The organism is Chitinophaga cymbidii (assembly GCF_007992715.1).
Taxonomy (GTDB): Bacteria; Bacteroidota; Bacteroidia; order Chitinophagales; family Chitinophagaceae; genus Chitinophaga; species Chitinophaga cymbidii.
Genome location: NZ_BKAU01000005.1, coordinates 1 through 57671 on the forward strand (window position 1 = coordinate 1; position 57671 = coordinate 57671).

The 57671-nt window shown below is 54.0% G+C and carries 40 protein-coding genes (1 of these 40 running past the window's edge); 28 read left to right on the forward strand and 12 right to left on the reverse strand.

Annotated features, from left to right (window positions below; translation table 11 throughout):
• Positions 1-2033, forward strand: a 2033-nt coding sequence (locus CCY01nite_RS18935) for an RHS repeat-associated core domain-containing protein (protein ID WP_146865113.1), incomplete at its 5' end; no start/stop codon positions are given.
• On the forward strand, positions 2026-2457 hold the full coding sequence (locus CCY01nite_RS18940) for an energy transducer TonB (protein WP_146865116.1): 432 nt from the start codon (positions 2026-2028) through the stop codon (positions 2455-2457). The genes CCY01nite_RS18935 and CCY01nite_RS18940, both read left to right, overlap by 8 nt.
• 48 nt (positions 2458-2505) lie before the next feature.
• Here the strand turns inward: CCY01nite_RS18940 and CCY01nite_RS18945 are convergent, their stop codons facing one another.
• Together CCY01nite_RS18945 and CCY01nite_RS18950 are read right to left on the reverse strand one after the other, a co-directional pair.
• Positions 2506-2841, reverse strand: a complete 336-nt coding sequence (locus tag CCY01nite_RS18945; protein WP_146865118.1) for a helix-turn-helix domain-containing protein — start codon at positions 2839-2841, stop codon at positions 2506-2508.
• A 174-nt stretch (positions 2842-3015) separates the two neighbouring features.
• Positions 3016-4143, reverse strand: coding sequence for an ATP-binding protein (locus tag CCY01nite_RS18950; protein WP_146865120.1), 1128 nt, complete (start codon positions 4141-4143; stop codon positions 3016-3018).
• A 220-nt stretch (positions 4144-4363) separates the two neighbouring features.
• Between CCY01nite_RS18950 and CCY01nite_RS18955 the strand changes: the two genes are divergently transcribed.
• The 11 genes from CCY01nite_RS18955 to CCY01nite_RS19005 all read left to right on the forward strand — a co-directional run bounded on the left by CCY01nite_RS18955 (position 4364) and on the right by CCY01nite_RS19005 (position 23815).
• The gene (locus CCY01nite_RS18955) at positions 4364-4723 is read left to right on the forward strand and encodes an iron chaperone (protein ID WP_146865122.1); all 360 of its coding nucleotides are present in this window, start codon (positions 4364-4366) and stop codon (positions 4721-4723) included.
• Between the two features lie 34 nt (positions 4724-4757).
• The gene (locus tag CCY01nite_RS18960; protein ID WP_146865124.1) at positions 4758-8771 is read left to right on the forward strand and encodes a hybrid sensor histidine kinase/response regulator transcription factor; all 4014 of its coding nucleotides are present in this window, start codon (positions 4758-4760) and stop codon (positions 8769-8771) included.
• A gap of 148 nt (positions 8772-8919) precedes the next feature.
• Positions 8920-12039: a SusC/RagA family TonB-linked outer membrane protein gene (locus CCY01nite_RS18965; RefSeq protein WP_146865126.1), complete on the forward strand. Its 3120-nt coding sequence runs from the start codon at positions 8920-8922 to the stop codon at positions 12037-12039.
• Between the two features lie 10 nt (positions 12040-12049).
• Positions 12050-13777 (forward strand): RagB/SusD family nutrient uptake outer membrane protein, encoded by a 1728-nt coding sequence (locus CCY01nite_RS18970; RefSeq protein WP_146865128.1) that lies wholly within the window; start codon positions 12050-12052, stop codon positions 13775-13777.
• 18 nt (positions 13778-13795) lie between these two features.
• A complete protein-coding gene (locus tag CCY01nite_RS18975) occupies positions 13796-16576 on the forward strand; it encodes a SusC/RagA family TonB-linked outer membrane protein (RefSeq protein WP_146865130.1) in 2781 nt (926 codons plus the stop codon).
• 102 nt (positions 16577-16678) lie between these two features.
• Positions 16679-18349: a RagB/SusD family nutrient uptake outer membrane protein gene (locus CCY01nite_RS18980; RefSeq protein WP_146865132.1), complete on the forward strand. Its 1671-nt coding sequence runs from the start codon at positions 16679-16681 to the stop codon at positions 18347-18349.
• Positions 18350-18421: 72 nt separating this feature from the next.
• Positions 18422-20893 carry a family 43 glycosylhydrolase gene (locus CCY01nite_RS18985; RefSeq protein WP_146865134.1) on the forward strand — a complete coding sequence of 824 codons (2472 nt, stop codon included), beginning with the start codon at positions 18422-18424 and terminating at the stop codon, positions 20891-20893.
• A 41-nt stretch (positions 20894-20934) separates the two neighbouring features.
• On the forward strand, positions 20935-21774 hold the full coding sequence (locus tag CCY01nite_RS18990; RefSeq protein WP_146865136.1) for a LamG domain-containing protein: 840 nt from the start codon (positions 20935-20937) through the stop codon (positions 21772-21774).
• Positions 21775-21892: 118 nt separating this feature from the next.
• Positions 21893-22831: a nucleoside hydrolase gene (locus CCY01nite_RS18995; protein WP_186831144.1), complete on the forward strand. Its 939-nt coding sequence runs from the start codon at positions 21893-21895 to the stop codon at positions 22829-22831.
• 3 nt (positions 22832-22834) lie between these two features.
• Positions 22835-23221, forward strand: a complete 387-nt coding sequence (locus CCY01nite_RS19000) for a YidH family protein (RefSeq protein WP_146865140.1) — start codon at positions 22835-22837, stop codon at positions 23219-23221.
• Positions 23222-23326: 105 nt separating this feature from the next.
• On the forward strand, positions 23327-23815 hold the full coding sequence (locus tag CCY01nite_RS19005) for a DinB family protein (protein ID WP_146865142.1): 489 nt from the start codon (positions 23327-23329) through the stop codon (positions 23813-23815).
• A gap of 24 nt (positions 23816-23839) precedes the next feature.
• On the opposite strand, the gene CCY01nite_RS19010 is transcribed toward CCY01nite_RS19005, so the two are convergent.
• On the reverse strand, positions 23840-24733 hold the full coding sequence (locus tag CCY01nite_RS19010) for a helix-turn-helix transcriptional regulator (RefSeq protein ID WP_246129981.1): 894 nt from the start codon (positions 24731-24733) through the stop codon (positions 23840-23842).
• Positions 24734-24848: 115 nt separating this feature from the next.
• Here CCY01nite_RS19010 and CCY01nite_RS19015 point away from each other — a divergent pair, with 115 nt between their 5' ends.
• Positions 24849-25658 (forward strand): phytanoyl-CoA dioxygenase family protein, encoded by an 810-nt coding sequence (locus tag CCY01nite_RS19015; RefSeq protein WP_146865144.1) that lies wholly within the window; start codon positions 24849-24851, stop codon positions 25656-25658.
• Positions 25659-25778: 120 nt separating this feature from the next.
• Here the strand turns inward: CCY01nite_RS19015 and CCY01nite_RS19020 are convergent, their stop codons facing one another.
• Positions 25779-27317, reverse strand: coding sequence for an acyl-CoA carboxylase subunit beta (locus tag CCY01nite_RS19020; RefSeq protein ID WP_146865146.1), 1539 nt, complete (start codon positions 27315-27317; stop codon positions 25779-25781).
• A gap of 47 nt (positions 27318-27364) precedes the next feature.
• On the reverse strand, positions 27365-27823 hold the full coding sequence (locus tag CCY01nite_RS19025; RefSeq protein ID WP_146865148.1) for a hypothetical protein: 459 nt from the start codon (positions 27821-27823) through the stop codon (positions 27365-27367).
• 98 nt (positions 27824-27921) lie between these two features.
• On the opposite strand from CCY01nite_RS19025, the gene CCY01nite_RS19030 reads away from it, so the two are divergent.
• The 10 genes from CCY01nite_RS19030 (at position 27922) to CCY01nite_RS19075 (ending at position 41303) form a co-directional block, all read left to right on the forward strand.
• On the forward strand, positions 27922-28905 hold the full coding sequence (locus CCY01nite_RS19030; protein WP_146865151.1) for an acyl transferase: 984 nt from the start codon (positions 27922-27924) through the stop codon (positions 28903-28905).
• 56 nt (positions 28906-28961) lie between these two features.
• Entirely contained in the window at positions 28962-29804 is an 843-nt protein-coding gene (locus CCY01nite_RS19035) for a hypothetical protein (protein ID WP_146865153.1), read from the forward strand.
• Positions 29805-30054: 250 nt separating this feature from the next.
• A complete protein-coding gene (locus CCY01nite_RS19040) occupies positions 30055-31308 on the forward strand; it encodes a phage tail-like protein (RefSeq protein WP_146865155.1) in 1254 nt (417 codons plus the stop codon).
• A 2-nt stretch (positions 31309-31310) separates the two neighbouring features.
• Complete coding sequence (locus CCY01nite_RS19045; RefSeq protein ID WP_146865156.1) at positions 31311-32243, forward strand: phage tail-like protein; 933 nt, start codon at positions 31311-31313, stop codon at positions 32241-32243.
• Positions 32244-32245: 2 nt separating this feature from the next.
• The gene (locus CCY01nite_RS19050; RefSeq protein WP_146865158.1) at positions 32246-33838 is read left to right on the forward strand and encodes a T9SS type A sorting domain-containing protein; all 1593 of its coding nucleotides are present in this window, start codon (positions 32246-32248) and stop codon (positions 33836-33838) included.
• Positions 33839-33888: 50 nt separating this feature from the next.
• On the forward strand, positions 33889-34485 hold the full coding sequence (locus CCY01nite_RS19055; protein ID WP_146865160.1) for a YceI family protein: 597 nt from the start codon (positions 33889-33891) through the stop codon (positions 34483-34485).
• On the forward strand, positions 34475-37366 hold the full coding sequence (locus CCY01nite_RS19060) for a glycosyl hydrolase 115 family protein (RefSeq protein ID WP_146865162.1): 2892 nt from the start codon (positions 34475-34477) through the stop codon (positions 37364-37366). The genes CCY01nite_RS19055 and CCY01nite_RS19060 overlap by 11 nt, the downstream gene beginning before the upstream one ends.
• Before the next feature lie 79 nt (positions 37367-37445).
• Entirely contained in the window at positions 37446-39599 is a 2154-nt protein-coding gene (locus CCY01nite_RS19065) for an ATP-binding response regulator (RefSeq protein WP_186831145.1), read from the forward strand.
• 90 nt (positions 39600-39689) lie between these two features.
• The gene (locus CCY01nite_RS19070) at positions 39690-40436 is read left to right on the forward strand and encodes a sensor histidine kinase (protein WP_146865166.1); all 747 of its coding nucleotides are present in this window, start codon (positions 39690-39692) and stop codon (positions 40434-40436) included.
• 138 nt (positions 40437-40574) lie between these two features.
• Positions 40575-41303, forward strand: coding sequence for a YoaK family protein (locus CCY01nite_RS19075; protein ID WP_146865168.1), 729 nt, complete (start codon positions 40575-40577; stop codon positions 41301-41303).
• Here CCY01nite_RS19075 and CCY01nite_RS19080 read toward each other — a convergent pair.
• Entirely contained in the window at positions 41300-43192 is a 1893-nt protein-coding gene (locus CCY01nite_RS19080) for an AAA domain-containing protein (protein ID WP_146865170.1), read from the reverse strand. The genes CCY01nite_RS19075 and CCY01nite_RS19080 overlap by 4 nt on opposite strands.
• 18 nt (positions 43193-43210) lie before the next feature.
• The gene (locus CCY01nite_RS19085; RefSeq protein ID WP_146865172.1) at positions 43211-43600 is read right to left on the reverse strand and encodes a VOC family protein; all 390 of its coding nucleotides are present in this window, start codon (positions 43598-43600) and stop codon (positions 43211-43213) included.
• A 163-nt stretch (positions 43601-43763) separates the two neighbouring features.
• Here CCY01nite_RS19085 and CCY01nite_RS19090 point away from each other — a divergent pair, with 163 nt between their 5' ends.
• Complete coding sequence (locus CCY01nite_RS19090; protein WP_146865174.1) at positions 43764-44360, forward strand: RNA polymerase sigma factor; 597 nt, start codon at positions 43764-43766, stop codon at positions 44358-44360.
• A 3-nt stretch (positions 44361-44363) separates the two neighbouring features.
• On the opposite strand, the gene CCY01nite_RS19095 is transcribed toward CCY01nite_RS19090, so the two are convergent.
• The 5 genes from CCY01nite_RS19095 to CCY01nite_RS19115 all read right to left on the reverse strand — a co-directional run bounded on the left by CCY01nite_RS19095 (position 44364) and on the right by CCY01nite_RS19115 (position 52718).
• Complete coding sequence (locus tag CCY01nite_RS19095) at positions 44364-45776, reverse strand: arylsulfatase (protein WP_146865176.1); 1413 nt, start codon at positions 45774-45776, stop codon at positions 44364-44366.
• A 70-nt stretch (positions 45777-45846) separates the two neighbouring features.
• Positions 45847-47457, reverse strand: a complete 1611-nt coding sequence (locus CCY01nite_RS19100) for a RagB/SusD family nutrient uptake outer membrane protein (RefSeq protein ID WP_146865178.1) — start codon at positions 47455-47457, stop codon at positions 45847-45849.
• Between the two features lie 12 nt (positions 47458-47469).
• A complete protein-coding gene (locus tag CCY01nite_RS19105; protein WP_146865180.1) occupies positions 47470-50802 on the reverse strand; it encodes a TonB-dependent receptor in 3333 nt (1110 codons plus the stop codon).
• Between the two features lie 174 nt (positions 50803-50976).
• Complete coding sequence (locus tag CCY01nite_RS19110) at positions 50977-52068, reverse strand: FecR family protein (RefSeq protein ID WP_146865182.1); 1092 nt, start codon at positions 52066-52068, stop codon at positions 50977-50979.
• 65 nt (positions 52069-52133) lie between these two features.
• Entirely contained in the window at positions 52134-52718 is a 585-nt protein-coding gene (locus CCY01nite_RS19115) for an RNA polymerase sigma factor (RefSeq protein ID WP_146865184.1), read from the reverse strand.
• 144 nt (positions 52719-52862) lie between these two features.
• Between CCY01nite_RS19115 and CCY01nite_RS19120 the strand changes: the two genes are divergently transcribed.
• The 3 genes from CCY01nite_RS19120 to CCY01nite_RS19130 form a co-directional block, all read left to right on the forward strand.
• Positions 52863-54029 (forward strand): FecR family protein, encoded by a 1167-nt coding sequence (locus CCY01nite_RS19120; RefSeq protein ID WP_186831146.1) that lies wholly within the window; start codon positions 52863-52865, stop codon positions 54027-54029.
• 323 nt (positions 54030-54352) lie between these two features.
• Positions 54353-57616 (forward strand): TonB-dependent receptor, encoded by a 3264-nt coding sequence (locus CCY01nite_RS19125; RefSeq protein WP_146865188.1) that lies wholly within the window; start codon positions 54353-54355, stop codon positions 57614-57616.
• 29 nt (positions 57617-57645) lie between these two features.
• On the forward strand, positions 57646-57671 hold the beginning of the coding sequence (locus CCY01nite_RS19130) for a RagB/SusD family nutrient uptake outer membrane protein (RefSeq protein ID WP_146865190.1). Its footprint extends 1423 nt past the window's final position; only the first 26 of its 1449 coding nucleotides appear in the window; it begins with the start codon at positions 57646-57648; the stop codon falls past the right edge of the window.

Here is a 57671-nt window from a genome sequence, read left to right on the forward strand (position 1 = left end):
CCGATTATGCCTACGATGGCAACGGCAACCTGAAGCTGGATAACAACAAGGAGATCACCTCCATCACCTATAACCACCTGAACCTGCCCCAGCGCATCCTGCTCAAGGGCAAAGGGATCATCGATTACACCTATGATGCCGCAGGCATCAAGCTTCGCAAGCGGGTAACAGACAGCACGGCCAACCCGGTCAAAATAACGACAACGGACTACATGGGAGGATTGGTGTACGAGCAGGACACCCTGCAGTTTGCCAGCCACGAGGAGGGCCGTATCCGGACGGTGTTCAAGACCGGCCAGCCGATCCAGTACTTTTACGATTACTTTGAAAAGGACCACCTGGGCAACATCCGGCTGGTGTTGACCGAGCAGCCGGACTCCTCCTTCTACCTGGCGAGCATGGAAACGGAGAGCGCCGCCAAAGAGAATGCGCTGTTCAGCAACATTGAAGGCAGCCGCAGCGCCCGGCCTACAGGTTACCCCGAGCAGGAGAAGACCACGGCACAGAACGAGTTCGTAGCCAAACTCAATGGCAATGACCCGGACCGGAAGATCGGCCCTTCGATCGTGCTGCGGGTAATGGCCGGCGATACCATCGCTATCGGAGCAAAGGCTTTCTACAAGTCCACAGCCCCGGTACAAAAGAAACAAAAGCTGGCGCCGGTGGGTGACATGGCGGCGGCACTGGTGAAGGCCTTCGGTCCCGGTGGCATGGCCGCAGACAAGACCACGGCGCTGGACAACAACACGACACCATTCAATGAAGGCTTCCTTGCTAATGACTACCAGCGCTTGAAGGAAAAAGACCCCGGTAAGGACCCTGCTTCGGACCGTCCGAGAGCTTACCTGAATTTCATGTTATTCGATGACCAGTTCAAAATGGTGGAGGATAACAGCGGTGTAAGGCAGGTACAGGCGCAACCGGATGAAGTACAGGTGCTGGGCCAGGACAAGATGGTGATGCAGAAGAGCGGATTTTTGTATGTTTACACCAGCAACGAGACGCCACAGGATGTTTATTTTGATGAAGTGATGGTGGTGGGATTGCCGGGGCCTGTGTTGGAGGAAACGCATTATTATCCTTTCGGGTTGACGATGCAGGGGATCAGTAGTAAAGCTCCGGGGAAGCTGGAGAATAAGTATAAATTCACTGGCCAGCTACTAGACGATGATCTAGGGTGGAATACTTACCAGATGAAATGGCGTACAATGGATCCGCAGATAGGGCGCTTTTTGCAAGTCGATCCTTTGGCAAGCAGCTATGTTCATAATAGTACTTATGCTTATGCTGAGAATAAAGTAACTACAGGGATTGATTTGGAGGGGCTGGAATGGGTTTCCAAGATAGACGGTTCCGGGGCGACTAATGTAAGCGTTAATGTAAATTTTAGCGTTGATAAGAACCTGAAACTTTCGCCGGAGCAAATAGCCGCGTATCAATCTGCTATTAGTAGCCAGTTAAACAGCACAATGCAATTGTCTTCAGATGGGACGATGTCAGGCAGTGTAACATATAATGGTGGTGATTCAAAAGCGTTAGGGGTGGTTGTTCCGAGTTTGAGCCTTTATGGTGATGCAAGTATAGTGGGAGGGCAAACTACATTTTCTGCTTCAAGTGTAAATATTTTTGACAAGAAAGGCAATTTACGTTCTCCTGAAATGGTGGCTAATGATGCAGTTCATGAGCTTTTACACACAGTAAGGTTCGAGCATCCCTTTGAAAAGACACAAGGTGCAGATACGAAACTTGTTAGTGAGGGTGGGAATAATTATTCAACTACACCTGCCACAGATTCTAAAATTCCATTCAATATAATGAATTACCCCATGATTAATATAGATGGGAAGAAGTCTGGCGATTTATGGAAAAGCACGGGCCAGTCTCCTTCTTATTTGACTAAAGACCAAATTAAAATGTTGCTAAACGAAATTAAATTACAGAATAATGGTGCTGGTGTGCCGGGGAGTTCGGGTTATTTGAATTATTGGATCAATACACCAGGAGAAGAAGTTAAAAAGAAGCAGAATGAATAAGGTTATATTAATATCGTTGTTGCAGCTTTGTATGTTATGGAGTTGTGATGCGCAGCATAGGGTTAATAGTACTGCACAAGATTGTAGTCAGGAATATGATTCCATTTTGCAGCGCCGGGTATACACTAACGTGGATAAGATGCCTGAATTTGAGAAGGGAGAGGTTAGCCTTTTGGAATTTTTCAGGAATAATTTTCGATATCCAGAGAATCAGGATCATTTTCAAGGTTCGATCAACTTAGTGTTTATTATTGATGCTACTGGCCGGGTAATAGATGGTCATATTTATAAGAAATCAGAGACGGAGTTAACATTAGTAGACAAAGAAGCGTTACGAGTATTATCTATTATGCCCAAGTGGAAAGCAGGGCGTTGTGCAGGGCGAAAAGTTCCAGTAAGGATGTTTTGGCCTGTTAAATTTTAATACATTATTAAAACACACAGCCCGCGCGATCCGCGCGGGCTGTGTGTTTTAAGCGTATGCCTTGCGTGCTTTATAATCACGGAGATAAGTATCAATAACATTAAAGAGAGTTGCCCTGGTGTTGGCATCGAGCGCCTGAATATCCTCAATTCTTTTAACGACTTCTTTATCATAGGCGGCATGTTTGCCCTTGCCGATCAGGTAATCCAGTGTTACATCAAATGTGTCAGCAATTTTAACGGCCATCTCGATAGAGGGGCTGTTTTCGTTGCGTTCGTATTTACCAATGATATCGCGCGAGGCATCCACGGCCTTTGCGAGGTCTGCCTGTGACCAGTTTTTGCGTTTGCGCAGTTCTGCAATTTTGTCTCCTATGTTGAGCATATTACACTAAAGATTAAGGTTAACGGCCTTATTGGGCAAATTTAGTTAAATGGGTTACACAAAAAAAGAACATATTACTTGTTCAAATGAGAAACAAGTTCTACATTTGTGCCAGATGTTACACAGTTAAAATATTTTTCCTAATTTTAAGGCCCCGGAGTGATAGGTGAGCGCCTATAAATTTACAAACCCCATATAATTACTTCTATTTACAATCCCGTCAATACTACCGGGATAGGCTTCCATAAATGCTGCAGGAATCCGGGCCTTGCTTTTTTCATTCCATTTGAATTCCCAGGCATATAGCTTTCCACCCGTTTCTTCGATCAGGTCTATTTCCTGTTGCTGGTGGGTCCGCCAGAAGTAAGTGTTTACATGGTGGCCTGTATAGTGATTAGCTTTTTTCCTTTCGCTGACCAGGAAATTTTCCCACAAGGCGCCGACATCCTGTCGCAATTCAAGCGGAGAGAAGTTCTTGATCAGCGCATTTCTGATGCCGTTATCATAGAAATAGATCTTTTTACCTTTTTTGATTTCATTACGCAGATTACGGCTGAATCCTCCTACCTGGAATACCACAAAACATTTTTCAAGTAGTTCTACATACCGGTCTACTGTTTTATTGTCTGTTCCGATGGTCTGCGCGATTTCGTTGTAAGAAATTTCACTGCCAACCTGTAGTGCCAGTGCAACTAATAATCTTTCCAGTAAGGCGGGCTTGCGGATATCCTGCAGGGAAAGTACATCTTTAAAAAGGTAGTTGTTGGCAAGTTCCAGCAGGTTGGCTTGTGCGTCCGCCGGTGAATTTACGATATCGGGATAAAAACCATAAATCATTCGCTGTTCAAGCATCCGGCCTTCAGATAAAACAGATGTTTCCGCTACCAGTTCTGAAGTAGAGAAAGGGTATAAATGATACTCCCTTTTCCGGCCTGTCAGAGGTTCATTGATTTCATTGGCTAGTTCCAGCGCGGAAGACCCGGTTGCAATAACCTGTATTTTTTTGAGATTATCCACAAGCAGCTTCAGGGTAAGACCGATGTTTTTCACGCGCTGTGCCTCGTCAATTAATACCAGTGTATTATTTCCTACTAGTGCCTTCAAAGAGGTTGAACTTGCATTTGTAAGCATGGGCCGGATATCCGGTTCGTCGCAGTTTAAGTAAAGCGCCTTGCCTTCAGCCTGTTCCATGATCGTACGAAGCAAGGTTGTCTTACCTACCTGCCTCGGGCCAGTAATAATAATCGCTTTTCTATTGAATAACTGACCGATAATTTGATCGTATATAGCTCGCTTGATCATTGTAGCCTTCTTGTTATAAACCTAAAATTAGCATAAATTTAGGGATTATAAACCTTAAACTTATATAAATCCTAGGTTTATAAACCTAAAATTAATATAAATTCTAGGTTTATCATGCAGTGAGGGACTTGGATATGTCCCTTTTTACCCCAAAAATGTCCCTTTCACCCACCTCTGTCCCCCCTTAACCCCCTTAGCTTTACATTCAAACTCAAAAATCATGAAAAGCACCATCGCCGCCAACATCGACGAATACATCGCCGCCTTCCCACAAGCAACGCAAGCCATCCTTCAGCAAATCCGCGCCACCATTCAAAAAGCCGCACCAGCCGCCACGGAAGCCATCAGCTACGCCATCCCCACGTTCAAACTGAACGGCAACCTTGTGCACTTCGCCGCCTTCAAAAACCACATCGGCTTCTACCCGGCGCCCACCGGCGGCGAGGCATTCAAAAAAGATCTCTCCGCCTACAAAACCGGCAAAGGCTCCGTGCAATTCCCCATCGACCAACCAATGCCGCTCGGCCTCATCACCCGCATCGTGAAATTCAGGGTCAAAGAAATGGCGAAAAAGAAATGACATTTTAGCTTATATTGGCTGTTCAATTCCACACATGCGAACAGTGATCATGATATTCCTGCTATGTTGCTGCGGCCAGGCGATGGCCCAGCACAAGACCACGGGATATCTCGGCATTGAACAGGGATTGTCCAACAACTCCGTCACCTGCATCCATCACGACCGCAACGGCTTCATGTGGTTCGGCACCTACGACGGGCTGAACCGTTTCGATGGATACGCTTTTCACACTTTCCGCAACCGCCTGCACGACAGCACTTCACTGGTTTACAACCGCATCTCCGTTGTGGAGGAAGATTCCCTCGGCAACATGTGGATCGGCACCAAGCGGGGCATCAGCCGGTATAGCGACCACTCCGGAACGTTTTCCCCCGGTTACTTTCAGCCTTATGCAACACGGGAACGCCGGCAGGTGCTGTCGGACGTGTATTGCATCGGCACAGACCGCAACGGGAATGTATTTGCGGGAACGGCCGGGCAGGGATTGCTGATCAGCGCGCCAGGCGCAAAGCTGATGCGGCAGGTGTGTTTTCAGTCGGGAAAACAATTCACGCCTTATGCGGTAGCCGCCCTGGCATTCGACAAGAGCGCGCATTGCTGGTTGTTTGTAATGGGAACCGGCTTGTGCCGCTACGATGAGCAGCAGCAGCGCGTGATCCTCGTAAACGGTGAGCTGCGCTCCGCCAACTGTCTTGCTATGGACGGGGATGATAACATCTGGGCCGGAACGGACGAAGGGGTGTACCGCTACGAAAGGGCTACCGGCACCTGGAAGTCCTTTAACGACATCGCCGGCTGCCACGGCAGCAAAGTGATCGATCTTACGCTGGACCATGATGAACAATTATGGATCTCCACGGACGGCGACGGGATCTTTGTGCTGCCGGTGAAGGGAGGGCGGCCTTCCCGGATGAAAGCGGGAACGGACAAGCACGCGCTGACCAGCAATGCCGTGTATGCAGTGTATGAAGATAAGGAGCAGCGCAAATGGATCGGCACGCTGCGCGGAGGCATCAACATCATCGATAAGCAAAAGACCCGCTTCAGGACCGTCAACCAGGACCCGAACACGCCCAACAGCCTCGTCCATAATTTCACTTTTTCTTTTTGTGAGGATAATGATCATATCTGGATCGGCACGGACGGCGGTGGCATTTCGCTTTGGAACAGAAGCCGGAATAACTGGCGGCAATTCGTACACCAGCCGTCGCAGCCCGGCTCGCTGAGCAATAATAACGTGACCAGCATTGTGCGGGACGGGAAGGATGATATCTGGATCGCCACATTCGGCGGCGGGATCAACCGCTTCGACCGGCGTACGCAATCGTTTATCCGTTACCGGTGCTTCAACTGGCGGGAAGACCGCTTTATCTGGAAGCTGTATATCGATACCGAAGGAACGCTCTGGGCGGGCGGCTGCATGGACGGCACCCTGTATAGATACAACCCGGCGGCCGACAAATTTGAAGTATTCGACCCCTCACTGCGCGACGTACTGACCATCTCCGAAGACCGCAGCGGGCAGCTCTGGGCCGGCACCTACCAGAAACTCATCAAACTGAACAAAAAAGGGACCGGCCACCAGTTCTACGATATCAATTTCAGCGTGCGCGCCATTTATGAAGATGTATCCCGGCAGTTCTGGGTGGGCACGGAAGGCGGCGGATTGCTGAAGTTTGACAGGAAAACGGGAACATTCGCGCAGATCACGGAGAAAGACGGCCTGCCGAATAATTCCGTGCTGAATATTGAGGAGGATAAAAAAGGCAATCTCTGGATGAGCACCTATAACGGCATTGTGCGGTACAGTACGGCGGATGGCCGTAACAAGAACTTTTATGAGTCGGACGGCCTGCAAAGCAACCAGTTTTATTATAATGCCGCGCTGCGGCTGGCTTCGGGGGAGATGATGTTTGGCGGCATCAAGGGCTTTAATATCTTTCACCCGGACAGCATCGCGGAATACACGGCGTTCCCCGCCCTGCGGGTAACCGGCCTCCGGGTATCGAACGAGGCCGCGCAGCCAGCGGAAAAACTGGTGCTGCCGTACGACAAAGCGGTGTTCTCCCTGGACTACGTAGCGCTGGAATATTCCGCGCCGGACAAGATCTCTTATGCTTATTATTTAGAAGGATGGGATAACGACTGGAACTACGTGCGCCACCTGCGCACGGCCAACTACTCCCGCCTGAAAGAAGGCAGCTACGTGCTGCACATCAAAAGCACGAATGCGGACGGCATCTGGAACCCGCAGGAGCGCGTGGTCCACATCACCGTACTGCCTCCCTGGTACCGCACCTGGTGGGCTTATGGCATTTACCTAGCGCTCGCCGCGGGGATGCTTTACTGCTACCGCTTCTATCAGCGCCGGCAGGCGCGCCTGCAATATGAAGTGGAGCTGTCGCATTTACGGGTAGAGAAAGAAAAAGAGCTGAACGAAAAGAAGCTCACCTTCTTCACGAATATCTCCCATGAATTCCGCACCCCGCTCACGCTGATCATCAACCCCGTCAAAGAATTACTTTATAGCGACGGCAAAAATATCGAAAGCAAAGACCTGACGATCGTCTACCGCAACGCCCGCCGTCTGCTGAGCCTGGTAGACCAGCTGCTGCTTTTCCGCAAGGCGGACCGCGAGGAAGATGCCATGAAGATCGTGCAGCTGAACATCACCGACCTTTGCCGCGAAGTGTTCCTTTGTTTCTCCCACCAGGCGGAGCTGAAGAAAATACATTTCAGCTTCCACGCCGCCGAAGGGTTGCCGGATGTTTATGGTGACCGGGAAAAGATCGAAGTGGCGCTTTTCAACCTGCTGTCTAACGCTTTCAAATACACGCCGGATAACGGCATGGTGTCCGTTTCCCTGGAAGCGGCGGAAGGGGCGGTGGTCATCCGGGTGGAAGATAGCGGCTGCGGCATTTCCGGTGAGATAGGGGACAAGCTGTTCGAGTGCTTCTACCAGGTGCGCGGGCGGGAAACCCTGCGCAACGGGTTCGGCATCGGCCTGTACCTCGTGAAAAAATTCGTGACCATGCTCGGCGGTACCGTCACCTACCGGAGCGAACCGGGCAAAGGAACGGAATTTACGGTTACCCTGCTGACGGGCGCCGCCCACCTGGAACAATATCCCATCTTCCACGAAACCCCGGCGGACAACACCCTGCTGGAAGAGCTGGCGGAAGACGAAGAGCTGGAACAGGCCACCCTCGAAGCGGAGGAATCCGCCGCGGAAGATACGCTGGAAGTGCTGCTCTCCGCGCAACCTTCCATGCTGATCGTGGATGATAATGAACAGATGCGCCATTATATAAGGAATATCTTCCGCCCCACCTTTACCATTTATGAAGCAAAGGACGGGAACGAAGGATTGGCGCTGGCGGCCCGGCACCTGCCGGATATTATCGTCAGCGACGTATTGATGGACGGCCTCAGCGGCATTGAGCTTTGCCAGAAAATAAAACAAGACCCCGCCCTGGGCCACATCCCCGTGGTGCTCCTCACCGCCAGCTCTTCCTCGGAAGTGAAGCTGAAGGGCATCGAAGGCGGGGCGGACGATTATATGAGCAAGCCGTTCGACAAGGAGCTGTTCGTGGCGCGGATCGACAACATCATCCGGAGCCGGAACATCCTCCAGCGGTATTTCTACAGCGAGATCACCGGCAACACCGGCAACCAGAAAATATCCGCCGAGTACAAGGACTTCCTCAACCGCTGCATTGCCATCACCGAAAAACACCTCGAAAACCCCGATTTCAACATCCGCCTCTTTGCCCAGGAGATCGGCATCAGCCACTCCTCTTTATATAAGAAGGTAAAATCCATCTCCGGACGCTCCGTCAGCGAGTTCATCCGCTTCATCCGGTTGCGCAAGGCGGCGGAGCTGCTCATCAATACCGGCTGCAATGTAAACGAAGCCGCTTTCAGGGTTGGCTTCAACGACGTGAAATATTTCCGGGAGCAGTTCACCAAGCTCTTCGAAATGACGCCCTCCAAATATATCCTGAAGTACCGCCGGAAATTCGACAAAGCGCCACAGAATCAGTCCTGATTTCCCGATTTACCCCCTAAATATCAGAATCTCTCCCCCCTCATTTAACCGTATTCATACGAATTTTACCCCTGTTCAACCAAAACGTCCGGCCGGACAGTTCCACCCGGCGGCATCAAACTTTTATCATTGAAACTTAAACAACGTTATGAAGAAATGCTACTATGCCCGTTCCTTTTTAAGGGTCAGCCTTGCAGCGATTTTATCCCTCTTTGCATTTTTTCCGGTGCTTGCGGCAGCCATTCCGCCGGCCGGCATCATCACCGGTAAAGTGACCGACGAAACCGGCGGCCCCCTCATCGGCACCACCGTAGTTGTGGAAGGCACCATGCGTTCCACCTCGGCGGACGAGAACGGCAACTACCGCATAGACGTTCCCGAAAGCGGCCGCGTGCTCGTATTCTCCTGCATCGGCTACCAGACCCGCAAAATCCCCATCGACGGGAAAACAGTGATCAACGTGCAGCTGCAGCCCGACCAGAAAAGTCTGGGTGAAGTGCTGGTAGTAGGCTACGGCGTACAAAAGAAAATGACCGTCACCGGCGCCGTATCCTCCATCGGCACCAAGGAACTGCTCCAGTCACCCGCCGCCAACATCAGCAACATGCTGGTAGGCCGCCTGCCGGGACTGGTAGCCGTACAGCGCAGCGGTGAACCGGGGCAGGACGGCTCCTCCCTGAAAATACGCGGCATCGGCACCCTGGACGCCGGTAAAGGATCTGATCCCCTCATCATGGTAGACGGCGTGGAACGCTCCAACATCAACCAGATCGATCCCAACGAAATAGAAACCATCAACATCCTCAAAGACGCATCCTCCACCGCCGTCTTCGGCGTGCGCGGCGCAAACGGCGTGATCCTCATCACCACCCGCAGAGGCAAGATCGGCAAACCGCAGCTCAGCTTCACTTCCAGCATCGCGGCGCAAAAACCTACGCAACTGCCGGAAATGCTGAACAGCTACGAATACGCCACCCTCAAGAACGAAGCGCTGGTGAATGCCGGGCAGCAGCCTTACTTCACGCAGGATGATCTTGATAAATTCCAGTCCGGCGAAGATCCCGTCTTCCACCCGAGCATCGACTGGTTCGATATGATGCTGCGGCCTTATTCCACGCAGTCGCAGCACAACCTGAACATCAGCGGCGGCACGGAACTCGCGCGGTACTTCATCTCCGGCGGTTACTTCGATCAGAACGGCGCCTACCGCTATGCGGATTACAATCCCGAGTTCAGCGCCAATCCCAAATACAAACGTTATAATTTCCGCTCCAACTTTGATTTTGACGTGACGAAGATGTTCACCGTGAAGGTGAACCTGGCGGGACAGGTGGAAGATCAGAACTATCCCGCCCGCTCCGCCGCGGACATCTTCTTCGACGTGCTGAAAGCCAATCCCTTCAGTAGCCCCGGTATCGTAGACGGCAAAATGGTGACGCTGGACAAGGCCGTGAACGGCACCAACCCGCTGATGACGATGCTGAACGCGGGATTCCAGCAGATATTCAAAAGCAATGTGAATGCCTCCGTGATCCTCGGCCACAAACTGGACTTCATCACGCCGGGCCTCTCCGCCCGCGGCACCGTTGCATACGACAGCTGGTACCAGCATTCCGTATCCCGCTCCAAGAACAACGTCACCTGGCTGGCGGTGAAAGATCCCGCGAATGCGGATAACGTTCTCTACGTTCCCCAGGGCGAGGAAACCACGCTCGGCTTCAGCGAATCCTACGGCAAGAACAGGAAAATATACACCGAACTGGCGCTCGATTATACCCGCGCTTTCGGTCCCCATAACGTCGGCGGCCTGCTCCTGTACAACCAGAGCAAAGCCTATGCGCCCGGCCTCACGTACAAAGTGCCGAACGCCTACCAGGGCCTCGTTGGCCGCGTGACCTACAATTACAAAAGCCGCTACCTGCTCGAATTCAACATGGGCTACAACGGATCGGAGAACTTCCCCGAAGGCAAACGCTTCGGCTGGTTCCCGGCATATTCCGCGGGATGGGTGGCGTCTGAAGAAGCCTTCTTTCCGAAGAACGACTGGGTGACTTTCCTGAAGATCAGGGGCTCTTACGGCGAAGTGGGCAACGATAAAATATCCGACATCTTCAACGGCGGCGCCCGTTTCCTGTACCTGCCCTCCACTTATGGCTACAGCGGCGGGTATAACTTCGGTGAAGTGGGCTCGTCTTACCAGTGGTACGGCGGTTCTTACGAAGGCCAGCTCGGTAATCCCGATGTTACCTGGGAACGTGCCGTGAAGATGAACGCCGGCCTTGAACTGAAACTGTTTAACGACCGCTTTTCTTTCACGGGCGATTATTTCGAGGAGAAAAGAAATAACATCCTCGCGCAGCGCGGCGCCGTGCCGGGCATCGTGGGCGTAAGCAGCCTGCCCGCTTACAACCTCGGCCGCGTCAGCAATAAAGGATTTGAAATTGAAGCAGGATATAATGACAATGTAGGTAAGCTGAACTATTGGGTGAAAGCGAACTATTCGCTCGCGCGCAACAAGGTGCTGTTCAAGGACGAAGCGCCGAAGACCTACGCTTACCAGAATGAAACCGGCAACCCCGTTGGCCAGTACATCGGCCTGATCGCGGAAGGGCTGTACAATACATGGGACGAGATCAACGATCCGAAACGCCCGCAATCCTCCTACGCAGCCGGCACCGGCGGCCGCGACGGCCTGCAGCCCGGCGATGTCCGCTACCGCGATGTGAACGGGGACGGCATCATCAACGATGACGACCGTATGCCGATGGGCTATTCACAATTCCCGCAGGTCATCTACGGCTTCTCCTTCGGCGGCAACTACGGCGGATTCGATTTCTCCGTGTTGTTCCAGGGCGCGGACAAAGCATCCGTATACCTCAGCGAAATGGCCGCCTGGCCTTTTGATACCGACTGGCGCAACGCCATGAAGATCCATCTCGAAAGATGGAATGAAGAACGGTACGCCGCAGGAGAGGAGATCAGCTTCCCCCGCCTTTCGCCCAGTCCCGCGGGACATAACTACCAGTATTCCAGCTACTGGCTGAAAGACGCGAGCTACCTGCGTTTGAAGAACGCCGAGATCGGCTACACCTTCCGCAAAGGCTTCCTGGACAGGATCAAGGTCAGCAGCCTCCGGCTATATGCCAACGGTATGAACCTGCTCACCTGGTCATCCCTGAAAACCTACGACCCGGAAGCTCCGGCGGGGCGCGGACAATTCTATCCGCAGCAGAAAGTATTTAACGCGGGGCTGAACCTGCAATTCTAAAAAACTGGTTATGCGAAAGATCACATACTGTATCATATCCGGCGCACTGTATCTCACTACGTTTTCCTGCAAAAAGGATTTCCTGGAGAAACCGCCGTCAGTGGACATTACGGAAGACACGGTGTTTTCCCGCATCCGTAATGCCGAAACTTTTTTGTGGAGCACCTACGCCGCCTGCATCCCGTCAGGCTTCCCGACAGGATGGAGCGCAAACAGCAGCGGCGGCATTGTAGCCGGCATGCTCGCAGCGGCCTCGGATGAAGGCGACATTGCAGACAGCTGGCCCGGCGCCAACCGCTTCAATGAAGGGCAATGGAATGCGAACGATAACCCGGAAGACGATTTCAACGCGCATTACGTAGCCATCCGCCGCACGAATATTTTCATGGAACGTATCGATGACGTGCCCGATGCGGAAGATGCTTACAAATCACAGCTGAAGGCCGAAGCGCAGTTCCTGCGCGCGTTGCAGTACTTCGAGCTGGTGAAGCGCTACGGCGGTGTTCCCATCATAGACAGGAGAATGCTGAACAGCGACGAGCTGAAAGTGCCGAGGAACGCGCTGGAAGATTGCATCAATTTTATAGTGAGCGATTGCGACGCCGCATTGCCGGCGCTCGCGCCGAACCAGACGGGATTCCTGCGCGGCCGCATCCACAAAGGCGCGGCGCTGGCCCTGAAATCGAGAGTGCTGTTGTACGCCGCCAGCCCCTTGTTCAATACCGGCCAGCCATATAAGGAAGCCAGCGGCGACCTGGTGCAGATGCTCTGCATGGGCGAAGTGGATGATACGCGCTGGCAGAAAGCGGCGGATGCCGCGAAGGCAGTGCTGGACTGGGCCGAAGCAGGCAACAGCCGGCTGATTACAGACCAGGGCGTGGAGAATAATTATGAATATGCCTGGTCGGAGCCTGACAATGCGGAGATCATCCTGGCGAACAAATCGAACGGATGGTGGGGCATCTACAGCGACTACTTCAACTTCACCATGCCGCCCGGTGTTTACGGCGGATGGTACGGTATTTCCGTGCCGCTGAATTTTGTCAAACTATATGAAAAACGCACAGGTGGCCCGCAAACCTGGCCGGCATCCGGCGATAACATCAACCAGTTGTATGCGGAGCTGGACCCACGTTTTAAACAATCCATCGGCTATAACGGCGCGAAATGGAACAACGAGACCGGCAACCTGCAAATATTTATCAAGCCGGACGGTAAGCCCGCACCGCATGGCGGCGACCGTGGCGGCGGACAATGGATGCGCAAGTTCCTCCCGCAGGCCGTGAACTGGTCGTCTTACGGCACCACGCTCAACTGGCCCGTATTCCGGCTGGCGGAGTTTTACCTGAACTATGCCGAAGCCCTGAATGAAGCCAAAGGCCCTGTGCAGGAAGTTTACGACGCCATCAACGAAATACGCGGACGTTCCGGTATGCCCATCTTGTCCGGCCTGGACCAGGATGCCCTGCGCACCGCCATCCGCAATGAACGCGCCGTGGAGCTGGCGTTTGAAGAACACCGCTTCTGGGATGTACGCCGCTGGAAAACCGCCGGCGACGAAGGCGTGATGAAAGGTGATATGTACGGCCTCCGGCTGAAGCCCATCGACGGCAGCACCGATTTTCATTTCGATCAGGTGGTATTCGAAAGCCGGGTGTGGGACGACAAGATGTACCTCTATCCATTCCCCAACAACGAAGTATACAAGCAATATCTCGTACAGAACCCGGGATGGTAACTCTCAAAACAGATCAATATGAACACCAGATATATATCCATTTACATACTAACGGCCATGAGCACACTTTTTTCAGTGGCCGCCCACGCACAGGCCCGGCGCGACTCACTGCCCGATTCCGTGAGGATGGTGCCGGTGGCTTACGGCATGCAGCCCGCGTGGAAAGTGACCGGCGCGCAGGCCCACGTCAGCGGAGAAGAGCTGCGCAAATCTTCCGCGCCTACGCTCAGCAACGCATTGTACGGCCGCCTGCCGGGACTGACAGTCATGCAGGGAAACGGTGAACCGGGATATGATGCGCCGGGTCTCGCCATTCGCGGCGCAGGCTCTTATCAGAATGCCGGTATACTGACTTTTGTGGACGGATTTGAAAGTCCGTTTGACCAGCTGACGGCAGACGAAATAGAAACGATCACGGTGCTGAAAGATGCCGCCGCCACCGCCTTGTACGGCATCCGCGGGGCGAACGGCGTACTGCTCATCACCACCAAACGCGGTACTACCGGTAAACCGAGAATATCCTTCAGTGCACAGACGGGCTGGCAAAGCCCCACGAAGCTGCCGGAATTTTTATCTTCTTATGATTACGCAAGTCTGTATAACGAAGCCCGGCTGAACGACGGGCAGCCGGCCCGTTTCACACAAGCCGACCTGGACGCCTACCGCAGCGGCAATGATCCGTATTTTCACCCGGACGTGAACTGGTACGATGAAGTGCTGCGCAAATCAGCGCCGTTATCGAATTACAATCTCAACATCAGCGGCGGCAACAACAACGCGCGCTTCTTTGTGCTGCTGAACGTATTGCAGAACACCGGCCTCTATAAAAATACGGACCGCAAGAAAGAAGACAACTCCAACGCAAACTTCCTGCGGTATAATTTCCGTTCCAATGTAGACATCAATGTTACGCGCCGTTTGAGTGCTTCGCTCGATCTGGCGGGAAGGGTGGAAGACCGCTCTTATCCCGGCGCCAGTGCGGGCGACATCTGGGGCAATATGATGCTGATACCGCCGAATGCTTTTCCTGTTCATAACCCGGACGGAAGCTACGGCGGCACGTCCATCTACCGCAACAACCCCGTAGGGCTGGTGCTGGGCAAAGGTGTGGCCACAACGCACGACCGTAACCTGCAAGCCACCATGCGCCTGCATTACTCGCTGGACCAGGTGACCGAAGGGCTTGCTATCTCCGGCGCTGTTTCCTTCAACAACTGGTTCCGCGGTAACGACGATAAAACGAAGGACTTCGCTGTATTCCAGCTGCTGCGCGGCACGGGTGGAGATACGATCTACAACAAATTCGGTGAGAACACCACCGCCACCGTAAACGACGGGCAAAACAGCCAGTGGCGCCGCACCAATGCGTTGTTCCATGTTACCTACGACCGTTCTTTCGGTCTGCATGCGGTGAATGCCCTGCTGCAATACCAGCAGGACGTGTACACCATTTCCGGCAATAACGTGCCCTATGCGCACCAGGGCATTGGCGGCCGCTTTTCCTACAGCTACGATCAAAAGTATCTCGCCGAACTGACCTTCGGATACAACGGCTCCGAGAACTTCCCGAAAGGCAAGCGCTTCGGTTTCTTTCCGGCCATATCCGCCGGCTGGATACTGTCCCGCGAGGAATTTTTGCAGTCCGCCGGCTGGATCAGCTTCCTGAAGCTGCGTGCATCTTACGGCCTCACCGGCAACGACCAGGTGGGCGGCAGAAGGTTCCCGTACCAGCAATACTACAGCGGCGGCAATGGCTATTATTTTGGAACGGACAACCACTATTCCGGCGGCATGGACGAAGGCAGCCTTGGCAATCCCGGCATCACCTGGGAAAAAGCGAGGAAAGTCAATGCAGGCATAGACGCATCGTTGTGGAAAGACCGCGTGAGCTTTATGCTGGACGTATTCAGCGAAAAGAGAACGGACATCCTGGCCGAACGCACATCATCCATTCCGGGATATCTCGGGGTGGGGCTGCCCGCGGAGAACGTAGGCAGCGTGAACAACCGCGGCTTTGAAGTACAGGCGGGCTACCGCAAGGAAGCTGTTTCTTCCCTGGGATTTTTTGTCAACGCCTCCGCGGCATACGCCCGCAACCGCATCCTGTACATGGCGGAAGCGAAGCAACCTTATGATTACCTCAACAGAACAGGCCAGCGCATCAACCAGCCTTTTGGTTTGCAGGCCATCGGATTTTTCAAAGATGAAGCGGAAATAGCCGCCAGCCCCCGGCAGACCTTCGCGCCGGTGAAGCCGGGAGATATCCGGTACAAGGATCAGAACGGCGACAACATCATCGATATCTATGATGAAGTGCCGATCGGGAAGCCCGCACTGCCGGAATGGACTTTCGGCCTGCATGCGGGCGTGCAGTTCAGGGGATTTGACCTCGAAGCATTCTTCCAGGGCGTGACCAACCGCAGCGTGATGCTGCAGGGGCCGCTGGTGTGGGCTTTTGTGAACGATGCGAAAGCCGCGCCGATCGCACTTGGCCGCTGGACGCCGGAAACCGCCGCTACTGCTACCTATCCGCGTTTGACCAGCACGGCGAATGACAACAACTACCGGGCTTCCGATTTCTGGCAACGCAACGGCAGCTTCATCCGCCTGCGCAATGTGGAGCTTGGATATACCATTCCCGCTTCCCTTACACGCCGCGCTGGATTGCAGCAGACACGTTTTTATGTGAACGCTGTCAACCTCTTTACGATCGACGAAGTGAAGCTGGCCGATCCTGAAGTGCTGGTAGGTTATCCGGTGATGAAATCCGTGAACATCGGTTTGAAGCTGCAACTGTAACATCCAAAAAAAATGATCATGAAACCGAGCATAATACATCATAGCAACCAGGGGGTTGAACAGCGAGGTTACATCTGGCAATTAAAAAAACATTTAGTACAGATGAACTATATCAAAATATTTCTTTTAACCAGCCTAGTGGCGGGCCTGTTCACATCCTGCAGGAAGGATTTCCTGGACCGGCAGATCAGCACGGAACTGACGGAAGATGAGGTGTTCTCGTCCTACGCCAGAACACGTGACTACCTGATCGGCACCTACGCTTACCTGCCGGATGGTTTTGGCCGGTTTAACGGCGCCATGCTGGACGCCGCAACGGATGATGCGGAGTTTACCACGGAAGGCAACGACATTCAGCGCTACAATACCGGCAGCTGGAGCCCTTACGCCAACCCGGACGATAACTGGAACCGCGCTTACACCGCCATTCGCAGGACCAACAAGTTCCTGGAACAATCCGGGAACGTGAACCTGGACAATTACAAGCTCAACCCGGATGCCACGGCGCAGCAGACCTATGCCAACATGCTGGCTGATCTTGAACGCTGGCGCTATGAAGCCCGCTTTCTCCGGGCATATTTTTATTTCGAGCTGGTGAAAAGATACGGCGGCGTACCCCTCATCACCAGAACCCTCAGCATCAACGAAGACCTGGACATGGCCAGAACGGAATTTGACGCCTGCATCCAGTTCATTTCTGATGAATGCGATTCTGCCGCGCTGCACCTGCCGCCCAACGCTCCCACGGCTGACCTTGGCCGTGCTACGAAAGGCGCCGCGCTGGCATTGAAAAGCCGCGCTCTGCTGTACTGGGCCAGCCCGCTGAACAACCCCGGCCAGCTGGCCGAACGCTGGGAGAAAGCCGCTTCCGCCGCGCATGATGTGCTGGCCTTGCAGAACTATCAGCTGGAAGGCGACTACCGCAACCTGTTCCGCTCCTTCACCAGCAAGGAGATCATCTTCGCGCACCGTTACGCCGCTACCAACGATTTCGAGCGCGCCAACTACCCGATCGGGTACGACGGCGGGCAAAGCGGTACCACGCCCACGCAGGACCTCGTAGACGCCTACGAAATGCTGGATGGCAGCGCCTTTTCCTGGAACAATACCGCCCACGCCGCCGCGCCGTACGATAACCGCGATCCTCGTTTGGGCATGACCGTTATACTGAACAACACCAGCTGGAAAGGCCGCCCCGTGGAAGCATGGACCGGCGGAAGGGACGGCAGGGGAGTGGACCGCGCCACCAGGACGGGCTATTACCTGAAAAAATATGTGGACGAAAACCTCGACCTCCTGCAAAACCGTACCAGCGTGCATACATTCATTCTCTTCCGTCTTGCTGAAATATACCTCAACTACGCGGAAGCCATGAATGAAGCCTACGGCCCGGACCAGGACCCCGAAGGCTACGGCCTCACCGCCACCGGCGCTATCAACGAAGTGCGGAAAAGAGCTTCCGTGAACATGCCCCAGCTGGTGCCCGGCGATTGGCAGCAGGACGCCTTCAGAACGAAACTGCGCAATGAAAGAAGGGTGGAGCTGGCTTTTGAAGAGCACCGCTTCTGGGACGTACGCCGCTGGGAGCTGGGAACGCAGCTGTTCAATGCGCCTGTTCGCGGGGTAGACATCACGCGGCAGCAGGATGGCACCTTCACCTACGCGCCATTCGTGCTGGAATCGAGGGTATTCCTGCCGCACATGCACCGGTACCCCATCCCGCAGGCGGAGAAAATAAAATCACCAGGCCTTGAGCAAACGACCGGATGGTAATTATTCAATCGCAATACATGATCTTATGAAACCGCGAGGTTCCATCTGACCATAAAAGATAAACATTAACAGATGAAACGACTTTTTGTGTTGGGCTGTTTACTGGTTTGCGCTATCGGTGCTGTTGCCAACGGCATTTATTATATCGATGCGATCAACGGAAAGGACAGCAACAGCGGCTTATCGCCGGAGCAGGCATGGCAAAGCCTGGACAGGGTGAACCGCCATGTTTTTCAGCCGGGAGACAGGATACGCTTCCGCGCGGGCAGGATATTCGAAGGACAGCTGAAGCCGCAGGGCAATGGCAGCAGCACGCAGCTGATCACGATAGACAGCTATGGCGAAGGTCCCAAGCCCCGCTTGCAGGGGAATGGCTTAACAACCGCCACGCTTCACCTGCATAATGTTTCTTACTGGCTGGTGAGGGACCTGGATATTTCCAATTACGGAGCCGAACGAAAGCCCGGCCGCACCGGCGTGCTGGTGGAATCCAAAGACCACGGCACCGTATATTCCATCACCCTGCGCGCGCTGGACATTCATGATGTGAACGGCAGTCTCGTGAAAAAAGAAGGCGGCGGCGCGGGCATTATTTGCAGTAACGGCGGCAACAAAGTGCTGTCGAATTTCGACGGTTTGCAGATCGATAGCTGCACGGTACGCAGAACAGCACGCAACGGCATTCTCCTCAACGGCAACTGGTCAAGGCAGCGCTGGTTTCCCAGCAAACGTGTAGTGATCCGCGCCAACCTGATCGAAGGCGTGCCCGGAGACGGCATCGTGCCCATCGGCTGCGACAGCGCGCTCATTGAATACAACGTTATGCGCGATTGCCCCCGCCTGCTGCCAGACGGCGAATCCGCCGCGGGCATATGGCCATGGAGCTGCGACAATACCCTCATTCAGTACAATGAAGTGAGCGACCACAAGGCGCCCTGGGACGGGCAGGGATTCGATTCCGACTGGAACTGCAACAACACCATCATTCAATACAACTACAGTCATGATAACGAAGGCGGCTTCCTGCTGGTATGTGACGACGGCAGCGCCGGCAGGCAATACAGCGTAGGCAACCGCGGCACGATCATCCGTTATAATGTAAGCATCAACGATGGCTTCCGCACTACCGGGAAACATGCCGGCTTCTCGCCCGTGATCCATGTGACCGGTCCCGTTGTGAACACACAGATCTACAACAACGTGATCGTAGTGCCAGACAGGAAAGGGATGGACAGCACCATTATTGAAATGGGCACCTGGCATGGGTATTCGGACAGCACCTTTTTTGCGAACAATATCTTTTATGCCGCCGCTGATGTGGACTATGTGATGGCAAAAAGCAAGCGGAATTTTTACAACGGTAACCTGTATGCCGGCCGGCATCTTCACCGCCCGGAAGACAGGAACGGCGTGTATGCTGATCCGTTATTCAGGAAAACACCGGCCTCCGGGCAGCACGGTTTCTCCGCACTGGATGCGCTGCGCCTGCGCCCCGGCTCGCCTGCCATCGGTAAAGGCGTACCGGTGAACATGCCGGAGAAGGACATTTTCGGTCAGCCGCTGGTGGCGGATGAGATAAATATTGGGGTAGACGGCATCTCCGCCGCTCATTTTTCCACCGGCGCGGTCTGGTATGACAATGCCGGCGATACGATCAACGCGCACGGCGGGAATTTGATATATGCGGAAGGCAGGTACTACTGGTTCGGGGAATACCGCGGCAGAAGGGCATCGCAGGGCGTATCGGTGTATTCATCGCCGGACCTCCGTAACTGGACCGCCGAAGGTATCGCACTCGCCCCTTCCGAAGATCCGGACAGTGACATCACAAGAGGATGCCTGATGGAGCGCCCCAAGGTCATCTACAACAAGAAAACGAAAAAGTATGTGATGTGGTTCCATCTGGAACTGAAGGGCAAAGGGTACAGCGCCGCACGTGCGGGCGTAGCCGTTAGCGACCGCATCACCGGCCCATACCGCTATACCGGCAGCTTCCGGCCGAACGGGCATATGTCGAGAGACATGACCCTGTTCGTGGATGACGACGGTAAAGCCTATCATATGTACGCGGCAAATGAAAACTACGACCTGCGCATCGCAAGGCTGACAGACGACTACCTGCGCCCCACAACGGCGGACAGCCTGCTGTTTGCGAACCATCGCGAAGCACCGGCGATCTTCCGGCGGAAGAACACGTATTACCTGATCACAAGCGGCTGCACCGGATGGGCGCCCAACAAGGCGATGCTGCACACGGCCAGTTCTCCCTACGGCCCCTGGAAGCCCGCCGGCAACCCGATGGAAGGAACAAATGCCGATCTCACCTTCGGCGGTCAGTCTACTTACGTATTTCCGGTACCGGGAAAGAAAGACGCATTTATTTACATGGGCGACCAGTGGAACCCCGCGAACCTGAAAGACAGCCGCTATCACTGGCTGCCGGTGCAATGGCGCGGCGATTTGCCGTTTATCGCGTGGATGGACTACTGGAAGCTCGCCTGGTTTGATGAAGGAAGGAATGCAACCCTGGCTACAGATTTCTGATCATATCATGTTTGTACCATTTGTTTACCTAAATCCACATTATGAAATCCATCAACAGAACCCTGCTGGCCATCGCCAGCCTGGCAATGCTATCCTGCCAGAAGAACAAGACAGAGAACAGTGAAGACCTCGTAAAGCTGTCCCGCGAAAAAGCGCTCGCCGCCTCTACCTGGGAAACGGTGCTGGACCAGTCCACTTTCGCGAGCTACACCGCGTTTGAAGCAGCATGGAACTACCTGTACCCCTGGGGCTCCGATCATAACGGCTCCGCCCGCATGTACGGCAGCAGCACCGATCACAATCACATCTATCTCAACAGCAATGTGCTCACCATCAAGGCCACGCGCATCAGCTGGGACGAAGGCAGCAGTCCGCACGACCCCTGGCTGCCGATCCGCTATCATTCCGGCGCGATACACGCAAAGGAACATGTGCTGATCAACGATCAGTTCCCGAACTGGGAACTGAAATGCGACTTCCAGGTGCCGACGGTAACCGGCTCCTGGCCCGCGTTCTGGCTCACCGGTGTGAACAGCTGGCCGCCGGAAAGCGACATCATGGAGTTCAAGGGAAGCAATGTCAACTGGCAGAATACTTTCCGCACCTCCTCCGACGTGTCCAGCACGCTGACAACCGTTTCCAACGCCGGCAGCTGGCATACCTACCGCGTATGGATCACGAAGGTCAGCGCAACGAACGTAGATATTCATTATTATATCGATGGTCAATGGAAAGGCGTGCATACCGGCAACTTCGTCGGCAAGCCGATGTACGTGATCATCAATATGCAGATGGAAGGCTCCAGCGGCAGCCCCGGCCCGACCGCTGACACTTACCTGAATGCCCGCAACATTTACATCGGGCGCACCCGCGAATACTGATCGGACAGATCTGTAGCAACACTTTAAAGGACCGGCTGTGAGGGCCGGTCCTTTGTTTTCTGGCCGATCTTGCCTAAATTCAGGAATGATGGCATTTCAATTGTTATTCCTACTGTTGATGCATGCACAACAAAAGCCCGTTCCCGTGATCCTGGACACGGACATCGCCGGAGATTACGACGACGTGGGCGCGATGGCGATGCTCCACGCTTTTGCGGACAGGGGAGAAGCGAACATCCTCGCCGTGATGTCCTGCAACGCATTTGAAAGCACCGTGCCCTCCATCAGCGTGCTCAATACTTATTTCGGCCGGCCGGACATTCCGGTGGGCGTTACCCGCAAAGCCGCGCCGAACAAGAATTGCCCGCAGCAATGGGCCGAAGCGATCATCGCCAGGTATCCCCATCGGTTAAAATCCAATGCTGAAGCCGAAGAAGCCGTGTCACTGTACCGCCGCATCCTGTCGCAACAACCCGATCATTCCGTAACGATCATTTCCATCGGCTTTTTCACAAACCTCGCAGACCTGCTGGCCTCGCCGCCGGACCGGCACAGCACGTTGAACGGGAAAGACCTGGTGCGGAAGAAAGTGAAGCAGCTGGTATCCATGGCCGCCAGCCTGCCCGATGGCAAAACCACCGGCCGTGAGTACAATGTGTACGTAGACGCGCCATCCGCACAGCAGGTCTTCGCGGAATGGGATACGCCCTTCCTGCTGAACCCCTTCGAGGTCGGCGAAAAGATCCATACCGGCATCCCCCTTATTCATAAAACATCCATCCGCAACAGTCCCGTGAAAGATGCCTATGCGGTCGCGCTGGCGAAAGATAAAAATACCACCGGCCGCATGAGCTGGGACCAGACCGCGGTACTGGCCGCCATCAAAGGGCTGCAACCCTGGTTCACTTCCCGGAAGCTGAACATGCGGATAGAAGCGGACGGCAGCAATACCCTCATCCCCGGAGAAAAATTTGTTTACATGGAACTGCAACAGCCGGAAACGCTGCGGCAGGAAATAGAAACGCTGATGCATCATCAGCCGAAGCCCAAAAATTAAATCATGGACACCAATAAAACATCAGGCGGAAAGGCCACCGACCACCTCGCGAATGAACGGACGTTCCTGGCATGGATCAGAACGGCCATCGCCATCATGGCGTTCGGATTTGTAGTGGTGAAATTCTCTTTGTTCATCCGGCAGCTGACGTATGCGTTCACGGACAAGGTGATTGCCTTGCCGAATCACGGGTATTCCGGGATCATCGGCGTATTCCTGGTATCGCTGGGCGGCGTGATATCGCTGCTTTCGTTTATCCGGTACAAGAAGATCGAGCGGGATTTGAATGATGATGTGTTCTATCCGTCTTCCCGGCTGATCATTCTGTTGACGTTGTTTATATTGATAGGGGCGGTGGTGATGGTGTTGTATTTGTTGCCGAATATATAGTGTTCACGATTCATGATTCATGATTCATGAATCATGAATCGTGAATTGGTAGCAGGATCATCAGCATGTTGAAACAAAGCTTTTTATCAGATTAAATCAAAATAAATGGAACCAGCAGAAATATTCGTACAAGCCGCCCTGAAGTCCTGGAACATCCAGCTTAAAAGAGCGGATGCCTTTTTTGACACGATCAGCGATGAAGGCTTGCAGCAGGAAATTGCGCCGGGAAAGAACCGCCTTATTTATTTAATGGGCCACCTGATCGCGGTGAATGACAGCATGACATCGTTGTTTGGCCAGGGAGAACGTTCATTTGAACATCTTGATGATGCTTTTGTGAAGAACCCCGACAGGTCCGGCCTCCCCATGCCCGATGCAGCCTCCCTGCGGGAAGACTGGCGGAAAGCCAAAAGCATATTGACGGCGAACTTTGCCGCCCTCTCGCCAGCCGACTGGATGAGCCGGCATACGGCGATGACGGATGAGGACTTTGCGAAAGAGCCCTCCCGCAACAAGCTCAGCGTGCTGCTGAACAGAACGAATCACATGGCGTACCACATCGGGCAGATGGTGCTGGTAAAAGGCAAAAGCTAGTATCAAAAAATACAATCGAAGCGCTTACCCTTTTCCCGTTCTGAAGGAGGATGGCGTTACGCCGTTCTTCTTCTTGAACAGCTTGGAGAAATAGAACAGGTCGTCAAACCCCGTTTGCTGCGCCACCTGGTCGATATTCAAAGTAGTGGAGCTTAACAGCTCCTTTGCTTTTTTCAGGCGGATGTGCAGGTAATATTGTGTGGGGGACATGCCTGTGATGCTTTTGAAGGCTTTCCTGAATTTTGAATAACCCATCGGCAGCTCCTTTGCCACATCGGTCATTTTTCTGGGTTGCTCGATCGATTCGCGCATGAGGAAGCGGGCTTTGTTGATGAGCAGGGACGTATCGTCCTGCCCGAAATCTTCCAGTGTGGAAATGGCGTTCACGAGCCCGAGTATCTGCATGGTGATGCCGGCCACGATCTGGTGGTATCCTGTGCCGGCGGCTTTTACTGTGCTGAGCAGCAGGTGGAACAGCTGCTGCAGCTCTTCGTTGTGCCCGGCATTGACGAAGGGCTTTTCCGGCGTGAAAAAATGCCCGCTCATCAGCTCGTCCGGGTAACTCCCTTTAAATCCTACCCAGTATTCTTCCCACCCCGATTTCGGATCGGGCTTGTACCGGTGCCATACGCCGGGGAAAAGGAAAAAGCAGGTGCCTTCCCGTACCGTGGCCGGTTGTGTGCGCGACGATTCGAACACGCCTTCTCCCTTACTGATGAATACGAGATAATAACCGTCCAGGATGCGGCCTTTGTTCCAGGTGAAGTAATGGCTTTCCGGATGAACGGACGTATCGGGATAGCTCGTTCTGGGCGCGATCTTCGAATAGCCGGTAGTAGTGAGATAAAAACCCCACTTCATTTCCGTCGGCGTGATGGGCAGATATTTATTGAAATTGATCATGACGTGGTCGTTCAAATGTAGCTTTTTTTTGCCGGACGATTTATCAAAAAGTACAAATCAAATATTATATTCTGCATGTTCATTCGTTCCGGCACGAAGTAGCTTTGAAGACAGCTAAAAAACCACGATTATGAAACATGAAATTTCTGCGCAGCAGGTGGCGCAATATCAGCAGAACGGGTTCCTGGTGATAGAAGATTTTCTTTCTCCCGAAGAGCTGGCACAGTGGCGGGAAGCGCTGGACGAGGCGCTGGCAAAACGCAAGGGTTTCAAGATGCCGGACAGAAAAGAAGTGTATGGAAAAGGGGATGATGCCGACAAATCGTATTACGATAATGTATTCGATCAGATGATCAACCTTTGGCAGGACAATGAAAAAATGCGGAACATCATGCTGGACGAGCGCCTCGGCAAAATGGCCGCCACGCTGGCGGGCGTGGAAGGTATACGCATCTGGCACGACCAGGCATTGGTGAAACGGCCGTGGGCCAATCCTACGTCCTGGCACCTGGATACGCCCTACTGGTCCTTTACCGACCGCCGCGCGCTCTCTATCTGGGTGGCGCTGGACGATGCCACGCTCGAAAACGGCTGCCTCTTCTTTATTCCCGGCTCCCACCAGGAAACGACTTTCGAGAATCCCGGCATCGGCAAGAACATGGGCGCTATTTTCGATTTCTATCCGCAGTTCAAATCATCTTTATCAAAACCCGCTGTCATGAAAGCCGGCAGCTGCTCTTTCCATAACGGCCTCACCATCCACGGCGCGCATGCGAACATGACGCCCGGTTTCCGCCGCGCGATGACCTGCGCATATATGCCGGACGGCAACGTGTACAATGGCACGCAAAATATTCTTAGCGATGAAACGGTGGCGCGCCTGAAAGTGGGAGATCCGTTGAATGATGACGCGCAAAACCCGTTACTGTATCATAAATAAGTGAGTCGGAATACAGGGCTGTGTCAAAGGTAATTTGATGGGCAGGCGGATCGCAGAGATTTCTCCACCAGATACCCGGCTAAAAGCGGGGAACATTACTTTTGAGACAGCCCTGTTATTTTACAACGGAATATTGCCGTGCTTTTTCCGCGGCAGGTTCACCACTTTATTCTCCAGCATTTTGTACCCTTTGATGAGCTTGCTGCGGGTTTCTTCGGGTGTTACCACTTCATCGATATACCCTTTTTCCGCCGCGAGGTACGGGTTGGCGAAACGCTCCGTGTAGTCGGCCACCAGCTCGTTCATTCTTGCAGCGGGATCAGGTGCGCTGTCGATCTCCTTTTTATAGATGATCTCTACGGCGCCTTTCGGGCCCATAACGGCGATCTCTGCCTGTGGGAACGCGAAGTTCAGGTCCGCCCCGATATGTTTGGAGTTCATCACGCAATACGCGCCGCCATAGGCTTTGCGGGTGGTGACGGTGATCTTGGGCACCGTAGCTTCGCTGAGCGCAAAAAGCAGTTTGGCGCCGTTGGTGATGATGCCGTTCCACTCCTGGTCGGTGCCGGGGAGGAAGCCGGGAACATCTACCAGCACGAGCAGCGGAATATTGAACGCATCGCAGAAGCGGGTGAAGCGCGCGCCTTTAACGGAGGCATGTATGTCCAGCACCCCGGCCAGCACAGCGGGCTGGTTGGCTACGATGCCTATGCTCCGGCCTGCTATGCGGGCGAAGCCAACGATGATGTTATCCGCAAAATCTTTATGCACTTCGAGGAAGCTGTCCGTATCCGTCAGCTCGGCGATCACTTCTTTCATGTCGTACGGCTGATTGGGATTTTCGGGGATCATGTTGTTCAGCGAAGGGCGGGTTTCGTTGCCCGGTTCGTAAGGGTATACGGGCGCCGCGTCTTCGCAGTTCTGCGGCATATAGGAAAGCAGTTGCTTGATGTTCTGGATGCAGGCCACTTCGTTGCTGCATGCAAAGTGCGTGACGCCGCTTTTGGTGGCGTGCGTTTGCGCGCCGCCCAGCGCTTCGGAAGTGACTTCTTCATGGGTAACCGTTTTTACTACGTTCGGGCCGGTCACGAACATGTAGGAAGTGTTCTCCACCATCAGGATGAAGTCGGTGATGGCGGGGGAGTACACGGCTCCGCCGGCGCAGGGGCCCATGATGGCGGATATTTGAGGGATCACGCCGGAGGCGCGGGTGTTGCGGTAGAAAATATCGGCATAGCCGCCGAGGCTGACCACGCCTTCCTGTATGCGGGCGCCGCCGCTGTCGTTCAGGCCAATGACGGGCGCGCCGTTCTCCATGGCGAGGTCCATGATGCGGCATATTTTCTGGGCATGCGGTTCGGAGAGGCTGCCGCCATATACGGTAAAGTCCTGCGAGAAAACATATACAAGGCGGCCGTTGATGGTGCCGTAACCGGTGACTACGCCATCGCCGGGAAATTGTTCCTGTTCGGTGGTGAGCCCTTTGTTGCGGTTGTGCACAAACATGCCCAGCTCTTCAAAAGAACCTTCGTCCAGCAGCAATTGCAGCCTTTCACGGGCAGTGAGCTTTCCTTTCTTGTGTTGGGAATCGATACGTGTCTGACCGCCGCCCAGCTGGGCCGTAGCGATCTTGGAATGCAGTTCCTGGATCTTACTCATACCTGTAAATGTACGGAATGCAGCAATAATCCGTATACAATTGATAATTAACGGTGGATGGCTATTTTGGGAAGTGTGATGGTGTCGCTGCTGTTGCCGGCATTGTCCAGCACGAACACGCGGTATTGCATGGTATCGGGGTTGGGCACGAGGTCCGGATCGCGGCCGTCGCGGAGACGCATGAAAACCTGGTCCGGCATATCGCTGACATAAAGCGTCAGCTCCGCATCCAGCTTGGTGCCTTTGTGGCTTTCCAGCGCGGGCATGCGCACCATTTCGAATTTGGTTTCATCCTCAAAACGGATATCATTTATATACATTGCATCTTCCGTATCACCATCTCCATCCTGCAACTGGAATTCGAAGGTGACCATTTTCAATTCCGCAGGCACGTCTTCGGCAGATACTGATTTGAAGATCAGCTTCGGCTTGTTGCCTTCAACATTGTCTTTCTTACATCCCGCGAAAGCAAACAAAATGGCAGATAAAGCAATTATTTTCTTCATATAACAAACCTACATTAAATTGGCCAAAAGGCAAAGGCTGTTGTTTAAACGCTCCCTTGGCGTTGATTGTTACATGACAGGTCGTAAATTTGCTCCCGATGAACGATTCTTTTGCCGGCCGGATATTCGCTGAAAGGGGGGAGTTCCCCGAAAACCTCGCGCTGGAGCTGTTCCGCTTCCAGTACATGACCAATGCGCTGTACCGGGCCTATGTGGATGCCCTGAAGATAAACCCGGCGTCCGTACGGTCCCTTTCCGCGATCCCGTTTTTGCCCATCCAGTTCTTCAAGACCCGCCCGGTGGTCTGCGGGGAATTTGAGCCGGCGGTGGTTTTTGAAAGCAGCGGCACCACCACCACCGTGAACAGCCGGCACCTCGTGAAGGATACGGGCATCTATACACGCAGTTTTATGGAGGCTTTCCGTTTGTTTTACGGGGATGTGAAGGACTTCGTGGTGCTGGGATTGCTGCCGTCCTACCTCGAACGGCAGTCCTCTTCCCTGGTATACATGGTGCAGGAGATGATCCGCCGCAGCGGCCGGCCGGAAAGCGGTTTTTACCTGTACGAACATGAAAAGCTGGCTGCCACCCTGCAGGAACTGGAAGCCCGCCAACAGCCGGTGCTGCTCATCGGCGTAACTTTTGCCCTGCTGGACTTTGCCGAAAAATTCCCCATGCAGCTCCGGCATACCATCGTAATGGAAACCGGGGGCATGAAAGGCCGCCGCGAAGAATGGACGCGCGAAGAGCTGCATGCCTTTCTCGGCCAACAGCTGGGCGTGCCCGCCATTCATGCGGAATATGGCATGACCGAACTGCTCAGCCAGGCGTATTCCAAAGGGAACGGCATTTTTTATTGCCCGCCCTGGATGAAGGTGCTGGTACGCGATGAGAACGATCCTTTCCAGCTGTACGCGGAGAACGCGGCGGGCGTGATCAATGTGATAGACCTGGCCAATATTTACTCCTGTGCTTTCATTGCCACGGACGACATCGGGCGTATTCATGCGGATGGCGGCTTTGAGGTGATGGGGCGGCTGGATAACTCGGCCCTGCGGGGTTGCAGTTTGATGGTCAGTTAGTATGCATAATTAAGATAATATGATTAACTTTCCGGCGAATTCAATGCCGGGTACCTATGAAAAAACCAATACTCCTGCTGATCATCTTTTTATGTTGCGCGCCAGCGTTGCATGCGCAGTTGCTGAAAAAATTCATCAAGAAAAAGGAAAAGACGGAAGAAGAAACGGAAGCGACCATGCCCATGGCTACAGGCAAGCCAGCGGAAGTGAATACCACGCTCATCATCAACGGAGATGAAAGCGTGACCATTGATTCTTCTTACGAATATGACTGGGCCGTATACCAGGAGAGCGAAGCTTTCCAGGGCAGCCAGCGGGTGATAGACGGCGGAGAAGACATTGTGATCTACTATAGCAGTACCAGTCCCGCTTTCTGCATTCAGCTGCTCAGCCGCAGCACCGGCACACGCTATCATTTCTATGGTGATTTCGGGAAGGAATCGCAGCTGAGCCTGGCCGGCGTAGCTGGTATTGCGAGCGGCGACAAAGCCAAGCTGGAGCTGGAGGGAATGGAACCCGTATACCCCGGGGAGATCGGTTACCTGAGCCAGCTGAAGCGCACCGGCGCCAAGAAGGTGATCGCAGGCGTTGCCTGTGAAGAATATGTGGCGCATAACCTCCGGCATGATCCGCGGGTGGTGAACACCAACCACGCCAAGGTAACGGCGTACGTCTGGATACCAATGGACCCCCACGCCGTATTCCCCGGCTACAGCCTGATGCCCGATCATTTTAAAAACCAGATCGAAAAGATGCGCATCGCCGGATCATATCCGCCGGTGGTGATGCCGCTGGAAATGTTCCTGGAATACGGGAACGGCGACAAAGTATTTACCCACACCACGCAGATCATCATCAATGAAAGAAGAAAAATACAATTGACCGACATCAACAAGTAGCGTATGCCCGGCGCCGTTATTGTTGTTTTTATTCATGTATTTTTTTTGTCGTATGCAATAATGTATCTACCTTTATCACGAACCGTTTAGTTAACCTTTTTCTTCCCGTCTGAACTCGTCTAAGCAATGAGTTGTCATGTACTGGCAGCAGTACTATTTTTCAATTATTAAAACCAAAACCAAGATCTCCCTGTACTTGCATTGCTTACGGTACATGAAGTAACCTTCGTTCTTCCAAAAATCCATTTCCATGAAAAAGCTTGCATTGACACTATTGCTGGCCTTGCCGGTTATTGCCGCATTGGCACAGTTGAAGGTGGGCTCCAACCCCAGCCAGATCAACAAATCTTCCATTCTTGAACTGGAAAGTACCCGCCAGGGTCTTTTACTGCCTCGTGTGAACGGCGCAAACCTCACACTCGATCCGCTGAACACGGCGCCGGACGGTATGATCATTTATGTGCCGGATTCGTCGAGCTTGTTCATCCGTAAGAACAGCCTCTGGCAACGCATGTCCGCGGACAGTGTGGCGAACGCCCGCAACTGGAATACGACGGGTAATGCGGGGTTGGATTCCACCGTGAATTTCCTCGGCACCACCGATCAGCAGGCGCTGGTATTCAAAACGAATAACGCGGAGCGCATGCGCCTGACAGCGGGCGGCAGCATTGAAGTGGCGCCGGGCACCATTGCGGACGGCACCGACCAGGTGCAGGTACTGGTGCTCGATCCCGCGACGGGGACCATTCTGCAGAGAACGATAGCAGCGGCTGCATTCAATAACGCGATCGTATCGTTGAACGGTTTGCGGGATTCGGTGCAGGTGTTCGGGATCGACAGCGCCGTGACGGTGGACGTAGAGATCAATTCCGCGAGCGTTTCCGATAGCGGTAAACATATCTTCAACTTTCCTACGCAGGATGGCAATGGCACTACATCGCGCGGTTTGCTTTCGTATGCCGACTGGTTACGGTTTGATTCTTCCGCGCGGGCGCAAATATTGAATACGGCTTTTTCGCTGGATGCAAGCCCGTCTGGTCTTAGCATCAGCGCTGATTCCATTCGTCTGCATGCCGCTGATGAAAGCAATCCCGGCGGTGTGTCTACCGTTGGGCAAACTTTCGCAGGCGCGAAGACTTTCCGGGATTCGCTGGGTGTGGGGCTTACCGCGGGTATGGCCGCAAATTCCACGTTCCAGGTGAATGGTTCGATGTCTTCCAACATTACATCGGTAAATGCTAACTATGCCGTTACCGCGGCGGATAATACAGTGCTGGCTGATGCCAGTGCTGGCGCAATTGCCATTACGCTGCCTTCACCTTCCGGTATCGCGGGCCGCATGTATACGATCAAAAAGATCGGAACGGGCGGGATTGACAATGCCCTCACCATTACGCCTGCTTCCGGCACGATCGATGGCAATGGCAATTATATTATCTACAATGACTGGACGTTCGTAACGCTGCAAACAGACGGCACCAACTGGTATGTGATAAAAAAATAAGCATGAAAGGAACACGCTGGCTGCGCCGGTCCGTGCTTGCACATGCTTTGCTGCTATGCTGCTGTATCGCCAGTGCGCAGTTGAAACTGGGAACCAATCCTGCCGTGATCAACAAATCTTCTATTCTGGAGCTGGAAAGCGACCGGCAGGGGCTTTTGCTGCCCCGCGTGCCGGACACTACGGTGGCTACTTTGGCTACTGCACCGGATGGGATGATCATTTATCTTATGTCTGACAAAAGTTTGCGTATCCGTAAAAACGGGTACTGGATCAGGTTGGCGGATGCTGGTGAGCTGACGACGGGGTGGTTGTTGGGTGGGAATGATGTTGCCACTGTACAGAGCCTGGGAACGATCAACAACCGCGCGCTCCCCATTATCACGAATAATGCGGAAAGAATACGGATACTTGGGAACGGGCTTGTTGGTATCAATACATCTACGCCTACTTCGCAATTGCATGTGAGAACGGGAACGTCGGGGGCTTCGGGATTGCGGTTGGAGAACCTGACTGCTCCCGATCCGGTAACAGCTTCAGCCAGAGCTATAGGCGTAGATTCAAGCGGTAACGTAGTGAGAGCGCCAGTACCGGTGTATTTCAGCGGAACAGGGGCAACGGCTGCGGTGGGAACGGTTTCGAAAGTGTGGGTGGCTGATGTGGCAAATACTTCAACAGGGGTACAGACAATCAACATTCCCGGAAATGTCGCGTTTACCAACATCCTAAATATACAGGTCACTGCAAATGCAAAGGGAAGTAATATAGATGTTGCTAATGTACCTATCGTCACAGTTACTAATAATACGCTAAGCAGCATAACAATCAGGGTAGTAGAAAGCAATACGATTAACACCCTGTTGATAAGCATAGCGGATGGCTTGGCAGCTCATACCGCCACCACCACCCGCATCTACATCCGCGTAGAAGGCAACTAAACATGCACTCTTCACCCCACATATTACTCCTCGCACTCATCACCATCTGCAACATTTGCCGCGCGCAGACCGGCATCTTCATCCCTCCGAACAGCGACATCATGGTGTTCAAAACAGACACCGTTTCCATCTTCAGCAACGTGCAGAATGCCGGCCGCTTCGGTTCCATGAAAGGCTCCATGATCTATTTCTACGGGCAACGCTGGCGCAATGAACAAACCGCCCTCATACCGGATGAACACTACTACAACGACACGCTTCGTCCAGACGCGGGCACCTTCAGCTTCGCCGCCCGCAACGGCCCGCAATTCCTTTTTGGCGGATATAATACCGGCACACACAGCGGCGCCAGCTTCCCGCGGCTGCGCCTCGCCAATCCCAATGGCCTCTACCTGGAAGACCTTGGCGATGCGAAGGTCCGCTACCTCCTTCAGCTGGACAGCGGGCATTTTTTCCTGAACGGATGGAACCTGGCCATAGGGCATCAATCGCCGGGCAATATCACCGGCTACAGCGATCGGCGTTTCATCGTCACCGGTACGCAGCCCGGCGGCGGATATCTTTTCCGGGAGCATCTGACCGGCGCGGAAGTAGAGGTGGCTTTTCCCGTGGGCACGGCGCCCGGCAGCTATTCTCCGCTAACGGTACACTACCAGGGCCATGCCCCCGCCGGTTTCCACGCGCGGGTGTTTGACAGCGTCTACGCCTCCGCGATCTCCGGCCCCGCGCTTGTTGAAAACCATGTGCTTAAAACCTGGAACGCCGGCAGCGAAAACGGCAACGGCCCCGTTCTCATCCGCCTGCAACACGAACGCGAGCAGGAAGACACCCTGTTTTCCTATCATCGGGACAGCAGCTACATCTCCCGCTACCTCCCGTCCACAGGATGGGATACACTGCCACCCGGCGGCATCGCCACACCGGGGCCCATCACCACGGAAACACCGCAGCTGCAATCCTATCACCATACCCGCCTCTTCCCGGATGGCATCGGCAACAACCTCTACCTCGCAAAATCCGCCATCCCCTTCCCGCGGGAATCCCGCTCGCTGGTAGACCTGCTGTTCTTCGCCTACCGCAAAGATGTCAGGTGGGTGCAAACCTATTGGTACACCCGGCGGGAAGTGAATGTGCTTCATTTTGAATTGCAGCGCCGCCGCGAGCATGAAGACACCTTCTACACCGTGAAGACCATCCTGCCCGTCATCACCGGCGGCAACAGCGACCTCGCGCAATATTACAGCTACGAAGATGATAACCAGTATGATAACTGGACCTACTACCGGGTGAAGACCGTCACGCGGGACGGGCGCATCTTTTATTCGGAGATACGCAAGGTATCCTGGTTCTACCGCGTCACCGTTTATCCTAATCCCAATAACGGCAACTTCCGGGTAGATCTTTTTGGTATCGACAAAACTGTGCGGATGAATATGTACGATATGGCAGGACGGCTGATGAAGAGCATGCTGCTGACCGCCCAGAGCAATCCCGTGTCCGTCAACATACCCTCGGGTACCTATGTACTGGTATTTTACGATACCGCTCATAAAGACAAACGTATCGGCGCGCAGGAAGTGATCATCCTCAAGTAAGGAAGATTGCGTAAATTGGTGCAAAATCATCAAAATTTAAACACTGATCTATGCAACGTACCGCAGCCTTATTTTTGATCGGAGGAGCAGTAGCGCTCATGTCTTTCATCAACAAACCTACCGCCGTGTACCGGGTGGATAACCAGCAGAGCACGCTGAACTGGACGGCCAAAAAAGTAACTGGCCAGCACACCGGCACCATTTCCGTTTCAGAAGGAACGCTGGAAGTAGAGAACAACGCCCTGAAAGGAGGCGCCTTCACGCTGGATACCCGCACCATTACCGTAACGGATATCACCAATCCCGATATGAACAAAAGGCTGCTCGGCCATTTGAAGAACGATGACTTTTTTGCGGTGGACAAACATCCATCCGCCAGCTTCGTGATCACCAGCGCCGTGCCGAAAGGAAATGGCAATTATGATGTGACCGGCAAACTGACCATCAAAAGCATCACCAATAATATTACCTTCCCGGCGCATGTGGTAGTAGCCAACGGCAAAGCCACCGCCAAAGCCACCATCACGGTAGACCGCACCAAATTCGACATCAAGTACCGCTCTAAAAACTTCTTCGAAAACCTTGGCGACAAGACCATCTACGATGACTTCGAGCTGGATGTGACGCTGGTAGCGAATGCGCAATAAAAGCTCCATATTCCTTTTCTTCCTGTTTGTTGCATGCCACGCGAGCGCCGCCGATTTCGTTATCGCGGACGGACGGACGTGCGCATCCATTTATTATGATCCCGGGCAACCCTCGCTGGATTCCATCACAGCGCATTTGCTGGCGGATGACATCCTGCGCGTAACCGGTTGCCGGCCGGCGGTTATCACCGATATCAGCAAGGCAACAGGCCGGCTGATCATCACCGGCAGCATACGATCGAAAGTGATCACACAACTGTTGGGAGCGCACGATGCATTGTACCGGGCATTATCGGGCCAGTGGGAATGTTACGGGCGAAAGCTGATAACGATGCCCGGTGCTGCCCCGGCGCTGGTGCTCACCGGCAGCGACCCAAGGGGCGCGGCTTACGGCGTCTTCAGCCTGTCGGAAGAAATTGGCGTGTCGCCTTGGTACTGGTGGGCGGATGTGCAGCCGGAAAAGAAAAAAAGGCTGGTGGTGCGCGCGGATGAATTTGTATCTGCGCCGCCCTCCGTCAAATACAGGGGGATATTCATCAATGATGAGGACTGGGGCCTCCAGCCCTGGGCCGCTAAAACCTTCGAGCCGTCCACCGGCGATATCGGTCCCGCTACCTACGCGAAAGTATTCGAGCTGCTGCTGCGCCTGAAAGCCAACCTGCTCTGGCCGGCCATGCATCCATCTACAAAACCGTTCTACCATTATCCCGGCAATCAAAAAGTAGCGGAGGATTACCAGGTCATCATCGGATCTTCCCACGCGGAGCCAATGTTGCGGAACAATGTTGGCGAATGGAACAGCCGCGAAATGGGCGCGTTCAATTACCGCAGCAATAAAAACAGGGTGTTCCGCTACTGGGAAGAACGGGTGAAAGAAAGCCGCCGCTTCAACGCCATCTATACCATGGGCATGCGCGGCGTGCACGACAGCGGCATGGAAGGCGTGAAAGGCCCGGATGAAGCCATTCCTTTGCTGGACAGCATTATCAGGGATCAGCGCGGTCTGCTCGCGAAGTACCTTCCGGCCCATGTGCCGCAGGTATTCACGATATACAAGGAAGTGCTGGATATTTATAATAAGGGATTGCAGCTGCCGGATGATATTACGCTCGTATGGCCGGATGACAACTACGGTTACATCCAGCGGCTGAACAACGGAAAGGAAAAAAGCAGGAGCGGCGGATCGGGCGTGTACTATCATGCATCGTACTGGGGTCGTCCGCATGATTATCTCTGGCTCAGCTCCACGCATCCCGCATTGATCCGCGAAGAAATGATGAAAGCATGGGAAAGCGGGTCAGACCGGCTGTGGGTGCTGAACGTGGGAGATATCAAGCCGCTGGAATACAACATCCAGCTGTTTTTGGACATGGCCTATAATGCGAAGCCCTTCACCCGCAGCGCCTATGTGCGCACACACATGCAGCAGTGGCTAAGCGGCATGTTCGGGAAGGAACATGGCAGCACGTTGACCGGTTTGCTGTGGGAATATTACCAGCTGGCATTTGAGCGCAGGCCGGAGTTCATGGGATGGAGCCAGACGGAGCCTACCACGCCGGTTGCGCTGACTGCGTACAATCATTTTGCTTATGGGGACGAAGCGGTTAAAAGAATTGAGCGGTATGAACGCCTGCACAAGCAGGTTAAGGATATCAGGAAGATGATCGCGGCGAAAGATACCGCCGCATTTTATGAATTGATATATTACCCGGTCGCCTGCGCTTCCTTCATCAACAAAAAATTCCTGTACCGCGATAAATCATGCCACTACGCCCGGCAGGGCAGGCTCAGTGCGGAAGACTATGCGGCTTTGTCCCGCGCCGCCTATGATGCGATCGTGCGGGAAACGGATTTTTATAATAACAGGTTGATGAACGGGAAATGGAAGCACATCATGTCCATGCGCCCGCGTGATCTGCCGGTTTTTGATCAGCCTGATCTGATTAAAAAAGAAGAATGGGCTGCATCTGCAAAAAAGCTGGCCGCCCCGGGTTCTAATACCGGCCGTCAGATGTGGGACATCTCGCCTGAAGAAGGCGGTGTGCCAATGACACTGCCGGATTTCCACGCAGGCCGCAACGAGGCATATTTCATTGACGTATTCCTCCGCGGTGACACCACCGTGCAATGGACAGCGCGCACCAGCGAAAAATGGCTGCGCATTTCACCCGCATCCGGAACGCTTTCTCCCACCGGCAAAAAAGAAATAAGGCTGACCGTCACGGCAAACACCAATCAGCATAAAAAAGGCAGGATCATCATCAGCGACGGAAAGCAGTCGTTTACCGTTTTCTCAAACGCCCTTCCTGCTGCGAAAACCACCGGTGCAGTGGAAGAGAACGGCTACGTATCCATTTTCGCGCAAAGCTTCAGCCGCCGGAAAGACCAGCCGGGAGAGCGCTGGCAGCTGATGCGCAACATGGGGCATACCGGAAATGCGCTGGCCGCGGAAAGAAACGGCATGAATACCGGTAATGCGCTGACCGCGGAAAAAAACAGCGTGGATACCGCATTCATCCGGGAACATGCGGCCTGGGTGGCATATGATTTTCACACCATCACAGACACTGCCCCGGAGATCAGCATTATAACGCTGCCCACACATCCGCTCAACGACAGCACCGGTATGCGCTATGCCGTGAGCATCGATGATAAAGCGTTAAAGATGGTGGATTTCCGCACGTTCGGAAGAAGCGCGGAATGGAAACAGAACGTGCTGAGCAACACCGCCATCCGCCGGATCAAAGGCCCGTTCCTGCATAAAGGGAAACATACGCTGAAGATCTACCTCGTAGATCCCGGCGTGATCCTGGACCGGCTGCTGATCGACATGGGCGGGCTGAAGCCTTCCTACGGGATCATCCCGGAAACAAGACCATGAAAAAATCGTATTTTACAAGAACCAATCGATACATCCCCATATGTTCTTTTATAACATCCAGTTGAATCCGGTGATCTTTATGATCATGTTACTGGAAGTCATCATCTTTAGTCATCAATTGTTATCCTGGCTTGCACGCCCGCAGGAAAAGGAAAGGCTGTGGCATATCATCGTGGTGGCCCTGCTCATCCTGTACAACCTGGCGGAAAACCTCATCGTGATGCCGGACCCTCACATCCCGCTGCCCGTCACGTTGCAGGTGATCATCAACCAGGGCTTCGGATACGTAGTAACGGCGTACATGCCGCTGTACTGTTACCATACCATGAACTTTAACCGGCTCGGCTTTCACCGCAGATACGGTTTTCTGCTGATTATCATCCCCGCCCTTGTGGGATTCGGGATATATTACCCGCTGAGCCTCGACCTGCCCGGCACCCTCGATTATGTATACATGACCACCGGGGTGTATGCCATTGTTGCGCTCACGGCAACGGCGCGGGCCATTTACCTGCAATACCGGGAAGACAGGAACCGGACGGCTTTCGTGGAGCGGTGGTGGATATTCGCCGCGCTGGTATTCTGGTGCGTTTCACCGGTGATAGGGCTTGTGCTCGGCCAGCCTAACTGGGTGGTGGGTGTTTTCAACAACGCGGTCTTCCTGCTGCTGAACATCCTGCTGATGCGAAAAACGGTGAAGCAGTCCAGGTACGAATACCGCCAGCTGCAGGAATCCAATATCTCCCTCGCGCAGCGCGTGAAGGAAAGGACCATCCAGCTGGAAAGATCCAACGAGCAACGTACCAATGCTTTCGTGAACCTCGTGCATGAAACAAAAACGCCCATCACCCTGATGAACAACTACCTGGAAGAATATATCCAGAAGCACGGGTCGAACGACGATCTGCTGGTGGTGAAAAGGAATCTCGACAAGCTCAATAACGATATCAGCAACCTGTTCGACCTGGAACGGTACAACAAGGGCCTCGGCATTTATCATCATGCGCAGGTGATCAGCTTCAGCCGCATCCTGGAAGATAACCTGGTGCTCTACCGGAGCTATTGTGAAAAAAAGCAGCTGGCGCTGACGGAGCAGATCGGGGAGGATATATATATTAAGGCGGACCCGGAGGCCATCAGCCGGATCATCAATAACCTGGTGGAAAACGCGATCAAGTACACGGACAGGGGAGGAAAGATCAGCGTGATGCTGGAAGAAAAGGAGGGAAAAGTGCGGTTTTCGGTGGATGATACCGGCATTGGTATTCATCCTGACCAGCATGTAAAGGTGTTTGAGCCTTACTACCAGATCAACACGCAGAAACGCAGCTTGCAGGGCATGGGCCTCGGCCTGCCGATCGTGAAAAAGATCGTGGACGGGTTGCAGGGAGAAGTGGTGATAGACAGCAACCCGCAGCGGCGGCAGGGCTCCTGCATCTCGGTGTGGCTGAACGGGCATGTGCCGGCGGAGGAAGAAACGGTGACGGCAGGTTACAGCGTGCGGAAATATTCCGGGCTGGAAGCGGAAGGCTTTGATCTGCCGGATACGGCCTATGATGAAAGGAAACAGACCATCCTGCTGGTGGAGGACAATAATGCCATGCTGCGGTACCTGTTCAGGAAGCTGAGCGAACGCTACAACGTTTGCGTGGCGCTCAACGGGAACGAAGCCATGAAAAAATTCAAAAGTTACCCCGTAGCGCCCGACCTGATCATCTCCGATGTGATGATGGACAAGGTGGACGGGTTCAAGTTCGCCCGGATCATTTCCGAGAATCCCGAATATAACCACATCCCCTTCATCTTTTTATCCGCCAAGTTCTCGAATAAAGACCGCACCCAGGGCCTGAAGCTGGGCGCCCTCGATTATATCCAGAAACCCTTCCGTACGGAAGAGCTGATCCAGAAGATCAATTCCGTGCTGGAAAATGCCGCCCGCCAGAAAAGAACGCTCCTGAACAACACCATCCGCGCGCTCCGGGTCATGAACGGAGAGCTGCCGCCCCCAAAAGAAGAAGGAGTGTCAAACGGGTTTGAGCAGAATTGCAGCACCTACAACCTGACCGCCCGGGAAGTGGACATCGCCCGGCTGATCTGCGAAGGGCATTCCTACAAAGTGCTCGGCGATACCCTGTTCATTTCCGAAAGAACGGTGAAGAAACACGTACAGAATATCTTCGAAAAAGTAGGCGTTTCCAACAAGGTGCAGCTGATCAACCGGCTGCAATCGTAAGCTGGTAGGGCATCGTACTCCCTTATACGTACAAAAATAGGGCGAACGCCGTATTGTCTTTTTGCGCCAAACGGGCAAAATTTGCTACGCATGCTGCCCGACAACAAACCCGAACAGCCATCCGTAGAAAGAATGAAATCCATTTTTTATACATCCCTCCATGAGGTGGGAACCCCTGTTAACGGCATTGTGTCCGCATGTCTTTTGCTGAAAGATGAACTGGACAAAGGCAATACTGCGTACGCGCAGGAGCTTTTGCAAGCGATATTCTCCGCAGCCGGTAACCTGAACGAGATCTATGTGCGTGTAAAGCAGTTGGTACGGGAGGACCAGCTGCCCGAGTTCCGGCTGACGGAGACCCTTTTTGACTTCCGGAAATGGCTGGATGAACTGCTCCAGTCCATGATGGCCCTTTTTATGGAGAAGGAGATCTCCGTTGTAAAACAGGTGCCCCGCGATTTTCCCCTGCTGGTGTTTGCGGACAAGGTCTACCTGACCCAGATCCTGTACAACATCCTCATGAATGCGCTGAAATTCAGTCCCGAATCCACCGTAGTGTCCGTTTCCTGCTTTGTGACGGCGGACAGGCAGCAGTTCTGTATTGAGGTAACGGATATGGGCACCGGCATCCCCGAAGAGAAACTTCCGCTCATATTCCAGGATTATTACCAGGTAACGGCGGACGTAACGGCAAGATTTGGCGGCATGGGCCTTGGCCTGGCCATTGTAAAAAAACTGCTGGCGGTAATGGGCGGCGATGTAACGGTCCGCAGCGAGGTAGGATCAGGTAGTTCGTTCACAGTCTTATTCCCTTTGAACAAATTCCATTCCTCGTGAACAAACCGTCCGGCATGGAAAACCGGGAAACCGGCACCTACTGTCCATTGTTTCTCAATACGTGAAGAGCGTTCCGTCCGGGGCGCTCTTTTTAATTAATTGAAGCAGCGGCGTATCTTTGCCCATAATTTTGCCGATATGTTCAGACATAAAGGAAAGAGCCGTACAATGATTCATAACCTGAAACTCGCGTCCCTGCTGTCTTTTGTGGCGGGAATCGTAAATGTGGCCGGTTTTATGGCGGTGAACAGGCTGACGACGAATGTTACGGGGCATTTTGCCTTTTTTGCGGACGGCGTGATAGCGCAGGATTACGCGGTGGCGGGTGTTTATCTTCTTTTCATCCTGTCTTTCCTGGCAGGGGCCTTTGCTTCCAATATGGTGATGGAGCTGGTGGCCACCAAAAATCTGAAATACATCTACACGATCCCTGTATTGCTGGAAACCGGCATTCTTGTATGCATCGCATTTATATCGCCGGAAATGCTTTTACGAAAGGCAAACATCATTGCCTGTGTGCTGCTTTTTTCCATGGGGCTTCAGAATGCGCTGGTAACGAGTGTGTCTAACGCGGTGGTGCGCACCACGCATCTTACCGGGTTGTTCACGGACCTGGGCATCGAGCTGTCCCAACTCTTTTTTTACCGGAAAAAGGAGCAGCAGCAAAAGTTACGCGCGTCCATCTTTTTGCGGACCGTGATCATCGGTTTTTTCTTCCTGGGATGCCTGACGGGCGGTTTCGGCTTTTTCCGCTGGGGCATTCACATTCTCTGTCTCGCAGCGGCCTGTCTCCTGGCCGGCCTCATGTATGATACGCTGAAATACCGTGTGGTGGTGCTCCGCCGCAGATACCTGCAGCAGTTTTAATTGTCCATATACTCCCAGGCGCTCTGGTACGCATTGCTGGTTTCCGCATAAGTAAGGAAATCCGCATAGAACGGCGTTTGCGAAAGCGTGGCGCTGTCCCCGATGATCACCAGCTTTTTCCGCGCTCTTGTCATCGCCACGTTCATCCTCCGGATATCCGACAAAAAGCCGATCCTGCTTTCGGGATTGCTGCGCGTCATGCTGATGTATACAATGTCCCGCTCCTGGCCCTGGAAGCTGTCGATCGTATTCACGCTGATCCTGTCGCCGTACTGGCGGAGAGCAGGAGAATGTTCCAATTGTTCTTTCAGCAGGGTGATCTGTTGCCGGTAAGGGGAGATCACGGCGATGGAGGGGAAGTTCTGTGCGTCGTAGTGCGCATCCAGCGCTGTTACGAATTGATGCAGGTGTCTGAAGAGGAAGGCGGCTTCTTCGGGGTTGGAGGTGCTGGTGCCTTCTACTTTTTCTTCAAATCCGCAACCGGCCGTATCTACAAATGCCAGCGGCGTGTCGGTGGAGAACAGGAGGTGCTGTGCCACGGAGGCATGCGCTTTCAGCCTGTTCTGATAGAATATGCCGGAAGAATATTGCATGATCATTTCGTGCATGCGGTATTGTTCTTCGAGCAGCGTCACCGCTTCGGGGTGCAGGGTCACGTTCTTTTCCAGCAGGGTAGTGCTGAGGCCCTTCCGGGCTGCTTCGTCCGACTTGATAGTGGGGGAGAGCTGGCAGTGATCGCCGGCCAGCACTACTTTTTCCGCTTTGAGGATGGGAATCCAGCAGGCGGGTTCCAGCGCCTGCCCCGCTTCATCGATCACGAGGGTTTTATAGCGGAGGTGGCGGACGGTATAATGATTGGCGCCTACCAGCGTGGCGGTGATCACCTGGGCTTTGGCGAACAGGTCGTCCGTGATGTACTGCTCCATTTTCTCCACGGACTTCATAATGTTGCGGGCTTCATCAAAGAGCGCCTTGCGCTGCTCGCGTTCCGCTTTCCCGAAGTTGCGCTTGTATTTGTGCGCCATGTTCCGGAATTCATTGGCCTGCTTTTTCAGCCGGCTGATCTCTTTCATGCTGCTGTGCTCCGCTATTTTGCTGTCCAGCGTGAGGGACATCAGGCGGTCGGATACCCGCGCCGGGTTGCCTACCCGCAGCACATTCAGCCCTTCGTCGGACAGCTTTTCGCTCAGCAGGTCCACCGCCGTGTTGCTGGGCGCCACCACGAGTACCTGTTGATGGTCCTGCCGGATCAACGCCTGGATGGCCTGCAGGAGCGTGGTGGTCTTCCCGGTGCCGGGAGGGCCGTGTACGATGGCCAGCTCGTTGGCGGCCAGTATTTTGTCTACGGCTGATCGCTGCGAGGCGTTCAGTCGGGTTGACTGAAATTGTGGAAGATCCGTCTGAAAGGTGGGCGTTTTTTCCCCGGTGAGTATTTTTATGAGATCAGTTTCCGATTTGGCGGCGGATTTCAGGGCCTGCTGCATTTCTTCATAGCTGTTGTCATCAAACAGCAGGTCGATGCCCAGTTTGCCGTCGTTCGCCCATTCGGGCAGCTCGTCCGTGCGGAGTGTGAGCTTCAGCCGGTTGCCGCTTTGCCAGGAAATGGTGCCGTCTGCATGATGCCGCTTCGCGTCGTGATTGGAGAACAGCATGGCGGATACGCCGAACCGCAGCTGGTGCGCTACATCCTGGTGCGTGGTGCGTTCCACTTCCACAATGAGATAATCCCCGCGTCCCATTTCCGTGCCCCTGATGGCGACCGGATACCATGAAAGCCCGTTGGCCCTGCGTTGGGCCACGGTTGTTGTTTCCGTCTGCGCCTGGTAAGATCGCCTGTCTGCATCGCGTTCCATCTTCAACAGATCGAGCAGCCGTTCAAAATAAGCCATGCGCAAAGGTAAGAAACCTTATTGCTCCTGCAGCACGGATAAAATGTTACCGCCGGGATCTTCAAACCAGGCGATGAGCGGCCCGCCGCTGTCGCGGGCGATGCCTTTTTCATCCGTTTTGATATCGCCTTCATATTGCAGGAAACGTACGCCCCGTTTGGCCAGCTCGTCTACCGCCTGGTCGATGTCATCTACCGGGAAGTTGAGCACCGTAAAGGTGGCCGGCTCGTGCCCGGGTTTGGGATAAACGATCACCTCGCCGCCGGTTGACAGCTTTATGGTCAGGAACGGCATGCCTTCCATATCGGACTCTTCCACTTCGAGGCCCAGCGTCTGCCGGTAAAAATCGCCGGTCTTTTTGGCGTCATTGGTGGAAAAACTGCTGAATGCTTTGGAGTTCTTGAGCATAACAATCATATTTAGTTATAAAGCTACGATCAATAAACAGGCCGGAAGGGGGGTATATGAGGCAATATTAAGGTCGGATTGCGCCATTACAATACTTTTTTTGTACTTTTAAATCATCCGGGATAACCAGGATCAATCGAATAAAGCAACCGCCCATCCGGACATGCGCGATCAACCACATAGTGAAAAAGAACTGCTGCGCCAGATCGCAAAGGGCAGCCAGGACGCCTACCTGGTGATCTTTGAACGGTATTGGGATACCGTATTTTCCACATCGTTACTGTTGACAAAATCCCCCGAGCTGGCGGAAGACATTGCGCAGGACGTGTTTGCCATGATCTGGGAAAAAAGAGAACAGCTTACCACGATAGAAAAGCTGGAGCCTTTCCTTTTTATTACCGCCCGTAACATGATCTACAGCCGTTTGCGGAAACTGTCGTCGCAGGAAGCGTACCGGCAATACATCATGGCGTATTTCAGTGAAGCCGGCGCGATGGGCGTGGATGAACAGACGGAGCTGCGGGAGCTGGAAAGAGCGATCCAGGGCGCGATTCTCCGCCTGCCTTCCCAACAGCAGAAGGCGTTCCGGCTCAGCCGTTTCGAAGGTATGCGGCATGAAGAGATCGCCGCTACCATGGGCGTTTCGCGGATCACCATCAAAAGTTACATCGTACAGGCGTTGGCAACGCTCCGCAAAGCGCTGGCCAACTATCCTTCTTCCGCCGTGATGGCGTTCGCTTTCTTCCGTATATTTTTTTAAGTATTACTGCCCGTCCATTTTAGGAAACGCGCTATTCGGCCGGTGTGCTTCCCGCATCAGTGCGCGCATCTTCTCCACGATCTCCGGATGCTGTGCCGCCACATCTTTTTCTTCACCGGGATCACTGTCCAGCTGATAAAGTTCCACCGGTCCATCTGGCTGCGCTATTACATCCAGCTGCACCGCTTTCCAGTTTCCCATCCGCACGGCGCGCCGGCCGCCTTTCTCATGAAATTCCCAATAGAGATAGTCATGTTGCCGCTGCGTTCCCTTGCCCGTCAATGCCGGCAGGAAAGAGATGCCGTCTGTTTGCGATGGAGCAGCTACACCGGCCAGTTCCGCGAAGGTGGGCATGAAATCCCAGAAAGCGCCCACATGCTCCGATGTGGCGCCGGGCCTGATATGCCCCGGCCAGCTGACGATCATCGGTTCGTGAATGCCGCCTTCGTATACATCGCGTTTAATGCCGCGGAAGGGGCCGTTGCTTTTGAAGAAATCCGGATCATGACCGCCTTCCTGGTGCGGACCGTTGTCGCTGGTGAATATCACGATGGTATTGCTGTCCAGCCCGAGGTCCCGCAGTTTGTGCAGCACCTGTCCGGCATAAGTATCCAGCCGGCTGACCATAGCAGCATAGGCGGCGTGGGGATAAGCCTGCGGCTGGTACCCTTTACCGTCCCATGTAGCGGGAACAGGGCGGGGCTGTTCGTTAAAGGCTTTTTTATAATATTCGAACGTGCTGTCACCCGCGGGCAGCTGCAAAGCGGCGTGGGGCAGCGTGTAGGGGAGGAACAGGAAGAACGGTTCCTCTTTATGCGCATCGATGAAAGCCAGCGCGCGCTCCTGTATTTCCTGCGCGGCATAAACGTTCTGGCTGTCCGGCGTGTTCGGGTAATCGATGCGTTGATCGTTATGCCAGAGATGGTCCGGGAAGAAGTTGTGAGATTGCCGCTGGCAGTTATAGCCGAAAAATTCCCCGAAGCCTCTTTTCACGGGATCGCCCACAGAGCCCACAGCTCCCAGCCCCCACTTGCCGAAAGCCCCGGTAGCATAGCCGGCCTTTTGCAGTATTTCCGCGATGGTGCTCACGGTATCCGGCAGCGGCCACTGGCCTTCCGGTTGTATCTCGCGGTTGCCGCGGATAGGCGTATGGCCGGTATGCTGGCCGGTCATCAAAGAGGAGCGGGACGGTGCGCAAACAGTGGTGCCGGCATAGAATTGCGTAAGCCGGATGCCGCGGGTGGCCAGGCTGTCCAGGTAAGGCGTATGTATTTTGGTTTGCCCGAAGCAGCCAACATCTCCGTATCCCAGGTCATCCGCGAGGATCAGTACGATGTTCGGCTTTTTAGTGGCTTCCTGTTTTTGCTGTGCGGTGCAGGAAGCGGCCAGCAGGCATAGTAGCAGTAATGAGCGCATGGATCAGTTTTCTTGTATTGGAAATATAAGGAGGGCGTATGGATTTTCATAACGCCCTCCTTTTAAAAGATCAGAAGTTCGGGTTCTGGTCGAAATTATCGTTCAGCAGCACTTCCTGTTGCGGAATAGGGAAGAGGTAATCCCGTTCCTCATCAAAGAAGCGCACCACGCCGGTGTAAACGAGGGTATCTACTTCGGTTTGTCCCTGGCGGATATAGGTCATGCCGGGGATAGGGCCCTGCATGAGGTCTTCCGCGGTTTTCCAGCGGCGGATATCAAAGAAGCGCAAACCTTCCAGCGCCAGCTCCACCATTCTTTCATGCCGTACGATCTCCCTCATTTGAGGTTGTGTCTTCGGCGCGAGTACGGGCGGCAGGTTTACGTCCTGCCGCTGGCGCACTTCGTTGAGTGCGGTGAAAACGGTATTGTCCAGCTGGTTCAGTTCCGTTTTTGCCTCCACATAAGCCAGCAATACATCCGCATAACGGATCAAAATGAAGTTGGTGCCGGAGTTCCGCGGATCGTTCAGGTCTTCCACGTTGATGTACTTCTTCATGCCGTATCCGGTTTTGGTGCGGCGGTAATCCACTTCCACTTCATCCGCTGTTCCCGAGCCGGGACGTGGGTCGTACGCCCTGTTGTTAAAGAGCACATCGCCGGGCACCGCATCGGAGAAGGCCGGGATAAAGAGCGTGTACCGCAGGCGCGGATCGCGGTTGGCATATGGATTCTCCGGGTTGAAAGCAGGATCGTCGTGAATGGAAAGCCCGTTGATGGTTTCGAACGCATCCGCGAGCGTGCGGGTGGGACAAAGCCCCACGTCGCCGTTCATGCCACGCGGGCCGAAGCTGTAGAAGAATTCGGTGGATGCGATGTCTTTGGCATATTGCCGGTCGAAGATCACTTCGGTATTGTTTTCCGCGCCGTATGTAAAGAGTTTGGAGAACTCCGGGTAGATGTGATACCTGTTGAGGTCTATCACCGCTTTCGCTGCGTCCGCGGCGCGTTGCCAGCGGCCGGCGTATAACATGGCGCGGGCCTGCAACGCCATGGCGGCGCCCTCGGTCACCCGGCCGATGTCGTTGCCGGTGTAACTGGGTGGCAGCATGTCTGCAATGGCCGTCAGCTCTTCATCCACAAAATCCCATACCTGGGCGGCAGGCGTTCTTTCCAGCACGGCCGCTTCTTCAATGTTAAGTGTGCGGGTAACGAGCGGCACATCGCCGAAGAGCATCACGAGGCGGACGTAGAAATAAGCGCGCAGAAATCTTGCTTCGCCTTTCAGCCGGTCGCGCAGCTCATCCGTGAGGGAAGCATCCCTTTCCTGCACCTGGTCTATGTTCTCGAGAAAATAATTGGAAGCGCGGATGGCTTTGTACCCGGTGTTCCACAAATCCTGGAAGAAATCCATGTTCGCATGCGTCGTTCCTTTTTCAATGTTGGAAGTAGTAGCGGCGTTGGAGTTGGTAGTGGCGATATCAGACAGCATGTCCCAGTTCAGCTCGCCCGTGCCGGGGAGGAACCGGTAAATGGCATTGACGGCATTCACCGCATCTTCACGGTTGGCCCAGAAGGTAGCGCTGCTCAGTTTGTCTTTGGGATAGGTGTCCAGCAGGCCCCTTTTACATCCTGCCATCAGGCTGATCCCGCAGATCAATATCAGAAAGTATGTTGTTCGCATGATCAGTTCGGTTTAAAAGTCAAGATTAACACCCGCGGAATAGGTCTTTACCTGCTGGTAGAAGTCGCCGGCGCGTCCGGCGGGCGTTTCCGCATCCATTCCCCATTCTTTCAGCTTAGAGAAAGTAAGGAGGTTGGTGCCGCCGATGTAGAAACGGAGACTGTTGATCTTCGCTTTTTTCAGCAGCGTTTTCGGGATAGTATATCCCAGCTGGAAGTTCTTGAGGCGCAGATAAGACGCATCGAGCACCCAGAAGTCGGACGGCTCCGTGTTCTTGTTGGCGGACTTCTGCGGACGGGGAAAGCGGGCGTCCGTGTTTTCCGGTGTCCAGTAATCTTTCCCGATGTCCAGCGTAAATCCTTCCCAGCTGCCGTTTTCGATGAAGGCGCCCCAGACCATCATATCCTGTTTTCCTACGCCCTGCCAGAGCATGGTGCAGTCGAAGTTCTTCCAGCCCAGCTCGATGTTCATGCCGTAGGTCCAGTGCGGCATGCTGGAACCGAGCACCTTGTTGTCCGTAGCGGTGATCTTGTTATCGCCGTCTATGTCCAGGTACTTGATATCACCCGGTTTTGCATCCGATGAGAAAGTAGGATAGCCTTTGTCGATGTCTTCCTGCGTGAGGTAGCCGGCTGTGGGCCTGCCCCAGAGCGCGTTGATCTCTTCGCCTTCCATGATCACGTAGCGGTTCTTTTCCAGCGAATAATACGGGCCGGTGCCGGCGAGGTCGATCACTTTGTTCTTCACATCGGAGAGGTTGAACGTAACGCCGTAATGGAAGTCGTTGATCTTGTTGCGGTGGGTGAGTTGCAGCTCCCAGCCGGTGTTCTGCACCTTGCCGGCGTTGGTGGCCACGGGGTCGAGGCCCACGGCGCCGGGGATGGGAAGGCCCAGCAGGATGCCGTCCGTCAGCTTTTTATACCAGTCGAACGTAAGGCCGAATTTCCCGTTGAGGAAGCTCGCATCCAGGCCGATGTTCGTTTGGGTAGTGGTTTCCCAGGTCAGGTTCTGGCTCGCGAAAACCGTTTGCGCCACACCAACGGCCGGTACGCCGTTGAAGGAATAATAATTACCTACGCTGAGGTTGTTGAAATAAGAATACAGGCCGATGTTCTGGTTGCCGTTCTCGCCATACGAAGCACGGATCTTGAAGAGGTCCGCCACATGCTTCAGCGGCTGCCAGAAGTTTTCTTCAGACAGCAGCCAGGCGCCGGAAACAGAGGGAAAGAAAGTATACCGGCTGCCTTCGGGGAAGCGGGAAGACCCATCGTAGCGCATGTTGAATTCAAAAAGATATTTGTTCCGGAAGCCGTATCTCACGCGGCCGAAGAGGGAGCGCAGGCCCCAGTCGGAATACGCGCTGCTCACGCCGCGGTTGAGCGGGTCGCTCTGGCTGAGGTTGAGCAGGTCGTTGTTATAAAAATCCCTGCCGTTCGCCATCAGGTCGTCGTAACTGTAAGCGATCTCGGAATAACCGCCCAGCACGCTGATATCATGCTGCTTGTTGATGTTAAGATCGTATGTGAGCGTATTGTTCCAGGTTTGCTGGAGGGACTGGCTTCTGTTGTTTTCAAGACGGTTGATCTCGTTGCGGCTGAGGATGATCTCCGGGTCCCAGTAGCTGTGTATCTCGTAAGCGGGCCATTGGCTGAGGGCGTCGTACTTTTCCGTTTCAATAGCGTATTGCGTGTTGAACGTGAGGCCCTTCAGTATCTTCCAGGTACCCTGCAGGTTGATAACGGCGTTATCGTTGGTGGATTTCGTATAGCCGGCAATGTCAGGGTCCGTATAGGCGAGCGGGTTACGCCCCTGGTTGCTGACGCCGTAGGTGCCGTCCGGGTACCGCGGAACGGTCAGCTGCGAGCCGTGGATCATGTAATGATAGATGCCGGAGCCCACGGTGTTGGTGGTGTAGCGGTTCTGCCGGCGGAGCTTGATATCCGCATTCAGGCTGATGCTTTCGGAGATCTTCAGCGTATTGTTGAGGCGCATCTGGTAGCGCTGCATGTTGCGGTTGGGATAGATGCCCTGCTGGTCCATGTACCTTGCGCTGAGCAGGCTGGTCAGCTTTTCGCTGCCGCCGGACAATTGCAGGGAGTGGTTTTGCCAGGGGGCGTTTTCCCGGATAACGGCATCATACCAGCTGTTCGGAAGCGGGTAGCGGAGGCGGTCTTCGCCGCTTACGTATTGCTGGATGGCTTCTTCGGTGTAGAGCGGATTGCTGCCGCGGTTTTCGTAGGCGAGGTTCTGCAGACGAAGGTAGCTTTCGGTATCCATATGCTCGGGCACGGCCACGAGGTTTTGCAGATCGAGCCAGCCGTTGTAGCGTATCCTGATATCGCCTTTCTGCGCGCGTCTGGTAGTGATCAGCACTACGCCGTTGGCGGCGCGGGAGCCGTAGATGGCGGTGGACGCCGCATCTTTCAGCACGGATACGGAAGCGATATCATCCGGGTTGATATCGTAATAAGCCTGCTCCACGCCGTCGATAATGAACAGCGGCGTATTGCTGCCGAGTGTGGTAACGCCGCGGATGCGGAAGTAAGTGCTGTTATTACCGGGTTCGCCGCCCTGATCCCATACGGAAAGGCCGGGAGCGAGGCCCTGCAACGATGCCTGCAGGTTGGGCGCGTGACGGGCTGCCACTTCGTCGCCACTCACGGAAGATACCGCCGTGGTCAGCGATATTTTCTTCTGCGTGCCGTATCCTACTACTACCACTTCATTAAGTCCGCCGGGATTTTCCCGGAGGCGCACGTTCAGCTGCTGCTTGCCGGCTACCGGCATTTCCAGCGGCTCGTAGCCAACGTAGCTGAATACCAGCACCGCATCTTCCGGCGCTTCGATGGTATAACGCCCGTTGTTGTCGCTGACCGTTCCTTTCCCGGTGCCTTTCACCTGTATGGACACACCGATCAGCGGCATGCCGGTAGTATCGGTCACCGTTCCGGATACTTTTAGCACCCGGATCATCCGTGATGCCGGCGCTACTACCACCACTTTGTTTTCAAGTATCCTGTAGTGAAGCCCCATGCCCGAAAGCAACTCGTGCAGCACGTCCGTCAACGGTTTGTCGGACGCATGCACCTCCACCAGTTTATCAACCGGTACCAGGTCGTTGCTGTAAAGGAACCTGACATCGCTTTTCTTGCCGATCAGGGATAATGCCTTACCGAGCTTTATGTCTTCAAGGTGTAATGTAAGCCTGACATTCTGGGAATATCCGTTGGCGGCGGCCTGCAGGCAGGTGGCGAAAACAAGAATAAAACACCATTTCATAAAGAGCAGGACTTTGAAAATTCTTCCCCGCCCGGCAATGGCCGGCAGGAATGAAGTTTTTTTCATACTTTCATGCAGTTAAGGTTTAATAATGGAAATCTCCCCGCTGTTAGAGGTGCAGGAGGTTTCATAACTTGACAGGCGGGAGATGTTGCGAGCATTTCCCGTTCTTTTTTTACCGGTTATTCGCTGTTGAAAAGCATCGGCATAAGTAAAAGATTTTGGTGAGAGATGTGGAATTTATTGATGGATAATGATCGTGTCTTTCTGCGCCGAATAATGGAACGGTCTTGACAGTTGCAGTTCATGCAATGCCTGATCGAGCGATTCGTCCCGGAAAATACCGGTGTACCGGTAAGCCTTTACAGGCGCGTCCGCAAAGCGGATGGTCACATTGAACCGTCTTTCCATGCTGGTGGCCAGCTCCGCGAATGACCGGTCGTGGAACGCCAGCAGGTCATTCATCCAGGCCGTTTCTTCTATCATATGTTCGGCGGTGACCGGTGTAACGGGTTTTATGGCTATCTCCATATTACCGGCCGGCATTGCGGGCGTGGCGCCCGCGAGCAGGGTATCCGGGTTGTAGTAAGTGACTTTCTCCAGCGGCTTCAGCAGCACTTTTCTGCCGTTTTCATGTTTGAGCCTGACTTCTATGGCGCCTTCCAGCAGCGTGGTTTCCGTCATCGCCTCGCCGGGATATGCCTTTACATTGAAGATGGTGCCCAGGTCCACGATATCCATATCGCGCGTATGAATAATAAAAGGCTGTTGTTCATTGTGCAGCACTTCGAAGTAGGCTTCACCGCTGAGGTGTACTTCGCGTTGCGCTTTCCCGCGGTAGCTGGCATGATATGCCAGGGTGCTGCCGCCGTTCAGCACAATGCGGGAGCCGTCTTCCAGCCGGATGACGGCAGTATCGCGCGGGCCGACGGTCCTTTTGATCAGGCCGGCTTGTTGTGTGGCGGGTGCAGGCAGACTGGTTGTACCGGGCCGGGTAAAATAATAATATATGCCCGCTGTTGCGATCAGTAACAGTACGGCCGCTGCTGCGGCCGGCATCAGCCGAAATAGGCGGGATGGGCGGGGGCGTTCGGTCATTCCGACCCTTTCATCCACCTCATCCAACCACCGCTCAACCTTCACCGCCAGCCCCGCATCACCTTTCCGGGCGCCGGCCTGTTTCTCCAGGATGGCTTCATATGCGCGGGCGGCCGCTTCCACCTCTTCATCTGCGGAGGTGTGCAGCCAGTGGATAAAGCGCTCGTGCTCGGGTTCCGAATGGTTGCCTTCGGCAAACCGTTGCAGGAATTGCCTGATCTCGGATTGGTTCATACTAATGCTTTCTGCATGATATGACGAACGGGAAAACCGGAAAGACCCCTGCGTGAGAAAAAAAATCAGGGAATAAAGAGAAGCAGCAAAAGGCCGGTAAGCTCGGCATGCTCGCGCAGGTACCGGCGTACATAGTGCTGCGCCGCATACAGCTGCTTTTTAACAACGGATTTCGAAATATTCAGGCGGCGCGCGATCTCGTCAAGGGAAAGGTCTTCTTCGGTATTGAGCCGGAAGATCAGCCGCCGCTTGTCCGGCAACCGGTCTACCGCCTGCCGGGCAATGGAAAAATACTGGCTGGTCAGCGCTTTGTGATCGCCGTCGGCGCTGCTGGCTGCATTGCCCGCCAGCAGGTCTTCCGTTACGCGGTGATGCAGCCGTTGGGCGCGCACATGGTCTACCACCTTGTTGCGAGCCATGCGGAACAGGTACTGCCGGAAAGAACGGATGCTGCCAAGGCCGGACCGCTGCTCCCAGAGCCGGATGAATATTTCCTGGATGATGTCTTCCGATGTTTCGCGGCAACGGGTGAAGAGATAGATATACCGCTGAAGGTCATGCAGGCAGTCCACATACAACTCGCTGAACGCCTGCCGGTTTCCGCCGGCCGCCAGCAGCAGCAATTCTTTCTCTGTATAGGCGCGATGCATGTGAGGATGTTTGTGGATACCAGCCCTAAGTTATCATATAATAGATAAAAACCAATGGTTTTTGCCATGTTAAGTTTTTTTTATCAAGACACCTCCCTTTTGATCTTTCATGCGTCTTTAATCCAAGGAGCACACAATTTTTTTATGATGGACGACAAAGCGCTTGCCCAACTGATCAACCGGTACCTCTCGGAGGACCTGAGCCGCGAAGAAGCGGAACGGCTGCTGGACTCCCTGTCCCGCGGCGACGCGCGGGAGCAGTGGGAAGCCGCGCTCGCCGCTTTGCTGCAGAACAGGGAAGCGCATGGCTTGTCCGATCCCGCCAGGATGCAGGCCGCCTTCCGGTCCATCACGCAACGCAAACCGGCCCGCATGATACGGTTGTGGCATGCCGCCGCTGCCGCGGTGCTCTTCATCGGGCTGACGGCTGGCGCCGCTTTCCTGCTCAACGGCAGGCAGGCGAAAAGCCCGGTTACAGCGGCGGACAACAAACCGCTGCACAATGTAACACCCGGCGGCAACAAAGCCGTGCTCACCCTTGCGGACGGCAGCCAGATCACGCTGGACAGCGCCGGCAACGGCGCCATCGCCAGCCAGGGAAACATGCAGGTGATCAAGCTGAACAGCGGGCAGCTGGCTTATAACGCCGGCAACGGCGCGAAAGATTCCAGGATGATCAGCTATAATACCCTCGCCACACCGCGCGGCGGGCAATTCCAGATCATCCTGCCGGACGGCACGAAGGTATGGCTGAACGCCGCCTCCTCACTCCGTTACCCCACCACCTTCGCGGGCAAGGAAAGAAAAGTGAAGCTCAGCGGCGAAGCCTATTTTGAAGTGGCGAAAATGGACGGTAAACCCTTTTCGGTGGATGTGGACGATATGCAGATACAGGTACTGGGCACCCACTTTAACGTGATGGCGTACCGGGACGAAGCCTCCATCCGCACCACCCTGCTGGAAGGCGCCGTGCGCATCCGTCACGGTGCGGGGCAAACCAGCCTGCATCCCGGCCAGCAGGCGCAGCTGAAGACCTCCGGCGAAATGAAAGTGTTCGATGATGTGGATGTGGAGGAAACCGTAGCCTGGAAGAACGGCTACTTCCAGTTCAACCGCGCCTCGCTCGCGGGCGTGATGCGGCAGATATCAAGATGGTACGATGCGGATATCGCATTCGAAGGAAATTTGCCGGAACGTGAGTTCGGCGGAAAGATAGCCCGCAACAGCAGCATCGACGAAGTGCTGAAGGTGCTGGAACTGAGCAACGTGCATTTCAGGATAGAAGGAAAGAAGATCACCGTATTGCCATAAATTGAATGACCAAAATGTAAATCATCTACTGCGCGTAAACCTGATTATTAAATGTAAACACAAAACGTTATGAAGACTACCAGCGTTATGAAAACGTAATACACGCGCACCCGCCCATAAAAAAGCCGGAAATGCTGCGAACACTTCCGGCGAAATCGTTGGGCTGCCATGTAAATCGTTCCACGGCCACATTCCTTACCTGAGTATTATCAAGCGCCCAGGCGGGGATTTTATTACCCTAACAAACCAAAATTATGATTTTTAGTTCTATTTGTACGCGGTTGTATGAAAAACGGCGACTGACTGCAAAAACGCTGCTTGCTATGAAACTTTCTGCCATCATCTTGTTATCAGCATGTCTACAGGTAAGCGCAAAGGGTTACGCTCAACGTGTAACGCTCTCTGAAAAAAACGCATCGCTTGAAACAGTGTTCCGGTACATCGAGAAACAAACCGGGTACGTGTTTTTCTTTGATCAGCATCTGCTGGACAAAGCGAAGAAAGTATCCGTTGACCTGAAACGCGCTTCCCTGGAAAAAGCGTTGCAGGCCTGCTTTGCGGACCAGCCTTTGTCTTATTCCATTGTAGGAAAAAATATAGTGATCCGGAAGAGGGAAGTTTCTTCCGATGTGCCCTGGCTGGCCAACCTGCCCGCGCCCCCGCCACAGGTGGATATCCGTGGGAAAGTGACGGACATAGACGGCACCGCATTGCCTGGCGCTTCTGTGGTGATCAAGAACACCACCAAAGGCACGGTAACGGACGCCAGCGGTAATTTCAGGATGGACGTTCCGGCGGGTACCGTACTGGTGATCTCTTATGTGGGCTATGAGTCGCAGGAAATCACCGTAACGGAATCGCAGGAAGCGATGAGCATTGTGCTGAAGCCACAGGTCAGCAGCCGCGAAGAGATCGTAGTGATCGGCTATGGCACGGCGAAGAAAAGCGATCTTACCGGTTCTATCTCGCAGGTGAAGTCAAAAGACATCACGGCGTATCCTTCCACCAACGTAATGCAGGCCCTGAACGGCCGCGCGGCGGGCGTGCGCGTAATGCAGAACAACGGCGCACCCGGCGGCAGCATGAGCGTGCGCATCAGGGGCACCAACTCCATCCTCGGCGGCAACGAACCCTTATATGTGATCGACGGGTTCCCTTACAACGGCAATCCTACTTTCCTGCAGAACTCCGACATCGAATCCATCGACATCCTGAAAGATGCATCCTCCATTGCCATCTACGGATCAAGAGGCGCGAACGGCGTGGTGATCATCACCACCAAATCAGGGAAGAAAGGGGACCGTACCCGGGTGGATTTTGACGCTGGTTATACGGTGCAGCAGGTTTCCAAGAAAATGGACCTGATGAATGCCCGCCAGTATGCGGAGCTGTACAATGAACAGGCCGCCAACGATGGCCTTGCGCCTTATTTCACCCAGCAGGAGATTGACGACCTGGGCAACAGCAAGGGCACTGACTGGCAGGACCTGGTGCTGCGCAAAGCGCCCATGTTCGTGACCAGCGTGAATGTGACCGGCGGCTCCGAGAAAACGAAGTTCTCGCTCGGCGGTTCCGCTTTCCTGCAGGACGGTATCGTTCGCAACAGCGATTACAAACGGTACAATGTGCGGGGCAGCATCGACCACGAGATCAGCAAAGTGTTCAGCGTATCCTATAACGCGATCCTCACCCGGCTGAACAGCCAGCGTCAGAACTCCGGCCTCGGCAACCGCGGCAGCGACCTGATCTCCGCCATGCTGATGGCGCCCGAATCGCTTTCGCCTTACATGCCGGACGGTTCGTACAGAAGGCTCACCACCGCGTATCCCTTTATCTCCAATGCGATCATCAACCCGTTAATACCTATATACGAAATTTCAGACAAGATCAAGTCTGACAGAGTGTTCTCAACCGCGGCACTCACCATCAAACCGTTCAAAGACCTGTCCATCCGCATTTCCGGCGGTATCGACAATCTGAACGACCGCACGGACTATTACGCCAACATCGAACCGTCCACCAACTCCGTAGGATCGGCCAGCGTAGGCGCCACACAGTTCACCAGCCTGCTGAATGAAAACGTGGTGAACTATACCAAGACCATCAATAAACATGCGATCAATGCTACGGCAGGCTTCACTTACCAGGATTTTGCGACCACCGCGGTAGGAGGCTCCGGTAACGGCTTCCTCAGCGATATCACTTATACCGGCAGCATCGGCAGCGCGGATACCAAAGGCATCGGCAGCACCCGGTACGAAAAGAGCGTGATCATCTCTTACCTGGGGCGTGTGAATTATACGTATGACGACAAATACCTCCTGACCGTAACGTTCCGCCGCGATGGTTCTTCCCGTTACTCCCAGGACAACAAATGGAGCAACTTCCCCTCCGCCGCCGTTGCATGGAGAGTGTCCAGCGAACCGTTCATGAAAGGCTCCAAAGTGTTCTCCGATCTGAAGGTCCGCGCCAGCTACGGCGCTACCGGCAGCACGGCCATCAACCCGTACGCCACGCTGAACCAGCTGAGCCCGAACAACACGATCTTCGGTGATGCATTGTATACCACCTATGCACCGAGCACCACGCTTCCGGGCAACCTGAAATGGGAAACCACCTACCAGACAGACATCGGCATCGATGCAGGTTTCCTGAACAACAAGCTGCACGTGACCGCGGATTATTATCACAAACGCACGAAGAACCTCCTGAACAGGGTGCAGCTGCCCGCATCCATGGGCTACAGCACCACCTTGCAGAACGTGGGCGAAGTGCAGAACAGCGGCGTGGAACTGGCGGTTGACGCAAACGTATTGCAGGGAGATGTGACCTGGAACCTCGGCGGCAACATCGCCTTCAACCGCAATAAAGTATTAAAACTTTACAACGGGCAGGACATTCCCGGCCGTACCCTCTACACCGGCTCACTCAACGATTATGTGAACCTCCTGCGTGAAGGCGAACCGCTGGGCAGATTCTATGGTTATGTGGAAACGGGGTATACGGACAATGGCAACCTGGCGTATGAAGACCGTAACAAAGACGGCTCCATCAACGCGGAAGATAAAACTTTCATCGGCGATCCGAACCCGAACTTCATCTACGGCCTCAACTCCGTGACCTCCTGGAAAGGATTTGAGCTGACCTTGTTCCTGCAAGGCTCACAAGGTAACGATATCTTCAACCTGAACAAGGCCGCCACGCTGGACCTGGGCATGGGCCTCAACCTGCCCGCGGATGTTTATTACAATCACTGGACGCCCGAGAAGACCAATGCCGCGTACCCGCGCATTACCCGTTCGCTGGCCGGCAACATGTCTACCCGCTTCATTGAAGACGGTTCCTATCTGCGGTTCAAGAACATCCAGCTGGCATACAATCTGCCTACGGACAATATGAATATGAAATGGTTCAAAAGCGCGCAAGTATATGTAAGCGGTCAAAACCTGATCACCTTCACCAAATATTCCTGGTACGATCCGGAAGTGAATGCATACGGCGGGTCCAATTCCATTGATCAGGGTATCGACTATTCAACTTATCCCACCTACAAATCTGTAACAGTGGGTATCCGGTGCGGCTTCTGATTTTTCTTTTCATGACTCAATCTATTTATATGAAATATTCTGTTCTGATCATATT

What these genes read in the sequence shown, in the direction of transcription:
- CCY01nite_RS19060 (WP_146865162.1), top strand. Translation starts at nt 34,475, where the DNA reads ATGCGCAATAAAAGCTCCATATTCCTTTTCTTCCTGTTTGTTGCATGC.
- CCY01nite_RS18985 (WP_146865134.1), top strand. Translation starts at nt 18,422, where the DNA reads ATGAAACGACTTTTTGTGTTGGGCTGTTTACTGGTTTGCGCTATCGGT.
- CCY01nite_RS19000 (WP_146865140.1), top strand. Translation starts at nt 22,835, where the DNA reads ATGGACACCAATAAAACATCAGGCGGAAAGGCCACCGACCACCTCGCG.
- CCY01nite_RS19125 (WP_146865188.1), top strand. Translation starts at nt 54,353, where the DNA reads ATGAAACTTTCTGCCATCATCTTGTTATCAGCATGTCTACAGGTAAGC.
- CCY01nite_RS19025 (WP_146865148.1), bottom strand. Translation starts at nt 27,823, where the DNA reads ATGAAGAAAATAATTGCTTTATCTGCCATTTTGTTTGCTTTCGCGGGA.
- CCY01nite_RS19120 (WP_186831146.1), top strand. Translation starts at nt 52,863, where the DNA reads ATGATGGACGACAAAGCGCTTGCCCAACTGATCAACCGGTACCTCTCG.
- CCY01nite_RS18970 (WP_146865128.1), top strand. Translation starts at nt 12,050, where the DNA reads ATGCGAAAGATCACATACTGTATCATATCCGGCGCACTGTATCTCACT.
- CCY01nite_RS19005 (WP_146865142.1), top strand. Translation starts at nt 23,327, where the DNA reads ATGGAACCAGCAGAAATATTCGTACAAGCCGCCCTGAAGTCCTGGAAC.
- CCY01nite_RS19040 (WP_146865155.1), top strand. Translation starts at nt 30,055, where the DNA reads ATGAAAAAGCTTGCATTGACACTATTGCTGGCCTTGCCGGTTATTGCC.
- CCY01nite_RS19075 (WP_146865168.1), top strand. Translation starts at nt 40,575, where the DNA reads ATGTTCAGACATAAAGGAAAGAGCCGTACAATGATTCATAACCTGAAA.
- CCY01nite_RS19065 (WP_186831145.1), top strand. Translation starts at nt 37,446, where the DNA reads ATGATCATGTTACTGGAAGTCATCATCTTTAGTCATCAATTGTTATCC.
- CCY01nite_RS19100 (WP_146865178.1), bottom strand. Translation starts at nt 47,457, where the DNA reads ATGCGAACAACATACTTTCTGATATTGATCTGCGGGATCAGCCTGATG.
- CCY01nite_RS19095 (WP_146865176.1), bottom strand. Translation starts at nt 45,776, where the DNA reads ATGCGCTCATTACTGCTACTATGCCTGCTGGCCGCTTCCTGCACCGCA.
- CCY01nite_RS18945 (WP_146865118.1), bottom strand. Translation starts at nt 2,841, where the DNA reads ATGCTCAACATAGGAGACAAAATTGCAGAACTGCGCAAACGCAAAAAC.
- CCY01nite_RS18990 (WP_146865136.1), top strand. Translation starts at nt 20,935, where the DNA reads ATGAAATCCATCAACAGAACCCTGCTGGCCATCGCCAGCCTGGCAATG.
- CCY01nite_RS19080 (WP_146865170.1), bottom strand. Translation starts at nt 43,192, where the DNA reads ATGGCTTATTTTGAACGGCTGCTCGATCTGTTGAAGATGGAACGCGAT.
- CCY01nite_RS19035 (WP_146865153.1), top strand. Translation starts at nt 28,962, where the DNA reads ATGAAAAAACCAATACTCCTGCTGATCATCTTTTTATGTTGCGCGCCA.
- CCY01nite_RS19090 (WP_146865174.1), top strand. Translation starts at nt 43,764, where the DNA reads ATGCGCGATCAACCACATAGTGAAAAAGAACTGCTGCGCCAGATCGCA.
- CCY01nite_RS19050 (WP_146865158.1), top strand. Translation starts at nt 32,246, where the DNA reads ATGCACTCTTCACCCCACATATTACTCCTCGCACTCATCACCATCTGC.
- CCY01nite_RS19105 (WP_146865180.1), bottom strand. Translation starts at nt 50,802, where the DNA reads ATGAAAAAAACTTCATTCCTGCCGGCCATTGCCGGGCGGGGAAGAATT.
- CCY01nite_RS19045 (WP_146865156.1), top strand. Translation starts at nt 31,311, where the DNA reads ATGAAAGGAACACGCTGGCTGCGCCGGTCCGTGCTTGCACATGCTTTG.
- CCY01nite_RS18955 (WP_146865122.1), top strand. Translation starts at nt 4,364, where the DNA reads ATGAAAAGCACCATCGCCGCCAACATCGACGAATACATCGCCGCCTTC.
- CCY01nite_RS18975 (WP_146865130.1), top strand. Translation starts at nt 13,796, where the DNA reads ATGAACACCAGATATATATCCATTTACATACTAACGGCCATGAGCACA.
- CCY01nite_RS19110 (WP_146865182.1), bottom strand. Translation starts at nt 52,068, where the DNA reads ATGAACCAATCCGAGATCAGGCAATTCCTGCAACGGTTTGCCGAAGGC.
- CCY01nite_RS18960 (WP_146865124.1), top strand. Translation starts at nt 4,758, where the DNA reads ATGCGAACAGTGATCATGATATTCCTGCTATGTTGCTGCGGCCAGGCG.
- CCY01nite_RS19015 (WP_146865144.1), top strand. Translation starts at nt 24,849, where the DNA reads ATGAAACATGAAATTTCTGCGCAGCAGGTGGCGCAATATCAGCAGAAC.
- CCY01nite_RS18940 (WP_146865116.1), top strand. Translation starts at nt 2,026, where the DNA reads ATGAATAAGGTTATATTAATATCGTTGTTGCAGCTTTGTATGTTATGG.
- CCY01nite_RS19070 (WP_146865166.1), top strand. Translation starts at nt 39,690, where the DNA reads ATGCTGCCCGACAACAAACCCGAACAGCCATCCGTAGAAAGAATGAAA.
- CCY01nite_RS19030 (WP_146865151.1), top strand. Translation starts at nt 27,922, where the DNA reads ATGAACGATTCTTTTGCCGGCCGGATATTCGCTGAAAGGGGGGAGTTC.
- CCY01nite_RS18980 (WP_146865132.1), top strand. Translation starts at nt 16,679, where the DNA reads ATGAACTATATCAAAATATTTCTTTTAACCAGCCTAGTGGCGGGCCTG.
- CCY01nite_RS19115 (WP_146865184.1), bottom strand. Translation starts at nt 52,718, where the DNA reads ATGCATCGCGCCTATACAGAGAAAGAATTGCTGCTGCTGGCGGCCGGC.
- CCY01nite_RS18950 (WP_146865120.1), bottom strand. Translation starts at nt 4,143, where the DNA reads ATGATCAAGCGAGCTATATACGATCAAATTATCGGTCAGTTATTCAAT.
- CCY01nite_RS19020 (WP_146865146.1), bottom strand. Translation starts at nt 27,317, where the DNA reads ATGAGTAAGATCCAGGAACTGCATTCCAAGATCGCTACGGCCCAGCTG.
- CCY01nite_RS19085 (WP_146865172.1), bottom strand. Translation starts at nt 43,600, where the DNA reads ATGCTCAAGAACTCCAAAGCATTCAGCAGTTTTTCCACCAATGACGCC.
- CCY01nite_RS18995 (WP_186831144.1), top strand. Translation starts at nt 21,893, where the DNA reads ATGCATGCACAACAAAAGCCCGTTCCCGTGATCCTGGACACGGACATC.
- CCY01nite_RS18965 (WP_146865126.1), top strand. Translation starts at nt 8,920, where the DNA reads ATGAAGAAATGCTACTATGCCCGTTCCTTTTTAAGGGTCAGCCTTGCA.
- CCY01nite_RS19055 (WP_146865160.1), top strand. Translation starts at nt 33,889, where the DNA reads ATGCAACGTACCGCAGCCTTATTTTTGATCGGAGGAGCAGTAGCGCTC.